We start from the raw sequence: 42,245 nt of genomic DNA on the forward strand, positions 1-42,245 counted from the left end.
CGGCGGAGGGCTCCATTCCGGGGGGCGGGGCCGTGGGCGTCACGGGGCGGGGATGGCAGGCGGAAAGCGACAGCAGGAGCAGCAGGGCGGCGTGGCGCATGGGCAAGGGGAAACTCTACCTTGCACGGGGAAACGCGCGACGCGTAGATTGCCGCGCGCTCATGGCCCGGGAAAAGGACAACATCGCTCTGTCCGACGAGCACAACACCCGCGGCATCGAGCTGGCGGACCGGGGCTGGCTGGACGAGGCCATCAAGGAGTTCAGGAAGGCCATCGACCTGGACCCCACGTCGGCGCACGCGCACGACAACCTGGCCACGGTCTACGCGGAGAAGAAGCAGTTCCGCGAGGCGCTGGCGGAGTACCTCACCGCGCTGAAGCTGGAGCCGGAGAGCGCCACCGCGCACTACAACCTGGCCTGCTTCCTCTCCACCCACGCCAGCGAGATGGCGGTGGAGGAGTACAAGGAAGCCATCGAGCTGGATCCGGAGTACCCGGACGCCCACCTCAACCTGGGCCTCACCTACGCGGACCAGGGGCGGGTGGAGGAGGCGATGCGCGAGCTGCACTCCGCCATCGAGCTGGATCCGCAGGACGCCTTCCCCCGGCATGAGCTGGCGGCGCTGATGATGGACGAGGGCGACTACCGCTCGTCCATCACCCAGCTGAAGGAAGTGGTGCGGCTGGAGCCGGACAACTTCGAGGCGCAGCTGGACCTGGGCATCTGCTACGCGCAGAAGGGCTTCTACGCGGAAGCGGAGCGCGCCTACGAGCGCGCCCGGGCGCTCAACCCGGACGACCTGCTGCTCAACTACAACCTGGCGGCGCTGTACGCGCTGTGGGGCCGTCCGAAGGACGCCGTCCAGGACCTGCAGAAGGCGCTGGCGGCGGACCGGCAGAAGGTCCTGGGGTGGCTGTCCGCGGACCCCATGTTCGACGTGCTCAAGGGCGATCCGGACTTCGAAGCCCTCTTCTGAGGGAATCACACAATGGAATGGGTTTTCCTGGGGCTGGCGCTGCTGCTGGTCGTCGCGAACGGCTTCTTCGTGGCGACGGAGTTCGCCATCGTGAAGATCCGCGCCACGCGCCTGCAGTCCCTGGTGGACGAGGGCACGCCGGGCGCGGGCATGGCCCTGAAGATGGTGGGCGAGCTGGACGCGTACCTGTCCGCCACCCAGTTCGGCATCACGCTCGCGTCGCTGGGCCTGGGCTGGCTGGGTGAGCCCGCGTTCGAACACCTGCTGCACCCGGTGATGGAGAAGGTGCTGCCGGAGGCGATGGCGGCGAAGTACGGCTCCACGGCGGCGGGCATCATCGGCTTCAGCATCATCACGTTCCTGCACATCGTGATGGGGGAGCTGGCGCCCAAGAGCGTCGCCATCCAGCGCGCGGAGCAGACGACGCTCGCGGTGGCGCTGCCCATGCGCGCGTTCTACGTCCTCTTCTACCCGGCCATCCGGCTGCTCAACTGGCTGGCGGGGCTGGTGCTCAAGGCCTTCGGCCTGCACTCCGCCAGCGAGTCGCACGAGGCCACCAACGAGGAGGAGCTGCGCGTCATCCTGCACAGCTCCGCGCAGGCGGGCGCCATCACCACGGCGCGCGCGGAGCTCCTGGAGCGCGCGCTGGAGATGGCGCAGAAGACGGCGCGGCAGGTGATGGTGCCGCGCAACCAGATGCGCTACCTGGACGTGGAGGAGCCGGTGGACAGGAACGTCATCGACGCGCGGGCGTCCGGGCACACGTGGCTGCCGGTGTGCCGGGGCAACCTCGACGAGGTCGAGGGCGTGGTCAACGTGAAGGACCTGTTCTTCCTCTTGTCGCGCGGCGAATTGCGCAGCCTGTCCCAGGTGCAGCGGCCGGTGCTCTTCATCCCGGAGAACGCGACGCTGGAGCAGCTCCTGGCGGAGTTCCGCCGCCGCCGCCGGCAGATCGCCCTGGTGGTGGACGAGCACGGTGGCACGTCGGGGCTTGTCACCATCGCGGACGTGGTGGCGGAGGTGGTGGGCGACGTGGCGGAGCTGGGCCGGCGCGTGGAGGAGGTCCGTGCGCTCCCGGGCGGCCGCTTCGAGTTGCCCGGCACCGCGCAGCTGGACGACCTGGAGGCCCAGCTGGACGTGAACTTCGACCTGAGCGACGACGAGAAGGGCGAGGTCACCACCATCGCCGGCTACCTGATGACGAAGCTGGGCCGGGTGCCGGAGACGGGCGACAGCCTCAAGCTCGACATGTGGCGTATCCTCGTGGAGGAGGTGGACGGCCCCCGCGTGGTGCGCGTGACGGTGGAGCCGCAGTCGCGCCCCACCGCGGTGCCCAAGGACGGAGGCCGCTCCACGGAGCCGCCCGCGTCGTCCGGCGAGACGGGGTGAAGGCCTAGCCCTTGGTGGGCTTCACGGCCTTCTTCTTCGCCCCGCCCTGGATGGAGGCCGGCTTCACCTTGGCGTTGCGCCGCTCCACCTTGAGCAGCTCCAGGTGGGTTTCGCCGTCCGTGGTCAGCTTCAGGATGCCCACGTCCGGCGCGAACCACATGAAGCTCTCCATGGAGCGGCCCTCCGAGCCGGGGCGGCTGGCGCGGGCCGTGGTGATGTTCTTGATCTTCAGCGCCTTGAAGGTGCCCGCCGCCACGGTGACCTCCTCCTCGCCCACCACCGTGGCCTCCTTGTCGAAGGTCGTGGCGATGATGGGGCGCAGGCCGCCCTTCCTCGCCGGGGGCTGGAGCTTCACCGACAGGCTGTTCTTCCAGCTGCCGCCCGGCACCATCACGGACGGCGCCGGCACGGCCGCGCCCTCCGCGTTCACCACCTGCACGTCCATGCCGGACGCGGACAGGAGCGTGCCCTCCAGGCCGCCCAGGCCCGTGCGCACGCCCTGGGCGTCGCAGGTGAGGTCCGTCTGGCCGCTGCGGCCCTTGAGGCTCACCGCCAGCGTGGCCTTCACCGTCCCGTCCGGGGCCGGGGCGACGTCCTTCGTCGCCAGCACCAGCTCCGAGGAGCGGCCCGCCCGGTACGTCAGCGTCAGGCCGTCCTCCATGGGGAACCAGGGGTTCGGACAGGGGGCCGGCGCCACCGCCGCCACCATGTCAGACCGGGGTGCTACCTGAGACGTCGGGGACGCGCCCACGAGGAGCGACAGAGCAAGCAAGGGCTGAAACGTAGGACGCCTCCAGAAAGATCAAGTGGAAGGTAGGGTGGGTCGGCTGCTTTGCAAGGGTGGTGCGAGCCCACCGACGAACCGGCCTGTAGCACTGGACATAGGGTCATGCGTGGCATGGTCACGCTTGATCCCCGGTGGGGTGCGTTGGTACTCCTGCCGAACGCTGCGGAGCCGATTTTCCGGCCTCGCGCGCGTTTTCACCCCGTCACACCGACGGCCTTGGGGAGAACCGCTGGCATGCGAATCAAGCGCCTGGACATCACCGGCTTCAAGTCGTTCATGGAGCGGAGCGTCTTCTCCTTCGACGAGGGCGTCACGGGCGTCGTCGGCCCCAACGGGTGTGGCAAATCCAACGTCGTGGACGCCATCCGCTGGGTGATGGGCGAGCAGAGCGCGAAGAACCTGCGCGGCCGCGGCATGGAAGACGTCATCTTCAACGGCTCGGAGAACAAGCCGCCCCTGTCCATGGCGGAGGTGTCGCTCACCTTCCTCGTGGACGACACGGACACGCTGGCGCCGCAGTACCAGGGCTTCAGTGAGATTACGGTGACGCGCCGGTTGTTCCGCAACGGCGACTCCGAGTACCTCATCAACAAGACCGTCTGCCGCCTGCTGGACATCACCGAGCTGTTCCTCGGCACGGGCGTGGGCACCAAGGCCTACTCCATCATCGAGCAGGGCCGCGTGGGCCTCATCGTCTCCAGCAAGCCGGAGGACCGCCGGCACCTCTTGGAAGAGGCCGCGGGCGTCACCAAGTACAAGGCCCGCCGCAAGGCCGCCGAGCGCAAGATGGAGGCCACCGAGGCCAACCTCCTGCGCGTCAACGACATCACGGGCGAGCTGGAGAAGCGGCTCGACACGCTGTCGCGCCAGGCGAAGAAGGCGGAGAAGTACCGCAAGCTCAAGGCGCGCATGCGGGAGATTGACCTGCACTCCACCAGCCACCGCGCGCTGGAGCTGATGGCGGAGAAGCGCGTGCTCCAGTCGCGCCTGGAGAACCTGGGCGGCGAGGAGCGCGAGGGCCTGGACCGGGTGAAGGAGCTGGAGGAGGTCATCACCCGGCGCCGCGCGGAGCTGGACGCGGAAGGAGCGGCCCTCCAGCAGTACGCCGGCGAGGTGCACGCGCTGGAGAGCGCCCTGCAGCGCGAGGCGCAGGAGCTGGCGTACGGCCGCCGCGACTTCGAGGAGACCGGCACGCGCGTGGCGTCCGCGCAGGCGGAGCTGGACGCGCTGCTCGCGCGGCAGGCGGAGGTGGTGCAGACCATGACGGCCCGCGAGGCGGAGCTGTCGGGCATCGCCGGGTCGTACAAGGAAGACGAAGTGGCCATGCAGGTGGCCCTGGAGGAGCAGCGCCGCGTCTCCGTGCTCCAGACCGAAATCTCCCTGCGCCTGGAGCAGGAGCGGGCGGGGTTGGTCGCCGTGGCCACGCGCTTGGCCAACCACGAGAGCAACCTGGTCAACCTCGCGCGCCAGCGCACGGACCTGGAGGCCCGCCGCGCGAAGCTGGCCGGGGAGCTGGAGGCCCTGCGCGCGCAGGAGCAGGAGCTGGACTCCGTCCGCACCCAGGCGGCGAAGCACGTGGAGGACACGCGCCACCTGGCCTCTGAACTCGCCGAGCGCCGGGGCCAGGAGGAGGAGGCGCTCACCCGCACGCGCGAGGCCTTCACGGAGAACGAGGTCCAGGTCATCGCGCTGCGCGAGGAGCTGAGCGACAAGCGCAGCCGCCTGTCGTCCCTGGAGGACATCCAGAAGAACTACGACGGCTTCGACCGGGGCGTGCGCGCCGTCATGGTGCGCGCGGCGGAGGCCGCCCGCGAGCAGGGCATCTTCGGCCTGGTGGCGGACGTGCTCACGGTGAACTCGCCGCGCTTCGAGCGCGCGGTGGAGGCCGCCCTGGGCGAGCGGCTCCAGCACGTCATCGTGGACAGCCGCGAGAAGGGCGTGGAGCTGGTGGAGTACTTGAAGGGCCACGCCGAAGGGCGCGGCACCTTCCTGCCGGTGCCTTCCGGCGAGCAGGCCCGGGCCTTCGTGGAGCCGGACCTCACGCGCCCGGGCGTCCTGGCGCACGCGCTGAAGGAAGTGTCCTGCGAGCCCGCGCTGGAGCCGGTGCTCAAGCTGCTCTTGGGTGACGTGGTCATCGTCCAGGACCTGCCGGCCGCGCGCGAGTACGCGGAGAGCACCCCCGCGCCGTGCACGCTCGTCACGCTGGAGGGCGAGGTCTTCCGCACCGACGGCTCCATCACCGGCGGCGAGCGCGAGGGCGCGGCGGTGGGCGCGCTCCAGAAGAAGCGCGAAATCGCGGAGCTGGCGGCCGAAGTGGCCCGGGTGGAGGAGCGCTACAACGAAATCCTGACCCGCCACTACACGCTCCAGAAGCAGATGGGGCAGGCGGAGGCCGTCCTCAAGGGCCTGGGCAAGGAGCAGCACGCGGAGGAGGTCAACCTGGCCAGCCAGGAGAAGGACCTCCACAAGGCGAGCGAGGACCTGGCCCGGGTGCGCGAGCGGCTGCGCTCGCTGGAGGGCGAGGAGGGGCAGCTGTCGCGGAGCCACACCGCGCTCGCCAACGAGGAGGAGTCCAGCCGCGGCGAGGTGGCCCACGGCCAGGCGGACCGCGAGGCGCGCGAGGAGCGCGTGCGCCAGTACGCCGGGGAGCTGGAGGGGCTGCGCCAGCGCGCGGACAGCGCGTCCTCGGACCTGATGGGCCTGCGCGTGAAGGTGGCCGCCGGCAGCGAGCGCGGCGAGTCCGCGCGCAAGGAGCTGGAGAGCCTGGTGGCGCAGCGCCGGGACATGGAGGCGCGCGTCAGCCGCCTGCAGGCCACGGTGACGGAGGGCCGCGCCAAGGTGGAGGTGCTGCAGGGCCGGCTCGCGGAGCTGGAGTCCACCAAGGACCAGCGCGCGGAGGAGCACCGCGTGGCCGCGGAGGCCCTGGAGGCCCGCCGCACCGCGCACACCACGGCCACCACGGAGGTGCGCGAGCAGGACACCGCCTTCCGCGAGCTGCGCGGCCGGCTGGACGAGCTCATGCAGGGCCTGTCCCAAATCACGCTGCGCGAGAAGGAGATTGGCCTGGAGCTGGAGCACCTGGCCGCCGGCATCCGCGAGCGCTACCAGCTGGAGCTGGCCACGGAGCTGCACAACTACCACCTGCTGGCGCCGCTCTCGCCGGAGGTGGAGAGCGAGCTCAAGGACCTGCGCGCGCAGGTGGAGAAGATGGGGGAGATCAACCTCACCGCCATCGACGAGCACGCGGAGCTGTCCAAGCGCTTCGAATTCCTCTCCACCCAGCGCCAGGACCTCCAGGCGTCCATCAGCCAGCTGAAGGAAGCCATCGTCCGCATCGACGCGACCAGCCGCGAGCGCTTCAAGCAGACCTTCGACGTGGTGAACGACAAGTTCCAGGCCATCTTCCCGCGCCTGTTCGGCGGTGGCCGCGCCAGCCTCATCCTGACGCAGGAGGGGCCCAACGGAGAGCCGGGCGTGGAAATCGTGGCCCAGCCCCCGGGCAAGAAGCTCCAGAGCGTCAACCTGCTCTCCGGCGGCGAGAAGGCCCTCACCGCCGTGGCGCTCATCTTCGGCATCTTCCTCATCAAGCCCACCCCCTTCTGCCTCCTGGACGAGGTCGACGCCCCGCTGGATGAGGGCAACGTGGGCCGCTACAACGACATGGTGAAGGAGATGAGCGGCCAGTCGCAGTTCATCCTCATCACCCACAACAAGCGCACCATGGAGATCGCCGACACGCTCTACGGCGTCACCATGGAGGAGCCCGGCATCTCCAAGCTCGTCAGCGTGAAGATGCGCGAGGCCTCCGCGCACAACGACGACAAGGTGCCCGCCGCGTCGTAAGGCGCGAAGCCCCCAAGGACGACGGGCGCCCCGGGATGTCCTCCGGAGCGCCCGTTGTCATTTCAGGTGCCGCGTGCCGCGAAGGACTACTTCTTCTTCGACGGGGCGTAGCTCTTCTTCGGGCAGGCGCCCTGGTCCGCGGCCAGACGCTGCTGGGCGGCGGAGAGGTCCTTCTGGGTGTTGGCCAGGGCCTCCTGGCTGGCGGCCTCCACCGGGGCCCAGTCTTCCTTCTGGGCCTTGAGCTCCTGCACCAGCTTCAGCGTCGTCTGGTCCACCGTCTCCTGCGCCTTGAGCGCGTCCACCCACTTGGTGGCGGAGTCCACCAGCGACTGGCACTTGGAGGACAGCTCGTCGAAGAGCTTGTAGTCCTTCGTCTTGGTGTACTTCTGCACGACGGCGTCATACGTGTCCGCCGCGTTGGTGCGCGCGCCGAAGGCGATGGCGGACGCGGCGGCCGTCTGGGTGCGCGCCAGCTCCAGCTGGAAGAAGCGCAGCTCCGGCGGCATGTCCGCGGAGGCCTCCACCGGGGCCTGCGAGTTGAAGAACACGAAGCGGAAGGGGAACTTCAGCTCGCCCGTCGTCGTCGCGGGCATCTTCGCCACCTTCGCCTGGAGGCAGGACGCGAGCTGGTCACCCTCGGTGCTGCCGGAGGGCTTGAAGACGACCTCCGTCGGGTTCGGCTGGCCCTTCACGATGTGGATGTCGGAGGTCAGCACCGGCGGCGTGGACGCGTTGTAGGCGGCGAAGCAGTCACACCAGCTCTTCTCCGCCAGGCGCACCGCGCCGGAGAAGTCCGAGCCCTCGTTGATGCCCATGGTGACGGAGGGGTTGTTGGCGGTGGCGTGGTCGTACTCGTACGTGGCCTCCACCGGCTTGGCGTCCGCCGCCAGCGCCGTGGGCTTCACGTGCGTGTCCAGCACCTGCTGGATGCAGGCGGTGCCCGCCGGGGTGAGGTTGTCCCCGGAGATGGCGTGCGCGGTGCCCTGGGCGTTGACGGTCGTCTTCACCGTCACCTTGGTGCTGGCCGCCGGGCCGCGGTGGGCCGGGTCCACCAGGCACTCCAGCACGTCCGGACGGACGCTCAGGAGCGCGCCCACGAGGACGCCCTCGTTGGCGGGCGAGGGCAGGGCCTGCTCACGCGGGAAGCAGGTCGCCAGGTCGAACGGGGGCTGGTTGGTGATGCGCAGCCGCTCTTCCTTGGTCATCTGCTTCTGCCCCTCGGCGGGGGCTTCGGTCTTCTGCTGTCCGGCACAGGCGGCGGTGAGGATGACGGAGGCGACGGCGAGACGTCTCAGCATGGTGAGGCTTTCTCCCGGTTGGGGTGGTTGGGACTGCGCTCGGGCGCTCACTTCTCCAGGCCCTCGGCGTTCTTGAGGTCCTTGAGGCGGAGCCCGTTCTTCTTCAACAGGCGGTAGAGGCTCTGCATGGACAGGCCGGTGCGCTGCTCCGCGGCCTTCATGTCGAAGGCCACCTCGCGCATGATTTCGGCGAAGTACAGCCGCTCGAAGTCCGCGAGCACCCGGTCCTTTGCTTCGTGGTACGGCATGCCGGTGACGATGGCCGTCACGTTGGTGGCCGGCTCCGTGCCCTCGGCCCGCTTGGGCGCGTGCGCCAGGAAGTCCAGCCAGCTGGTGTTGCCCGTCTCCTGCATCAGCGCGCCGCGCTCCAGCACGTTGCGCAGCTCGCGCACGTTGCCCGGCCAGTCGTAGCCCTCGAAGAGGGCCAGCGTCTGCGGCGTCAATTCCAGCGCGGCCTTCATGCCGCGCGACAGGGCCTGCGACAGCGTGGGGATGTCGTCGCGGCGGGTGCGCAGGGGCGGCAGCCGCACGCGCGCCACCGCGAGCCGGAAGTAGAGGTCCGCGCGGAAGCGGCCCTGGCGCACGTCCTCCTCCAGGTTGCGGTGCGTGGAGGCGATGACGCGCACGTCCACCGCCACCGGCTGCCGTCCAGCGACGGCACCTCGCGCGTCTCCAGCACGCGCAGCAGCTTGCCCTGCACGGACAGGGGCAGCTCGCCCACCTCGTCCAGGAAGAGGGTGCCGCCGCGCGCCGCCTCGAAGATGCCGCGCGCGGCCTTGTCCTCGTTCTCCCCGGCGCGCAAGCCCCCGAACAGCTCGCGCTCCGCCTTCTCCTCGGAGATGAGGTTGCAGTCCACGACCTTGAAGGCGCCGTGGCGGCGCAGCGAGTGCTGGTGCACCGCGCGCGCGGCCAGCTCCTTGCCCGTGCCCGTCTCACCCTCGACGAGCAGGTTCATGTCCTCGCGCGCGATGCGGCGCAGCTCCGTGAAGACCCAGCGCATCTTCTCCGAGCTGCCCACGAGCTGCCCGAAGGACTCCGTGCCGGCGACCTCCACCTCCGTCGCGCGGGCGGCCACCTTCACCGCCAGCTTCGTCTTGCCCAGCTCCACCTTGTCGCCGCTGCTGACGAAGGCCTGGAGGATGCGCCGGCCGTCCAGGAAGGTGCCGTTGCGGCTGCCGGTGTCGCGCAGCAGCAGCCCCTGCGGCAGCCGCTCCACCTCCAGGTGACGGCGGCTCACCGTCGGGTCGCTCAAGACCAGGTCCCCTGCGGCGTCGGAACCCACGCGCACCAGCGCGTCCCGCGTGGTGACCTTCTTGCCCTTGTCCGGACCGCCCACCACCTCCACCGTCCACTCGTGAAGGGGGACGCGGGTAGCCTGGGCTTCGCGCTCCGCCTGGACGGTTTCGGTGACATCCGGTCTGTCAATCATGGTCACGGACCCCTGGTCGCTACGGGGCGCGGGGGGCAAAAAGACCCCGCCTCGCCCTGAATCCCGCCTCTTTAGGGGGGACGGCACGCAAGGGGCAAGCGGAACAAGTGGACTCGGAAACGTCCGTTGAAGGTGAAGACAGAAGGGGCCCGTCCGCTCCCCTACCGGGGACGTCGGGCCTGCCTCCCGTGCGCCTTCACGCGTCAGTACTTCGAGGGGGCGTCGCTCGCGGGGAAGGACTCCTTGGACTGCTCGTCCACCGCGTCGTCGCCCGCGCCGCCGCCGGAGCGCACGGTCGCGTTGGTGGGGCCCTGCACCTCGCGCGTCGGCACCTCCGCGTTGGCGTTCGCCTTGCGCCGGGTGCCCCTGGACTCCGGCGCGGCCGCGCGGCCCGTGCCGGCCTGCGCGTTCACCATGCGCGCGCCCAGGAGGTTCTTGGCGCGCTCGGCCAGGTTGCGCTGCTCGTCCTGCCAGTCGCGGAAGAGCTGCGCCAGCTCCTGGTCCCCCGCGGCCTCCGCGTCGCGCAGGTACTGCTCGCTCACCGACGCGCCCTTGAGCAGGTGGTAGAGCGTGCTGATGAGGTCGTGGTGCTCATCCCGGGTCCCCGTCGTTGCCTGTCCGCCCGCCATGGTGTTCCTCCCGTGAAAAGGGGTGAATGCCTTGACGGTGAAGCTAGGCACGGTGGGCACGGGTGGCGTCCGGACCCGGGGCCCGGCCGCCTGGCTGCTTACGCGTGGAGCATCGGGTCCAGCTTGCCCTCGCGGTCGAGCGCGGCCATGTCGGAATAGCCGCCCACGTGCGTGTCGCCGATGAAGATCTGCGGCACGGTGCGCTGGCCACCGCTCATCTCCACCAGCTTCGCGCGGGCGTCGTCGTCCCCGGTGACGTCCACCTCTTCATAGGCCACACCCTTGCGCTTGAGCAGGTCCTTCGCGCGCACGCAAAAGCCACAGTAGGTCGTCGTGTAGATCTTCACGGGCTTCATGGATTTCCTCCTGGCTCTCTTGATGCCAAACCTAAGGGTCCGTTGCACGCGTGACCACGGGCCTTGTCGCGTGCCTGGCCCCTTGAAACACAACGGCCCCCGGCAGCCCATGTGGGTGCCGGAGGCCGTCAAGTCCCGTCCCTGATGCGTCAACGACGCGGGGAAGGGTGGGGCGACTACATGCCCATGCCGCCCATACCGCCCATGCCACCCATGCCGCCCATGCCACCGCCGGCGGCGCCCTTGTCGTCGTCCGCCTTCGGGCGCTCGGCGACCATGGCCTCCGTGGTGAGCATCAGCGAGGCGACCGACGCGGCGTTCTGCAGCGCGGTGCGGCTCACCTTGGCCGGGTCGATGACGCCCGCGGCCAGCAGGTCCTCGTAGACGCCCGTGGCGGCGTTGAAGCCGAAGGAGCCCGTGCCCTCCTTCACCTTGTTCACCACCACGCTGCCCTCCAGGCCGCCGTTGCCGACGATCTGACGCAGCGGCTCCTCGACGGAGCGACGGATGATGTCCACGCCGGACTTCTCACCGTCGGCGACCTTCAGGGTGTCCAGGGCCTTGAGGCAGCGGATGTACGCCACGCCACCGCCGGGCACCACGCCCTCTTCCACGGCCGCGCGGGTCGCGTTGAGCGCGTCCTCCACGCGGGCCTTCTTCTCCTTCATCTCCGTCTCGGTCGCGGCGCCCACGTTGATGACGGCCACGCCGCCCACGAGCTTCGCGAGGCGCTCCTGGAGCTTCTCACGGTCGTAGTCGCTGGAGGTCTCCTCCACCTGGGCGCGGATCTGCTTCACGCGCGCCTCGATCTCCGTCTGCGCACCGGAGCCGTCGACGATGGTGGTGTTGTCCTTGTCGATGGTGATGCGCTTGGCGCGGCCCAGGTCCTGGAGCGTCAGCGTGTCCAGCTTGATGCCCAGGTCCTCGGCGATCATCCGGCCGCCGGTGAGGGTCGCGATGTCCTCCAGCATGGCCTTGCGGCGGTCGCCGAAGCCCGGCGCCTTCACCGCCGCCACGTTCAGCACGCCGCGGATCTTGTTCACCACCAGGGTGGCCAGGGCCTCGCCCTCGACCTCCTCGGCGATGATCAGCAGGGGCTTCCCGGCGCGCGCCACCTGCTCCAGGATGGGGAGCAGGTCCTTCATCGACGAGATCTTCTTCTCGTGGATGAGGATGAGGGGTCGTTCAGCACGACCTCCATGCGCTCCGGATCCGTCACGAAGTACGGGGACAGGTAGCCGCGGTCGAACTGCATGCCCTCGACGACGTCCAGGGTGGTGTCCAGGCCCTTGGCCTCTTCCACCGTGATGACGCCCTCCTTGCCGACCTTCTCCATCGCGTCCGCGATGATCTGGCCGATGGTGGTGTCGCCGTTCGCGGAGATGGTGCCAACCTGGGCGATCTCCTTGTTGCCCTTGGTCGGCTTCGCCAGCGTCTTCAGCTCGGCGATGATGGCCGTGACGGCCTTGTCGATGCCGCGCTTGATGTCCATCGGGTTGTGGCCCGCGGCGACCAGCTTCGCGCCCTCGCGGAAGATGGCCTGCGCCAGCACGGTGGCCGTGGTGGTGCCGTCACCGGCGACGTCGGAGGTCTTGGAGGCGACCTCCTTGACCATCTGGGCGCCCATGTTCTCGAACTTGTTCTCCAGCTCGATTTCCTTCGCCACCGTCACGCCGTCCTTCGTGATGGTGGGGGAGCCGAAGCTCTTCTCGATGACGACGTTGCGGCCCTTGGGCCCCAGGGTCACCTTGACCGCGTCGGCCAGGATGTTCACGCCGCGCAGGATGGCGTCACGCGCGCGCACTTCGAAAATGATGTCCTTCGCCATGGTCTGAATCCTCTAGAGGTTGGGAGTGGAAAGACGAACGGCGGGCTTCACTTCTCGATGATGCCCAGCACGTCCTCTTCGCGGAGGATCAGGTGATCCTCGCCGTCCAGCTTGATCTCCGTGCCCGCGTACTTGCTGAAGAGGATGGTGTCGCCGGCCTTGATGTCCATGGCGCGCACCTTGCCGTCCTCCAGCACCTTGCCGTTGCCGACGGCGATGACCTTGCCCTCGAGCGGCTTCTCCTTCGCCGTGTCGGGGATGAAGAGGCCACCCTTGGTCTTGTTCTCCTCGGCGACGCGCTTGATGATGAGCCGATCCTGCAGGGGACGAATCTTCATGGCTTGCTCCTGTGAATCGCGGCTGCCGGAGGCGGACGGAAGGTCCGGACCGGGACGCCGCAGGGGTTGTTGAAAAAGAGCCTGTGGGCCCTGGCTTTGGCACTCGCACCTGCTGAGTGCTAACGCCCAGGCGCGGCGGATAATAACCAGGGACTTCACCTCGTCAAGCGACGTCGGGACATCTGTCCGGATGCCTCTAAATACCCGTCCTGATTGGGCTTTTCTCGAAAACATTCCCGCCGGGCGCGCCTGCCCGCAAGGCCGTCCCGGGTGTCGTGCCGTTGGCACTCGGCGCCCCTGAGTGCCAGCGTAAGTACCTGATAAGACTTGGGCCGCCTTTGCCTGCCCGGGGCCGCGTGGCTACGCTTGTACGGAGCGTGTCCTGGTGGGTCCGGGCGCCGGCCCGGTGGCCTTCCAGGCTTCATCCGGGAGGTGTGCTCGATGAGCGGACTGGTGACGTCCTCTTCCTCGCTGAAGGAGTTCTTCCGGGAACTCCTCTTGGAGGTCGCGGCCCGGCAGCGGGTGGCGCTGGGCGAGTCCACCGAGTTCTATCTGGTGAACCTGCTGGCGGAGTTCGCGGCCACGGACAAGCTGTTCAGCCGTGACGCGGAGGGCCGGCGGGACCACGAACCCCTGGCGGAGCTGTACCACCGCGCGCTGCAGCAGGAGCGCGAGGAGCGCATCCGCACGCTGCGGCGGCTGGGCGACGTGTCGCTCTACAAGGTCGGCTTCTTCTCCGGCGCGCTGCAGCAGGGGATGGTGGGGCCCGACTACTACATCCAGATGGGCGGCGCGGCCTACGGACAGGTGGCGGAGCTGGTGCCTCCGGGCGGCTTCACCGGCGTGTACCGCGAGCTGTGCGACAAGTTCCGCTCGCTCGTGGAGGTGCTGGAGGAGATCAGCGCGCGGGGGCTGATGAGCGCGGGGCCGGAGGGCGCGCTGCGCGTCTACGAGTCCTGGTCGCGCACGGGCAGCGACCGGCTGGAGCGCGTGCTGGTGGATGCGGGTTGGGTCCCGCGCAAGGGGTCGCTTGCCAACTGACGCCGCGGACTTCCCGCTCGTGGGGAGGCTCCAGGCCCACCTGGAGGCCATCTACGGCTTCCGGTGCGAGGCCCGCGCGGAGGCCTTCGTGGTGGTGGACGCGGAGGTCGCCGCGCTGCTGGGCGGCACCGGGCGCGCGCCGGAGGAGCTCCTGGTGCTGGAGGCCCGGGGCGACCTGGAGGTTGCGCTCTACCTGGACCCTTCCTTGCGCGAGCGCATGGGGCGCTACGCGGGCAGCCCCCTCGCCTCCGTGCTGGAGGGCGACCTGGACGGCTACTGCCAGGTGACCGAAGGCGTCAGCCACTTCCTCTACGTCGCGCACACGGCGCACCACGAGCGCACGGTGTCGCTCCTGGAGCTGGAGGCCCAGGCGGAGGTGGACAAGTTCGTGGTCTGCCTGCTGCACCGCTGGGGAGAGGGCGTGGCCGGGTGGGCGCGGGAGCTGCTGACGCGCCTCTTCGACCGGGTCGCGTACCAGCCGCTCTTGTCCGGGGAGGAGCGCTGGCGCTACGAGGAGGCGAACCGGCTGTCCCGGCGCTTCTGCACACGGCTCATGCCGCACGTCCTGGACCGGCGGTTGGACCGGCTCCTCGGCGACCTGCGTTATGCGTACCGGCTGGGCGCGGAGGCCAAGCTGCGCCACTTCGCGCACGGCGGTTGAGGGTCCCGGCCGCCCGCTGCTTCGGGTAGGGTGGGGGCCATGCCGCGCGAGGCGTCCTCAGGAGGCATCGTCATCCGCTTCCAGGACGGTGCCTGGGAGGTCGCGGTCATCCGTCCGCACGGGCGCCAGCTGTGGGCGCTGCCCAAGGGGCACGTGGACCCGGGCGAGTCGCCGGAGCAGACCGCGCGGCGCGAGGTGCGGGAGGAGACGGGGCTCTCCTCGGTGGCGCTGCTCGCGCCCCTGGGGGAGATCCGCTACGTCTACCAGTTCCGGGGGCAGCGCATCTTCAAGCGCGTCCACTTCTTCCTCTTCCGCTACGAGGCGGGGGAGCTGGGGCCGCTGCCGGGGCCGCGCGTGGAGGTGGACGAGGTGCGCTGGATGCCGCTCGAGGGGCTGATTCCGGCGCTGGGCTACAAGGGTGAGAAGGCCGTCGCCGGCCGGGCGCTGCGGTGGATGCGCGCCCAGGGCCTGGCGTCCGGGGCTCCTCCCCCCGTGGAGGGGAAGGAGCCGGGGTAGGGCGTCAAGGCTACTTCTTGGCTTCCTCGCCCACGTACTTGCCGGACAGCGCCTCGCGCACGTCGCGGTCGAACTTCACGCGCTGGGTGGCGACCTCGCGCAGGGCGAGCACGGGCGGCTTGTTCTTCGACGTCTCGATGATGGGCCGGGCGCCGGCCATCAGCTGGCGCGCGCGCTTGGCGCCCAGGAGCACCAGCGCGAACCGGTTGTCCACGTAGGGAAGGCAGTCTTCAACGGTAACGCGGGCCATGGAACATCCTTCTTGGCTCTGGGGAGCCGGTGGAAGCCTCTCAACCTAAAGAGCACCTCCGGATCAGTCAAGGAAGGATGGCGGGCCGGAAGCCCCACCGGGCGCCCAGCCGGGCACCGCCTCCCCGCACTCCCTCCAGCCCTGGAGACTGACGGCCAGCGGACGCACTCGCACTCCGGGTGTTGGCTGCCATACGCTCCATTCCCAGCCTCCGGAGTTCAAGGGCCCGGGGCCACAACGGATCCGGAAGCGCGCGTTGTCTTTGCGAGTAGGGACTGGGACTCCAGGGTGGGTCCCGATTGCCCCGCCCCGGGGCTCTCCAGGGCGCGGGCTCGCAGGAGGAGGTTCCGCAATGAGGGCAGGAGCGTCCCGCGGCGTTGGCCGTGCCCAGCGGGTGGCGGGGGGGAAGGTGGCGGCGTGGGAGAGGGGGGCCGTGGTGAGTGGGCCGGTGCTCGTCACGGGGCCCACGGGCAACGTGGGGCGGGCGGTGGTGCGCGCGCTGCTGGCGGAAGGGGTGGCGGTGCGCGCGGCGGTGAGGTCGCCGGAGCACACGGTGTCGCTGCTCAAGGAGATGGACGGGGACGTGATGCCGGTGCCGCTGGACTTCCGGCGGCCGGAGACGTTCCTCCCCGCGCTGGAGGGCGTGCGGGGCGTGTTCCTGATGCGGCCTCCGGCCATCGCCAGCATGCAGGACACGCTCAACGCCTTCGTGGATGCGGCCGCCACGCAGGGCGTGAAGCAGGTGGTGTTCCTCTCCGTGGACGGCGCGGACAAGCGCTCGTGGATTCCCCACCACGCGGTGGAGGAGCACCTGAAGCGCTCGTCGCTGGGGTGGACGCTGCTGCGGCCGACCTTCTTCGCGCAGAACCTGGGGGACGCCTACCGGGAGGACCTCCGCCAGGACCACCGCCTCTTCGTCCCCGCGGCCCACGGCCGGGTGGCCTTCGTGGATGTGCGCGACGTGGGGGACCTGGTGGCGCGGGCGCTGCTGGACATGTCCCTGCTCAACCGCGCCTTCACCCTCACCGGGCCTGAGGCGGTGACGTTCGAACAGGTGGCGGCGATCCTGTCGGAGGTGCTGGGCCGCCCCATCCGCTATGAGCCCGCGTCGGTGGCCGGCTACGTGCGCCACCTGCACGGCCGGCGGATGCCCTGGGGCCAGGTGGCCGTCCAGACGCTGCTCCACGTGGGGCTGCGCTTTGGCCAGGCGGAGCAGGTGGACCCCACGCTCACCAACCTGCTGGGCCGCCCCACGCGCACGGTGCGCCAGTACATCGAGGACCACGCGCCGCTCTGGCGCTGACGGCCTTCAGGCGTACCAGAGCGCCCAGAGGATGAGCACGTACTGAAGGATGGTTTTGACGTCCATGGGCGGTGGGGCTCCTCGCGGCGGCATGGAAGCCCGCGCGAGGCGCCCCGTCCACGCCTACTTCGCGGCGAATGCCTCACCGACGATGGCGCGCGCCTCCTGGACGATGGTGTCCAGGTGCGCCTGGTCGCGGAAGCTCTCCGCGTAGATTTTGTACACGTCCTCCGTGCCGGACGGCCGCGCGGCGAACCAGCCGTTCTCCGTCGTCACCTTGAGGCCGCCGAGGTCCGCGTTGTTGCCCGGGGCGCGCGTGAGGCGCTGGAGGATGGGCTCGCCCGCGAGCGACGTGGCCTTCACCGCCTCCGGGGACAGCTTCTTCAGCGCGGCCTTCTGCGCGGACGTGGCCGGCTGGTCGATGCGCGTGTACAGCGGCGCGCCGAACTTCCTGGCCAGGTCCTGGTAGTGCTCGCCCGGGTCCTTGCCCGTGCGCGCGAGGATTTCCGCCGCGAGCAGGTCCAGGATGATGCCGTCCTTGTCGGTGGTCCACACGGTGCCGTCCTTGCGCAGGAAGGACGCGCCCGCGCTCTCCTCGCCGCCGAAGCCCAGCGAGCCGTCCAGCAACCCGTCCACGAACCACTTGAAGCCCACCGGCACCTCCACCACGCGCCGGCCCAGGTCCTTGCCCACGCGGTCGATGAGGCTGCTGCTCACCAGCGTCTTGCCCACCGCCGCGTCCGCCTTCCAGCCCGGGCGGTTGCGGAAGAGGTAGCTGATGCAGACGGCCAGGTAGTGGTTCGGGTTCATCAGCCCCTGGCTGCGGGTGACGATGCCGTGGCGGTCGGAGTCCGTGTCGTTGCCGAACGCGAGCGCGTACTGGTCCTTGAGCTTCACCAGGTTCGCCATCGCGTACGGCGACGAGCAGTCCATGCGGATCTTCCCGTCGTGGTCCGCGGGCATGAAGCCGAAGGTGGGGTCCACGGTGGGGTTCACCACCGTGAGGTCCAGGCCGTACCGCTGGGCAATCGGCGCCCAGTACGCCAGGTTGGAGCCGCCCAGCGGATCCGCGCCCAGCTTCAGCTTCGCGCCCCGGATGACCTCCAGGTCCACCACGTTCGCCAGGTCCGCGACGTACGGGGTGATGAAGTCGTACGCCTTCACCGTGGCGCTCGCGCGCGCCCGCTCGTAGGGGACGCGCTGGACGGCCTGGTTGCCCGAGGCCATCAGCGCGTTGGCGCGCTTCTCCACGATGGACGTGACGTTCGTGTCGGCGGGGCCGCCGTTGGGCGGGTTGTACTTGATGCCGCCGTCCTCCGGCGGGTTGTGGGACGGGGTGATGACGATGCCGTCCGCGAGCCCGCTCGTGCGGCCCCGGTTGTACGTGAGGATGGCGTGGGAGATGACCGGCGTGGGCGTGGCGCCGTCCGTGTAGCGGACCTCCACGCCGTGGGCGGCCAGCACCTCCAGCGTGGTGCGCTGGGCGGGCTCGGAGAGGGCGTGCGTGTCCATGCCCAGGAACAGCGGGCCGTCATAGCCCTGCTGCTTGCGGTACTCGCACAGGGCCTGGGCCACCGCGAGGATGTGAGCCTCGTTGAAGCCGCGGCGCGCGGCGCTCCCCCGGTGGCCGGAGGTGCCGAAGGCCACGCGCTGCTCGGCCACGGACGCGTCGGGCGTGTCGTCGTAGTACTGCGCGCGCAGCTTCTCGGGGTTGATCAGCAGGTCGCGCGAAAGGGGCTTGCCAGCGTTGGGGTGTGCCATGACGGGGCCACCCTAGCCGCGCGCGCTTTCCAAAGGGGAGCCGAAGTCGCGTCCCCTGTCCGGCGCCGCACCCGCCCTGGCGCGCTTCCGTCCAGTAGCGGGCGGGAGCGCGGGGAGTCAGGACGGGGACGCGTGTCCGGAAGCCGTCAGCGCGCCACGGCGACGGAGGCCGCGGTGGAGGAGGCGGGAGGCAGGGCCTCCGGCGCGGGGGGCTCGTCCTCCTGCGGCTGGGCGGCCTGCTCCGGCAGGAACATCAGCAGCACCAACGCGGGGATGGCCGCCGCGGCGGTGAAGGCGAAGAACGTGGGCCAGCCCATCCACGTGGCCAGGTAGCCGGACACGGAGCCGATGAGTCGGTTGGCGATGGTGCCCAGCGCGGACAGGAGCGCGTACTGCGTGGCGCTGAAGCTCTTGTGGCACAGCGACATCACGAAGGCCGCGAACGCGGTGACGCCCAGGCCCGTGCAGACGTTGTCCACGGCGATGGCGCCCGCGAGCATCAGGTCGTTCTTGCCCACCAGCGACAGGGCCATGAAGGCCAGGTTGGTGAGGCCCTGCGCGGCGCCGAAGATGAACAGCGCGCGGCGCATGCTGAGCTTCACCATCAGCACGCCGCCCAGCAGGCCACCGCCGATGGTGGCCACCATGCCCAGCGTCTTGCTGAGCGCGCCAATCTCCGTGTTGGAGAAGCCCAACTCGATGTAGAAGGGCGTCACCATGCTGGCGGCGATGGCGTCCCCCAGCTTGTAGAGCACCAGGAACGCGAGCACCCCCAGCGCGTACCTGCGGCGGAAGTAGTCCACGAAGGGCCGCACGACGGCATCCGCCAGGTTGCGCGGAGGCCGCACGCTCTGGGGCTCCGGGGCCAGCAGCGTCGCCACCACGCCCACCCCCATGAGCAGGCCCATCACGTAGTACGTCCGGGACCAGCCCAGGTGATCCGACAGGATGAACGAGAGCCCGCCCGCGACGAGCATCCCCATCCGGTAGCCGGTGACGTACATCGAGTTGCCCAGCCCGCGCTCCTCCATCGGGAGGATGTCCGTGCGCCACGCGTCCGCGACGATGTCCTGGCTGGCGGACAGGAACGTCACCACCACCGCCATGCACGCCATGGCCATGGCGTCGTCCTTCGGGTTCACCAGCCCCATGGCGGAGATGGCGCCCATGAGCAGCACCTGCGTGAGCAGCATCCAGCCGCGCCGGCGGCCCAGGAAGGGCAGGGTGTAGCGGTCCATCAGCGGCGCCCACAGCACCTTGAAGGTGTAGGGCAGCGCCACGAGGCTGAAGACGCCAATCGTCTTGAGGTTCACCCCCTCGTTCTTCATCCACGCGGACAGCGTGACGCCGGTCAGCCACAGGGGGAGGCCGGACGCGAAGCCGACGGCCATCAGGAGCCAGATGCGCCGGCTCTTCAAGACGGTGAGAAGCGAGGAGTTGGGCATGGGGGCGCGGGGAAACAGCCGCCAGCATAGAGAATCCACCCCGCACGTCACCTCCCGAAGGCCAGGGAATGTCCGCCCGGCTGCTGTCCGGCCCTGAGCCCGGGCGGCCTCTTCGGGGCTACGGGTTCAGCGCGGACACGTCCGGGCAGCTGCTCCGGTCGCCCTCGGTGGGGTTGAGGAAGTCCCAGTTGCGCTGCATGAAGGTGATGCGCGTCCGGACGTCCCAGCACTCCGTGTACTGCGCGCCCATCGCGTCCCCCTCCAGGATGTTGAGCACCAGCACGCCCCGGCCGTCCGGCGTCCAGCGCGCCAGGATGTCCAGCGTCTCCAGGAGCCCGCCGGGAATCAGGTCCACCCCCGGCAGCCGGAACGCCATCTCCCCCAGCCCCTCCGGCGTCTGACGCGACGCATAGCGCGTGAGGGGCACCGCGGCCCCCGCGCCGGTGAAGAGCAGCTCCACGCGCGTGGGCAGGGCCTTCGTCTGGTAGCCGATGTCCAGCCGGTCCAAGGCCGTCGCGTCTCCCGTCTCGAAGCCGTGGGCGCGGGCCTCCTCGAGGTCCAGCGCGAGCGTGCCCTCACCCTTGCGGATGCCGCCGTCCGCCTTGAAGGTGCCGGGCAGGTAGGTCCACCACGCGCTCTCGCCGCCGCCGCTGGGGCGGTACTGGAGGAGGTACGCGAAGGAGGCGCCCTGGCGCTCCATCACGAAGCGCAGCTCGTGGCCCGGGTGGTCCTTGGCGGGGAAGGGGCCCCAGATGCGCCGGTCGGTTTCGCGCGTGGTGGGTGGGGCGTCGCGGAACAGCTCCAGCAGGGAGAGCAGGCCGTCCACGCTGGTGTTGAACCGCGTGCCCGCCGTGTAGGCCTGGAGCGCGAGCTCCGACGTGCCGCCCAGCACCTGCGACGCGCTCAGCCGCTGGGCGCGCGTGCCCAGGCCCTGGCCGGAGCGGGCGGTGTCCGGCAGCTTCGCGGCCAGGTCCTCGCGCTGGGGCAGGGCGTTGTGGAACTCCAGGTCGTCGTTGGAGAAGTCGCCGCCGCACGCGACCGCGAGGAGGCAGGGGAGGGCCAGGGCCAGCTTTCGCGTCACGGGGTCCCTCATGGCTCGTACGTGAGGAGCGCGGCCAGCTCCCAGAACCCCAGGGAGCGCTGCGCGTCGACGGTGTATTGGAGGTACTGCAGGCGGCTGCGCGCGGTGAGGTTCAGCCGGCGCGTGAGCTGGAGGCGCGCGCCGGTCGCCAGGCCCGGCGACACCATGGCGAAGCGCTGATCCGGGAACGCCCCGTCGTCGAACTTGCGGCCCATGACGAGGTACGCGACGCGCACGCCCACGAACGGGGAGAAGCGGCCCACGGGCCACTCCGCGGTGAGGCTGGTGCCCACGTTCACCACGGAGTAGCGGTACGCCGGCCCCTCCAGCGTGGGCAGCGCGAGCACGCCGTTCGTGCCGCCCACCGCCGCGTCGAAGCCCCAGACCCAGTCGCGGCGGAAGTAGTCGTGCAGCTCCGCCTCCGCGCCGAACAGGGGCACGGAGAGGAAGAGGGACTCGCGCGTCGGTGCGTCGAAGAAGGACTGGAAGCCGCCGGTGAGGCCGAAGGTCCACCAGGCGCCCTTGTCCAGCAGGGCGCCCTTCACCGGGTCGTCGGAGAAGGGCGCGTCCTTGAAGCGCGGCTCCTGCAGGATGGTGGTCCGGCCGCGCGCGACCTCCACCTCGCCGATGCGCAGCCGGTCGCTGAGGCGGCGCTTCACGCGGTAGGTGCCGGGGGCCAGGGCCACGCGGCGCTCGGTGTCCGCGGCCTTGTCCAGCTCCGCGACCACGCTGCCGCCCGGATCCACGAAGTAGTAGGCGCCCGCGGGGGCGTTGCCGGGGACGACCAGGCCTTCGGCGCTCGCGCGCAGGTCGGTGAGGACCAGGTCGCCGTTGCCCGCCAGGTCGTAGCTGAACGTCGGGTGCTGGGGGCCCGCGCTGCTGTCGGCCGTGTCCGCGACGGTGCGGGCGTAGGCGTGCGAATACGCCTCGAAGAGCGTCACGCGTCCGTCGCCGCTGCGGTCCGCGTCGCCCAGCAGGCCGCTGGCCAGGTGGTGGGAGAAGTAGCTGCCGCCCAGCGCGTCCGACTCCTGCGAGTCCTCGTCCGCGGCGCTGGAGGTGAGGATGACGACGCCCCGGGCATCGCGTGCCGCGCCGGACTCCACGTCGAAGGCCGGGGCCCTGCGGGCGCCCTTGGTGCGGGTGAGCGCGCCGGAGCGGCAGGAGTCGAGGATGGCGATGCGGATGTCCACCGGCGCGTCGGCCAGCCGGCGCTTGAGCGCGTCGAAGGCGAGCCGTGAGGCGCCCAGCCGCAGCGCTCCGTCCTTCGCGTGGCCGGAGTAGTAGACGAACAGCGCGGTGCGCTCCCCGCGAGCCTGGGCCGCGCGGGCCCGCTGCTCCAGGTCCGACAGCGCGACGAGGAAGTCCTTCGCGTCGTCATCCAGCAGGAGCTTCGCGTCGGCCGGCGCCACGCCGCCCAGCCGCGTGAGCAGGTCGTGCATCTTGCGCGCATCGTCGCGCGCGTAGCTCAGGGGCCGCGTGTCCGCGCCGCCCGTGTCGTTGCCCGCGATGAGCGCGAAGCGGTGCAGCGTGTCCGCGTGCGCGGCGGTGGAGGCCAGCGCCAGGGCGGGAACGGAGGCCCGCAGCGCGGCGAACCAGGGGCGCAAGCGCCCTGACGTGCGGAGGCCCGCGCGGGCAGGCGCTACCCATGCGGACACGACAGCCCACGAGACGCGGATGATGCGCGTGAGCGCGTCCCGTGCCCGGTCCACCACGGGCGCAAGCCTCGCTCGCGCCTGTTTCACGAGGCCGTCACTCATGGCTTCTGGAGGACCCACTGCGTCTGCGCCCCCGCCACGTCCAGCGGCGCCATGCGCGTGACGTCGCGGCCCGCGGCGTCGAAGGCCTTCCGGGCCGCGTCGCTCAGCGCGTCCATCGACACGGGCGCATCCGTCAGCACCAGCACCACGCGCTCCGCGCCAACGCCGGTGAACTCCACGCTCTCCGGCAGCCAGTGCTGTCCCGCGCCCGGCTCCACCGCGAGGCTGTCCCCGGACTCCGGATACAGCGGCGTCACTTCGCCTTGCGCATCCACCGACAGCGCCGCCACGTAGCGGTACGCGTCCGCCGTGTAGCCCAGCCGCACGCGCTCGCCGGGCTGGAGCGCTTCCGGCGCCTCCGTGCTCGCCACCCGCTGCGGCTCCACGCCCCCACCGATTCGCAGCTCCGCGTCCGCGCCGCCCTTGAGGCGATTGCCCGCCACGGGAGGCCGCACCGGATCCGCCGTCCCCTGGGGCTCCAGCAGCGGACGCGCCAGCACGAGCATCAGCACGGACGCCGCCACCGCCATCAACGGCCGGACCCACTGCGCGCGTGTCGCCGGCTGCGCGGACTCCTTCGCCTGCCTCGCGCGGGCCCGCTCCACGCCGGCCTCGAAGCGTTCGAAGGGCACCTCCGCCTCGAAGGCGGCCTGCGCGTCCACGAAGGACCGGAGCGTCGCGCGACAGGCCTCGCACGCCTCCGCATGCGCCCGGGCGCGGGTGGCTTCCGGGGCGGGCAGCTCGCCGGCGTGCAGGCGGCGCAAGGTCCAGCTCGATTCATGCGCGCTCATCGGACGCTCAGCTCCTCTCCACCCAGCTCCGCGAACTGCTCCAGCCGCTTCCTCACCGTGGGCACCGAACGCCCCAGCACCGCGGCCACCTCTTCCAGGGTCATCCCGTCCACGTGGTAGTGGATGGCCGCCGCCTGCGTCTCCGCGTCCACCCGGGCCAGCAGCTTGCGCACCAGGTCGCGCGTCTCCATCGCCTCCGCCCCGCCGTGGCCCTCCGAGCGGGCCGCCTCGTCCCTGGCGAACCACTTGCGCCACGCCGCCCCTTCCGAGCGCAGCTGGTTGAGGCAGTGGTGCGTGGCGATCTTCATCAGCCACGTGAGCGGTGACGCCTCCGCCCGGAACGAGTCCCCGTGCACGAGCACGCGGGCGAAGACGTCGTGCATCGCGTCCTCCGCCCGGCTCTCGTCCTTCAGCAGGTAGCGGCAGCGCTCACGCACGCTGCCGCCGTACTTCACGTACAGCTCGCGCAGGACGGCCCGCCGGTCCTCGTTGGGACGGGGAGGCACCACCTTCAGGGCCAGCGGGGTCGGTCCGGTCACGCGCGGCTGTAGCCTACCGCGACCCGGCTCACAGCGACGAGTACACCGCGGCCGTGAACCCGCCGCAGGCCGCCTCCGCCTCGCCGTAGCCCACGCGCGGGTCCAGGCTGACGCGGAAGTAGGTGCTGAGGAAGTTCGTGTCCCAGCACTCGTTCAGCGTGGCCTCGCCCAGCAGGTCGCCCCCCGTCACCTTGATGTCCGAGCGGCCCGCCCCCGTCGCCGTCCAGCGGCTCTTGATGGACAGCCGCTCCAGCTTCGCGCGCAGCGGGTCGCCGTTGTCGATGTCCTGGTTCGTCGCGAACTCGAACTCGCCGCCCGCCGTCGCGGACGCCTTGTAGTGGTAGTTCCCGTCCACGCGCTTGCTGGCGTCGTTGTCGTCACGCACCTGGTGGAAGTCCGCGTCCACCGTGGCCTCCGCGGTGGCGCTCGGGCGCGCGTAGCGGATCTCCACCGTGCCCACGTGGTCGTCCGCGTCCGGCAGCGTGTGCGCCGCGTCCCAGTCGATGAACAGCTCGCCGGAGCCATAGCCCTTCACGCGCTCGCCGTCCGCGTCCACCGCCACCTGCTGCGCGCCGGACAGCACCGCCCGGAAGGCGCTGTCCTCCTCCGTCTTCGCCTTGCCCTCCAGCACCCAGGAGAACGACGCCTCCCCCGACTTCGTCACCGTCAGCCGCCACGACGTGGGGCTCAGCGCCTCCGTGCTCGGACCCCACACCGCCTTGTTCTCCTCCAGCGTCGTCGGCGGATACTTGGCGATCTGCTCGATGAGGTTGAGCACCCACAGCGTGCCGCCGTTCACCGCCACCGTGGCGTTCACCGTCGCCTGGTAGTACTCCGCCTTCTGCCCCTGGCCGTACTGCGCGGTGGGGCCGGCCGCCGTCAGGCCCTGGCCGTCCTGCTTCGGCGCCTTCACCTGCGTCATCTCCTTGGAGGGCAGGCCGTCACGGAACGTGTCCGCGTCGTTGCCCTGGACGTCGTTGCAACCGGCGAACAGCAGGGAGGCACACAGCAGGCTCTTGCGCAGCATGGTCGGGTGTCCTTTCAGGGCCCGTCGTGCGGGCCGTGCGGCAGGGAATTCGCCCCTATGGACACCGGCCAGGCGAAAAACAGAAAAAGGGCCCGCTCGGGTGGGAAAACTTCAACGAAACCGGCCCCTTGGCGGCTGGCTGGCTGCTCCCCGGGCGCTCACGCCCGCTTGCCCGACGGTTGAAATGGGCCATCCCTACCTTTCGCCCATGGAAAAACGACACCCGAACCATCCCGGGGAGATGGGTACGGACGCCACGCTGGCCGAGCGGGAGCGTGAGCCGGACGAGATCAACGCCCGCGCCAGAGCCGTCGGTCTGCTTCATGAGGCCGGGGTGCCGTTCGTGGTGGGCGGGGCGTATGCCTACGCCACCTATACCGGCATCTACCGCGACACCAAGGACCTGGACCTGTTCCCGCGCAAGCAGGACGCCATCCGCGCCCTGGACGTGCTGGAGAAGGATGGCTGGCGCACGGAGCGCCCGGACGAGGTCTGGCTCTACAAGGCCTACAAGGGCGACTACTTCGTCGACTTCATCTTCTCCTCCGGCAACGGCGTGGCGACGGTGGACGACGAGTGGTTCACCCACGCCAGGAAGTCCACCATCTTCGGCTACGAGTGCCTCATCGCGCCGGCCGAGGAGATGATCTGGTCCAAGGCCTTCGTCACCGAGCGCGAGCGCTATGACGGCGCGGACATCAACCACCTCATCCTCAAGGCCGGCCGGCAGATGGACTGGGACCGCATCCTCCGGCGCTTCGACCGCTACTGGGAGGTGCTGCTCAGCCACCTGATGATGTTCCGCTTCGCGTACCCCAGCGAGCGCGACACCGTGCCCAACTACGTGATGACGGAGCTGATGAGCCGCACGCTCCAGACGGTGCGCGACGGCAGCTGGGACGAGAAGCTGTGCCGGGGCAACCTGGTGTCCAAGGTGAACTACCACGTGGACATCCACCACTGGGGCTTTGGGGACGGCAGGGCGTGGGACGAACAGGACAGACCCGAGGAGGGCACCCGTGGCGCGAGATCCGAGCTCGAAGATTCGGCTGGCAGCGGTCGGTGACCTGCACTGCCGGGATGATCAGCACGGGCGGTTCCGCCAGCTCATCAAGCAGGTCAACGCCTCGGCGGACCTGCTGCTCTTGTGCGGTGACCTGACGGACCGCGGGATGGCGGAAGAGGGCAAGGTGCTGGCCGAGGAGCTCTCGGCCTTGCGCGTCCCGTGCGCCGCGGTGCTGGGCAACCACGACTACGAGCACGGGCAGGTGAAGGACATCTGCACGGAGCTCTCCAAGGTCGGCGTGCACATCCTGGACGGGGACCACTTCATCTTCGAGAAGACGCTCGGCGTCGCGGGGGTGAAGGGCTTCGGAGGCGGCTTCGGCAACGCCACGTTGCAGGCGTTCGGCGAGGGCCAGACGAAGTCCTTCGTGCAGGAGGCCGTCACGGAGTCGCTCAAGCTGGAGGCGGCGCTCAGCCACCTGGACACGCCCAAGAAGGTCGTGATCATGCACTACGCCCCCATCCCGGAGACGCTGGAGGGGGAGAACATCGAGATCCGCCCCTTCCTGGGGACGAGCCGCCTGTCGATGCCCATTGATCACTACGGCGCGGCCTACGTCTTCCACGGCCACGCGCACCACGGCGCGCGCGAGGGCAAGACGAAGAGCGGCATCCCGGTGTTCAACGTCGCGATGCCGCTGCTCACCAAGTTCACGCCGGAGCAGCGCTTCGCCCTGCTGGAGGTGTAGCGCGCCTCAGGGCGCGGGGGCCCGCCGTCCAGCGCTTCGGGCGGCGCCTCCCTCAGGTCCGAGGCGCGCGTGGGCAGGTCCGCCACCGCGCCCATGGACACCTCCATCAGGTCCGGCCCGGAGCCCCGCGCGTAGAGCCGGTCCTCCGTGTCCGGCACGGCGTCGCCCAGCCACAGCCGCGCCAGCTCGCGCCCGTCCGCGTCGCGAAGCACGACGCCCCGGGACACGTCGGTGATGCCGTAGCGCTCCCAGCGCTTGACCTTCGCCTCGCCGAACGCGGCGGCCTTCAGCGCTTCCAGCCGGCCCAGGAGCTTCACCACGCGGAAGCGCAGGGCGGGCCCGCCTTCGGGGCCTGCCACCTGCCACGCCTCGCTGTTCCCCTCGCCGCGCGTCACCACCACGGGGGCGGCCTTGCCTCCGGGACGGAACTCCAGGCGCCGCACGGCGTCGCGAGGGAAGGACAGCACGCGCCGGTCCTTCAGCTCCTGCACGCCCACGTCCAGCGTCGTCAACGCCCGTGCATCCACCTGGGCCAGCGTGGCGCGGGCGCCCTGTTCACGAAGCGCATGGACGACGGGCGCGCCATCGCGCGTCACCTGGGCCAGCCGGACGCGGATGGGCTCACCGGAGGCAGGGACGAAGCGCGCGTCCACGACGGGCGCGTCCAGGCCCAGGGCCTTCCGGGTCGCGGCGGTGTCCTGGGGGAAGGACAGGGCCTGTTGTCCCGCCAGCTCCTGGAGCAGGTCCGACAGCCGGCCGGCGTTCGCGCGGGTCTGCTCCGGCTTCTCCATCCGCCACGCCTTGCCGTCCGCCTCGCGCGTCAGCACGTAGGCGTGGTCCTTCGCCGTGACCTCGATGGACTGGAGCGTCGCGAGGTCCAGTGGCCCCAGGAACTCCTTGGCGCGCAGCTCGAACGGGCCCTTGTCCAGCGAGTACCGCACGGCCCCGTCGGCCGCGTACACGGTCGCGTCGCCTTCGCGGCGCACGTAGACGGAGCCGTCGAAGGGGTTCTCATCGCCACCGGCCAGCGTCACGGTGCGCTGGCGGGACGGATCCTCCGCGCCCTCGCCGTTCGCGTCCGGCAGGTACGCCCGCGCCGTCACGGTGAACGCCGGGGACGTGAGGCCGTACTTCTTCAGGTCCGCGTCCGACGGCGCGGCGTTCACGGTGGCCTTGAACTTCGCCGAGGCGAGCTGCTGCACCAGGGCCTCCACCGCGTACGGATCCGCCTTCGCCTCCACGGGCGACACGAGCCGCCAGCCCTCCGGCGTCCGCTCCAGCTCCGTGGTGGCACCGCGAGCCTTCACCGTCAGGTGCGTGAAGACAGGCGCCGCCTCGGGAGCCGCCCCACGTCGGGGCTCCGCGGGCTCCGTCGCGAAGATCTTCGGTGGCGGCGTGGGCTTGTCCGCGTCGCGCGAACACCCGGCCGCCAACAACCCCAGCAGCACGACCGTGGAAGTCCTCACCGGTTCCTCCGCGACAGCCAGACCGCGAGTCCCACGCCCAGCAAGGACAAGGGGAAGAGGTCGGTGGACACGAAGCGCAGGGTCCGCAGCTGGTCCTCGCTCAGCTCCAGGGTGGACGTCTCACGGTCGGGGGGACGCAGGGTGACTTTCTCCACCTGATGGGACGCCCAGCCCAGGGCGTTCATCACCAGGTTGCGGTTGGCCTCGTAGCGCCAGTTCGGATCCAGCAGCAGCTCCGACTCGCCCACCGCCACCAGCCGCGCCTCGTCGAAGCGCTTGTGCTCCGCCGCGCGCGTGTCCCGGGACGCGGCGGCCACGAGCGTGAGCTGCCCCATCTTCTCGCCGCTGGACGGCGTGGTGTCCTCCAGGGGGCGCGACTCCACCCACGCATGGGGCGAACTCAGCAGCACGGGCTCCACCGTCACTCCAGGCAAGAGGAAGCCCTCGCGGATGAGCGTGAGGCTGCGCGCCGTGGGCAGCTGCACGTTGAACCCGCGCTCCTGCAACGGCCGCGTGATGGCGTGCGCGCCGTAGAAGTTCGACACGAGGACGAACGGGTTGCCCGAATTGAACCGCGGGTCCGCCGCCACGCCCTCGTCCACCTGCACGCCGTAGTCCGCGAGGAGCAGTCCCAGCCCGTCCTCCGTGTTCGCGTCGGTGAAGTACAGCAGCCGTCCGCCCTCGCCCAGATAGGTGCGCAGGGCCGCCACCTCCGGCGCCGTGTAGTCCTGCTTCGCTCCGGCGATGATCACCAGCCCCGCGTCGCGAGGCACCTCCTCGCGGCCCAAGAGGTTGAGCGGCTCGGGGCGGTAGCCCTCGCGCCGCAGCTGGCGGCGGAGCTCCGACAGGCCGTCCCCACCGGGGGGCGGCTCCAGGGGCCACTCGCCGTGCCCTTCGACGAAGTACACCTTCTGCGCGCCCGTCGCGCCCAGCTGGAGCAGGGCGTTCGTCAGCTCCTGCTCGGCGGGGAGGGGCAGGGTGGTGTGGGGCGCGGCGTCGCCCTCGCCGCGCGAGATGACGACCAGCGTCTGCCCCTCCTTGAGCTGGTACTGCGCGGCCAGGGACGGCTCGCGGCGCGGATCCACGAAGGCGTAGTCGAACGCCTCCGGCGCCGCCTCGTGGTAGCGCCGGAGCAGCTCCTCCAGCTCGCCATAGGACGGGTGCGTGGGCGGGACGAGCGCCAGCGCGTGGGCCTTCTCCTTCAGCCCCGCGAGCGTCTCCACCGTCTGCGGCGCGAGCGAGAAGATGCGCTCCCGCGTCAGGTCCCACCGCTGGTTCCGCCGGAACGCGAGGACGTTGAGCGCCACCAGCACGCCCAGCACCGCCAGCGTGGTGAGCACGGAGGACGCGAGGAACCGTCCCGTGCGGCGCGTCCCCGGGCGTGCCAGCTCCCGCCGGTGCGTGACGACGTAGGCCGCGAGCATCGCCGCGCCCAGCACCGCCTTGCCCCCCGCGAGCGCCACGCTGCCGGAGGTGAGCAACAGCGTGAAGGGGCTGGACAGGAGCAGCAGCAGGCCGAAGGCCCCCAGCACCCGGGTGACGTGGGTCGTTCTCATGGTCACGCGTAGCGCTGCGCTTCCACCGCGCGGTGGGTTAGCAGCAGCGAGAACAGGATGACGGACGCGAAGAACACCAGCGCCTGCGCCTCCAGCACGCCCTGGATCATCCCCTGCAACTGGGTGTCGAAGGACAGGTAGGAGAGGAACGAGCGCAGCGGCTCCGCGGTGGACTGGGCCACGCCGCGCAGGAGCATCCACGGCAGCAGCACGGTGAAGGTGAGGAACGCCGCCAGCATCTGGCTCTCCGTCAGCGCGGAGATGAACAGCCCCACCGCCATGCAGGTCGCGCCCCAGAGGAGCACCGCGCCGTAGCCCAGGAGCACCGTGGGCCACTCCAGCGCGGAGCCGGACGGGCCCGAGCCCACCACCGACAGGAGCACCGGGAACACCAGCGTCAGCCCCAGCGTGACGAAGATGAGCCCCAGGCCGCCCAGGTACTTGCCCACCACGATGTCCACCGGCCGCACCGGCGTCGTGAGCAGCAGCGCGAACGTCTTCTGGCGCTTCTCCTCCGCGAACAGCCGCATGGACAGGAAGGGCGAGACGCAGAGCGTGAGGACGAGCACCACGCCCCACAGCTGCACCACCACGCCGTCGGTGAGGTTGCGGTAGACGATGGAGTCCGGGGGCAGGCGGCTCCAGCCGTGCTCTCGCGCCAGGGACTGCACCTGCTGGAACTGCTCCAGCAGGCTGACGAAGAAGAACGACGAGAGCGCCGCCATCGCGGTGATGACGGCGTAGGCCCACGGGGTGGTGAAGGCGACGGCCAGCTCCTTGCGAGCGATGGCCAGGGCGGTGCGCATGCGCTGGGGTTCCTGTTCAGGCGGCGGTCAGCTTGATGAAGACTTCTTCCAGCGACGCGTGCTCGGCCTGGCCATGGGACGTCGCCAGCCGGTCGATGGCGTCATGGGCCACCACGCGGCCCTGGTGGAGGATGAGGACCTTCTCGCACGTCACCGTGACCTCCGGGAGGATGTGCGTGGACAAGAGCACCGTGTGCCGGCCCGCCAGGCTCCGGATCAACGCGCGCAGGTCCGCGCGCTGCACCGGATCCAACCCCTCCGTGGGCTCGTCCAGGATGAGCACCGGCGGCGAACCGAGCAGCGCCTGCGCGATGCCCACGCGCTGCTGGTAGCCCTTGGACAGGTTCTGGAGCAAGCGGCCCATCACGTCGTCGACGCCCGTGAGCCCCGCCACCCGCGCCACCTCCGCCTTCACCGCGCGGCCGGGCACCTGCTTGAGCGCTGCGACGAACGCCAGGTAGCCGTGCACCGTCAGCTCCGGGTACAGCGGCGGCGTCTCCGGCAGGTAGCCGATGCGCCGTTTGACCTCCATCGGGTGCGTGGACACGTCGAAGCCCGCCACCCTCACGCTGCCCTCGGACGGCGGGAGGAAGCCGGTGAGCACCTTCATCGTCGTGGACTTGCCGGCACCATTCGGGCCCAGGAAGCCCAAGAGCTCCCCCTCACCCACGGTGAAGGACAGGTCCTCGATGGCCACGCGATCGCGATAGCGCCGGGTGAGGTTGCGCACCTCGATGATGGGCTTCTCGGTGATTGGCATGCGCGGGGGTGAACTCTACACTGCCCCGGAAGCGAGGCGTGGATGCCAATCGTGGTGCAGAAGTACGGCGGCTCATCGGTCGCTGACGCGGAGAAGCTCGGCAAGGTCGCGCTCCGCGTGAAGCAGAAGCGGGACGCGGGCTATCAGGTCGTCGTCGTCGTCAGCGCCATGGGCGACACCACGGACGACCTGCTGTCGCTGGCCAAGAGCGTGTCCCAAGATCCGCCCCGGCGTGAGCTGGACATGCTCCTCACCTGCGGCGAGCGCATCTCCATGGCGCTGTTGTCCATGGCGCTCCAGGAGCAGGGCGTGCCGGCCATCAGCTTCACCGGCAGCCAGAGCGGCATCATCACCAACGACGCGCACGCCCAGGCGCGCATCGTGGAGGTGCGCCCCTACCGCATCCAGGACGAGCTGGCGCACGGCAAGGTCGTCATCGTCGCGGGCTACCAGGGGGTCTCCTACAAGAAGGAGGTCACGACGCTGGGGCGCGGCGGCTCGGACACCACCGCGGTCGCGCTGGCGGCGGCGCTGGACGCGGAGGCGTGTGAAATCTACTCCGACGTGGACGGCGTCTTCAGCGCGGATCCGCGCGTGGTGCCGGACGCGCGCAAGCTGGAGACCCTGAGCTACGACGAGATGCAGGAGCTGGCCAGCGCCGGCGCCAGGGTGCTCAACGCCCAGGCGGTGGAGTGGGCCAAGGCGCGCGGCATCACCATCCTCGCGCGCACCGCGCACGGCCAGGGCACCGGCACCAGTGTGCAGGAGCTCGCCGTGCCCACCGACAGCCGCGTCAAGGGCGTGACGGCGGACACGGAGATGGCCGTGCTCGTCGCCCAGGCCAGCGTGCCCTCCAGGAGCTGCTGGAGTTCCTGGACGCGCGCGCCGTGCGCGGCCGCACGCTCGCCCATGACGGGCTGCCGGGCGCGCCGGGGCGCACCTACCTCGCGGTGCCGCTGGCGGACCTCCACGGCCCGGAGGCGCTCCAGCGCGAGCTGGCCACGCGCTTCGGGGCGGGCGTGGAGTGGAGGGACGGCTGGGGCACCGTCACCTGCGTGGGCGTGGGCCTCAACGCGGACTGGGTGCCGTTGCGCAAGGCGCTGTCCGCGGCCGAAGCCCTGTCCGCCCGGGTGCATGCCGTGAGCACCTCGCCTTTGCAGGTGACCCTCCTGGTGGACAAGGCCCACCTCAAGACCCTCACGGCCCGGCTGCACCGCGAACTGCTCGGTAGCTGACACGGCCTTCGCGTGCCCGACCTTCGTTGATCCGAGGACTTGCGGGCTGCCCCTGGGGACAAAATGCCATCTTTTGTCGAACTTCCGTTCCCAAGGAGGGCCGGGCCCTTCCCTCCGTGAAGTCGATGCCTACCCTCCGCCCTTGAATACCTTGGAGGGCGGGCATGGGACACGGGCGTCGCTGGATGGGGCTGGGGGTGGTGCTGGCGCTCCTGGTGACGGGGGCGACCGGATGCAAGGACTCCGGCCCGGCACCCGGCACGCCGCCCCCTGGCGACCGCCATGATGATCCGCCCCTGAACAACGACGACGCGGGCGTCATCGGCCCGGACGACGGCATCGTCGTTCCCGAATACGACGCGGGCACCCCGGAGGAGGAGCCGGACGCGGGCACGCTGCCCGACGGCGGCAGCGCGCTTCCCGAGCGCGACCCGGACGCCGTCCACAAGGAGAACCAGAGGAAGGGCACCACGGGCTGGCGCATCGACAGGAACGCCAACAGCCGGGAGATTGAAGGCTACGCCCTCAAGGCCACCCTGAAGCAGGGCGAGTCGCTGCGCGTGGCGGTGTCCCTGTCCGAAGCCCGCAAGTTCAGCTGGTACGTCTACCGCCTGGGCTACTACGGCGGCGCCGGTGCCCGCGAGGTCGCGCGCGGCGGTCCGGTGCAGGGCACGCGGCAGGCGGACTGCCCCGCGGATCCAACGACGGGCCTCATCGCCTGTTCCTGGTCGCCCACGCTGGAGATCCCCATCGGCGAGGACTGGGTGCGCGGCGTGTACGTGGTGAAGCTCGTGCGCGACGACCGGCCCTCGCGCTACGTGCCCTTCTTCGTGCGTGACGAGAACCCGCGCTCGGAGGTCGCGGTGCTCATCCCCACCTCCACCTGGGCGGCCTACAACACCTGGGGCGGCACCAGCCTCTACGATGATCAGAAGGGCGTGATGAAGTCGCACGGCGTCTCGCGCGCCTTCCAGTCCTCCTACGACCGGCCCTACTACCGGGGCCAGGGCTCCGGGCACCTGATGACGGACGACCTGAGCCTGGTGACGTGGCTGGAGTCCCAGGACCTGGACGTGGGCTACTTCACCGACGAGGACATGGACGAAAGCTACGACTTCCTTCGCGGCGCGAAGGTGTTCGTGATGTCCGGCCACGACGAGTACTGGTCCTCGAAGCAGCGCGACTTCGCGGACCGCGCGCTGTCGGAAGGGCGGTCCATCCTCAACCTGGGCTCGAACAACGCCTACTGGCAGGTGCGCCTGGAGCCCGCCGCCGACGGCCGTCCGCGCCGCGTGGTCACCTGCTACAAGGGCTCGCCCGAGGATCCGTACAAGGATCAGCGCAAGACGGCGAAGTTCCGCGACCTGCCCGCGCCCCGCCCGGAGAACGCGCTGCTGGGCGTGCAGTTCGCCGCCCGCTGGCACCAGTGGCCCTTCCCGACGGTCATCACCAACCCGGACCACTGGGCCTTCAGCGGCACGGGCCTCAAGGCCGGTGACACGCTGTGGATGGCCAACGGCTACGAAGTGGATCAGCTGGTGTCCAACGGCCGCCAGCCGGCCGGCGTGGACGTGCTCGCGGAGTCCCCCTTGCTGTCGCTCCAGGGGGGCTTCGGCTTCGCGCACATGGTGGTGCGCAAGCAGGGCGACGCGTACGTCTTCTCCTCGGGCGGCATCGACTTCGTGCAGAAGCTGGCCGGGGCAGGGGGCGGCGTGGCGGATCCGCGCGCGGGCCGCATCGTGGCCAACGTGCTCTACAAGGCGCTGGGCCGGAAGCTGCCGGGCGACCTGGTGAAGTTCCAGCCCCCGGCCGCTTCCGCGCCGATGGGACCGTTCGCACAGTCCGTGACGACGGTGGCGGGAGAGCCCGGCAAGCGCTGCCACTCGGACACCAAGGTGGCGGCGGACGAGCTGGGCGCGCCGCTCGCGGTCGCCGTGCTGCCGGACGGCGGCTGGGCGGTGGCGGATTCGCTGAGCAACAGCGTGAAGCGCGTGTCGCCGGACGGGAAGATCCGCACGGTGCTCTCCAACCTCGCGGGCCCCATGGGCATCGCCGCGGACGCGCTGGGCAACCTCTACGTGTCCGACACGGAGAACGCGCTCATCCGCCGCATCACCCCGGAGGGCAGGTCGGAGGTGTTCGCGGGCACCTCGTGGGGCTACCAGGACGGCCCCGCGCTGGCGGCGGCCTTCAACCAGCCCGCGGGCCTGTCCTTCACGCCGGACGGCACCGCGCTGCTCGTGGCGGACCTGAACAACAGCGTCATCCGCCGCATTGACATGGTGGCGCCCGGCAACCCGGTGACGACGCTCCAGGGCGACTGGCTCTACCGGCCCTCCGCGGTGGTGCAGGCCGCGGACGGCACCACCTACGTCGTGGAGAGCGGCATGGCGCGCGTGGTGCGCGTGCGCGACGGCGTCACCACCGTGATGGCGGGCTCCACGCCCGGCTACCGCGACGGCGACCCGAAGGAGGGCCAGCTGCTGCCGTACCTGGGCCTGGCGCTGCTGCCGGACGGCTCGCTCGCCATCTCCGACCCGGGCAACTACCGCGTGCGCCGGCTCGTCTTCAACGCGTCGGGCGAGCCGGAGAAGCTGACCACGCTCGCGGGCAGCGGCCGCTACGGCGCGGATGACGGCGCGGGCCGGGACGCCCAACTGGTGCTGCCCGCCGGGCTCGCGGTGGGGCCGGACGGCACGCTCTACGTCGCGGACGCCGGCAACTCGCTGGTGCGCGCCATCAAGCGCTGATCAACGGCCCGGGTTGCGCATGCCCCCCAGGGGCGGCGGCGCGTCCATCTCCTGCCGCGTGCGCCGCCGGTCCGGGGTGTCGCGCGGCAGCTCCACGAAGGTGCACATCTCGCAGAGGCGGCTGTAGATGCGCTCACCCACGCGCTCGCGCAGCAGCTCCGCGTCCTTCATGGCGGAGCGGGCGTCGTCCGTGGCGCGGTAGCCTGAAGGCGCGCTGCTCCGGGCGCCCTTGCGCTCCGGCTCCAGCGAGTAGTTCGTGGCGAAGAGCGTCGTGCGCCCCGCGTTGTAGCGCCGGGCGATCAGCTCATCGAGCGTCTCCATCTCGAAGGGACTGCCGCGCCCCTTGCCCAGCTCGTCGATGGCGAGGACCTCCACCTCCGACAGCGGCCCGATGATCTCCCCGCCGCTCTTGCCGTCCTGGAAGCCGCGCCGGATGGTCGCGTAGAGGAGGGAGATTTCGACGTAGCGGGACTTCACGCCCATCTCCAGCACCAGGTGCCCGAGCGTCGCCGCGAGCAGGTGCGTCTTGCCCGTGCCCACCGGCCCGCTCAGCACGAAGCCCTTGTTGGTGGCGCCCTTCACGTACTGGTGGGCGAAGTGCATCGCCACGCCGCGGCCCCGGTCCTGCGCCTCGTTGAAGGGCCGGTAGTTGTCGAACGACGCGTGCGCCATGACGCCCGGCATCTGCACGTCGTTGTAGAGCGCCACCCGCGTGCGCCGCAGCGTGCACACGCACGGCTCCAGGACGTCATAGGTCCGGGCGCCCATCTTCGCGCTGAAGGTGCCTTCCTTCTGCACCAGGATGTGCCCGCGTCCACCGCACACCGGGCAGTCCACCGAGCACGTACACACCCGCGCCGACGCAAGCTCTCCGCGCCGCTCGATGAGGTACGTCCGCCCGCCGCACAGCCCACACGCCTCGCCGTTCGCCTTGGCAGCCATCGTGCCCAGCCAATAACACCGTCCCCCGCGCCCGTCAGCCCACTGGTCAGCCGTTCAGGCGTGCGGGCGGAACCCCACCGCTCAGGTCTCCTTCATGTCCAGCCGCCGTCTGACGGCCGCCTGGAGCCGGAAGCGCCGGGCCACGCGCCGCGCGCGGGCCGTCATCAGCTGCTGTTCACCGGTGCGCGCATCGCGCCACACCGTGCGTCGCTCCGTGAAGGGCAGGGCGCGCAGCAGCGCCAGCAGCGCCCACGCCTCCTGTTGATCCATCGCCGCGGGCTCGCGCGGCACGCACGCGAGCACCGTGTCCAGCAGCCGGTGCACCCGGGGCGCCAGCGCGGCCTCACGCTCCGTCAGGGCCCGCAGCGCCGCGCACAGCCGCGCGTGCCGCACCTCTTCCCAGGAGCGCGCGGGGCGCTTCTTGGAGCGGGACGCGCCTCCTCACCCTGGCCCGCGGACAGGTCGCGGTACTTGCGGATCTCCGTCTCCACCTGGCGCCGGCACGCGCGCAGCGAGCGCAGCACCGGCTCTCCGGGCCGCGCGTCCCACAGCGCCTTCTCCGCCGAGCGCGAGATGCCGCGGGCCACGACCTCGAAGGGCACGCCCTCCCGCGCCCAGGCGGTGACGAGCTCGGTGTCCAGCGCGGACAACATCAGGCCCGCGCCACGCACCGCGAGGAAGTAGTCCTGCACCAGCTCTTCGAAGCTGGCGCTCTCCGGCAGAAGACTCATGATCCGACAGCCACTCCAGGCAGTGCGACCAGGCGAACAGCCGCAAGCCTCCCATACCCGTTGGAGCCGCCGGTGCAACCTTCCTGTCGCTGTCTGGAACGGGCCTCTCGGCACAACGAAATTGAAGTTTTCCCGCCTGCTATCCAACGGACCGGACGTCCGTCCGTCCAAGTTGACCCGCCTTGCGGAAACCGCGCATAGTACCGGTCCCCTCATGGAAATTCCCGAAGATTCCCGGACACTTGCCAAGCAAGCAGGCATCCGTGGACGCCGGTTCCCCGCTCCTAGGAAGACCATGCGCCGCTCGCTACTCGTTTGCCTCGTTCTCCTGACTTCCATGGCTTCGGCCCAGGAGAAGAAAGCACTGCGCGACGCTGACCTGGGCAAGAAGTCCACGACCACCGTGGACAAGTCCCTCGCTGGCGACATCACGCGCCCGAAGGAAGCCCAGCAAGCCGCTCCCGCGCTCCAATATGATCAGTTCCGCCTGGGCGTGGAGGTGCAGGTCGCCTCCAAGCGCCGCGAACAGATCGAATCGCTGAAGAAGATCATCTCGCTGTCTCCTGATCAGAAGGAGGCCCCCAGCCTGCTGTTCCGCCTGGGCGAGCTCTACTGGGAGGAGTCGAAGTTCTTCTTCTTCGAAGCCAACCGGAAGGACGACGAGCTCATCGTCGCCATGAACCGCAACGACGCCGCGGGCCAGCAGAGGGCCAAGGCGGAGAAGGCGGAGTTGATGGCGAAGGTGAAGGAGAACGGCAAGTACGCCGTCGAGCAGTACACGAAGATCGTCCAGGAGTACCCGAAGTTCGAGCGCACGGACGAAGTGCTCTTCTTCCTCGGCCAGTACCTGATGGAGGACGGCCAGGACAAGAAGGCGCTCGTCGCGTTCAAGCGCCTGGTGGAGAAGTACCCGCAGTCCAAGTACATCCCGGACGCGTACTTCGCCTTCGGCGAGTACTACTTCAACAACTCCAAGGGCAAGCGCCCGGAGCTGGAGAAGGCGCTCGCGGCCTACAAGAAGGCCGCCGAGTACCCGGAGAACCAGGTCTACGCCTTCGCCCTCTACAAGCAGGGCTGGTGCTACTTCAACATGGGCGAGTACGCGTCCGCGAAGGACAAGTACAAGACCGTGGTCCTCTACGGGGAGCTGGCCGGCGCCGGCGCCGTGGAGAAGGACGGCAAGGCCAAGGCGAAGGGCTCGCTGGTGCGTGAAGCGCGCGCCGACTACGTGCGCGCGTTCGCCCGCGAGGGTGACGTCACGCAGGCCCGCGCGGACTTCGGCAAGGTCGCCACCAATCCGGAAGACCGCTTCGCGATGATGAAGCAGCTCGCGAACCTGTACTACGGCGACGGCAAGGACCGCGAAGCGGCCATCACCTACAACTCGCTGATCAAGGAGAAGCCGCTGTCGCCGGAGGCTCCTGGCTTCCAGGGCAAGATCGTCGACTGCATCCTGCGCATGGGCAACAAGGAGCGCACCGTGGCCCAGGTGCGCCGGCTCGTGAAGATCATGAAGGACGTCGAGTCCTCCGGCGTCATCAAGGACGACAAGGACAAGAAGGCGCTCGCGGAGGCGAAGGAGCTGTCCGAGCGCACGCTCTCCAACCTCGCCGTCACCTGGCACAACGAGGGCAAGAAGACGCGCAACGAGGAGACGTTCCGCTTCGCGGACGCCGTGTACAGCGACTACCTCACGCTCTTCCCGGAGAACCCCAAGGCGTACGACCTGCGCTTCTTCTGGGCGGAGCTCCTCAACGACAACCTCCAGAACTTCGACAAGGCCGCCGCCAACTACACGCTCGTCGTCCTCCAGGACGCCAAGGTGCTGGAGGCCAAGGACGACAAGGGCAAGCCCAAGCCGGGCAAGCCGGGCAAGTGGCTGACCAACGCCTCCTACAACGCCGTGCTCGCCTACGACGAGGTCGTGAAGGCGGCGGAGGCGCGCGGCGAGGCGAAGAGCGAGTCCGCGGGCACGGACATCCAGAAGAAGATCGCCATCCCCACGCTGAAGAAGTCGCTGCTCGACGCGTGCGAGCGCTACCTCAAGTACGTCCCCAAGGGCGACAAGCGCGTGGAGATCGCCTTCAAGGCGGCGAACATCTACTACCGCCACAACCACTTCGACGAAGCGGTGCTGCGCTTCAGCGAGATCGCGCTCGGCTACCCCGAGTACAAGTTCGAGGACGGTACGCGCGCCGCGGAGATCGCCGCCAACCTCATCCTCGACTCGTACAACCTGCTGGGCGACTTCGCGAAGGTCAACGAGTGGGCCCGCCGCTTCTACGCCAACGACAAGCTGGCCACCGGCAAGTTCCGCGACGACCTGGCGAAGCTGATTGAGCAGTCGTCGTTCAAGCTGGTCAGCCAGCTGGAGGAGAAGAAGGAGTTCTCCAAGGCGGCCGAGGCGTACCTGAACTTCGTCCACGACTTCCCGCAGACGGAGATCGCGGACCTGGCGCTCTACAACGCGTCCGTCGACTATTACAAGGCGAAGAGCCTGGACAAGGCCATCCAGGTCCGCAAGCGCCTGTTCGCGGAGTACCCCCGGTCCAAGTACGTGCCGGACTCCATCTACGCGAACGCGGAGGCGCTGGAGGCCATCGGTGACTTCGAGGAGGCGGCGGGCACCTACGAGCTCTACGTGAAGGGCTACGAGCGCAACCTGAACGAGAAGGGCGGCGCCCCGGCGGCGAGGGCCAGGGCGAAGAGCCGGGCCCGCGGCAGGGCGAAGCAGGCCTCCAGCGACGCCTCGAAGCCCGCGGTGGTGCAGAAGTGGGACGAGTCCAAGGCGCAGATCGCCCTGTTCAACGCGGCCACCTACCGCGAGGGCCTGGGCCAGCTGAAGGCCGCGCTCAAGAACCGCGAGCACTACATCGAGCTGTGGCCCAAGTCGAAGGACGCCGAGGCCGCCTTCCTGTCCGTCGTGGACCTGTACGTGAAGCAGGGCGCGTACATGAAGGCCATCAAGCTGCTGGAGGAGTACGAGCGCGACAACATGCGCTCCCAGAGCAAGTTCCTCATGGCCGAGGGCCGCATCGTCGACATCTACACGAAGATGAAGAAGACGCGCGACGTGTCGCGCATGAACAAGCGCATCTACGAGTACTTCGACCAGCTGCCCCGCCGACAGCAGACCGCGCTGGAGAAGCCCGCGCTCGCCGCCGCCGCGCAGGCGAACCTGCTGGCCATCGAGCCGGACTGGTTCGAGTTCAAGCGCCTGAAGCTGTACTGGGGCGTGCCGCCGTCGCCCGAGCGCTTCAAGGGCTCGCTGGCCGACAAGGGCCGCGCGCTGGAGGTGGTGCAGAAGAAGTACGTGCAGACCGTGGCCCTGGGCGCCCCGGAGCCGGCCATCTGCGCGCTGCAGCGCATTGGCCTCGCGTATGACCACATGGCGGAGCTCGTCGTGAACGCGCCCATGCCGCGCGGCCTGGATGAAGAGTCGCAGCAGGCGCTGCGCGACGAGTTCAGCAACCAGGCGCAGCCGCTCAAGGACAAGGCCACGGAGGCCTTCGCCAGCGCGGTGGCCAAGAGCCGCGAGCTGGGGGTGTTCAACGACTGCGCCGCGGCGAGCCTGAAGCTCCTCCGCACCACCTACGCCCCGGACCGCTACCCGGAGGTGCTGGAGGAGAAGCTCGCGCTGAAGAACAAGGAGCTGGTGCTGGGTGGCGACCTGCTGGCCGCCGTGCAGGACATCCCGCCCCCGGTCACCAAGGTGGAGCCGGAGAAGCAGGCCAAGAGCGAGGCGCTCAACGAGGACCTGTCCGCGCTGACGAACGCGCTTCGCCAGCAGACCGAGTCCGAGGTCGCCAGGCCCGCCGCCGCGTCCAAGGACGGCGCCCCCAAGAAGACCGTTGATGATCAGGAGCCGGAGGACTTCCTCTAATGAATCGCATGCACCCGTTCCGCCCCCTCCTGCTGGCCACGCTGGCGCTGACCGCTGTCGGCTGCTCCACCACGCAGACCAACACCTCGTCGCCCGTCGCCAAGCCCGTCGCCGCCCCCACGGGGCCGGTGGCCATCTCCAACCGCGCCATGCTGCTGTTCGATGACGCGGTGAAGTCCTTCGACGCGCAGAAGAAGGCCAAGGCCTTCGACTACCCGTCGCTGGACCGCAAGTTCAGGGCCGCCCTGGAGGCGGACCAGAACCTGGCGGAGGCCGAGTACAACCTGGGCGTCATCGCCGAGCGCATGGGCAAGCCCGACGAGGCGAAGGCCCGCTACGCGGCGGCCCTCACCAAGAAGCCGTCCCTGCGGCAGGCGTCCGACAACCTGGCCATCATGAAGCAGAACAGTGGCGACGTGGCCGGCGCGGTGGCGCTCTACCAGGACGTGCTCACGCGCTACCCGGATGACGCGGGCTCGCGCGCGCGCCTCGCGGAGATCTACCGGCAGAACAACGACCACGACAAGGCGATGGAGCTGTCTCGCGCCGCGCTCATGCGCGACCCGATGAACACCAACGCCCTCAAGGTGATGATCCGCAGCTACCTGGACCGCAAGCAGCTGGCCATGGCGAAGCTCGTCGCGCTGCGCGCGGTGAAGCTGGACAGCACGGATCCGGAGCTGCACCACTCCGTGGGTCTCATCCTCCTCAAGGAGGGCGACCGGGAAGGGGCGCGCCTGCAGTTCAAGAGCGCCCTGGAGGCGAAGGCGGACTACGTGCCGGCGCACGTGGAGCTGGCCCAGCTGGCGCTCGACGCGGAGGACTTCCCCGGCGCGGAGGAGCACCTGCGCCGCATCCTGCAGTCCGACGGCAAGAACGCCGCCGCGCACGTGGACCTGGGCATCGCGCTCAAGGGCCAGGGCCAGTACGACAAGGCCATGCAGGAGTACGACGAGGCGGAGAAGCTCAACCCCGACCTGGGCGCCACGTACCTCAACCGCGCCATCATCCTGCACAAGGTGAAGGACGCCCCCGAGCGCGCGGTGGAGCTCTACAAGAAGTACGTCGCCCTGGCGGGCGGCGAGGTCGCACTCAACGCGGAGTCTCCCGTCTTCGGCCTCATGCGCGAGGCGGAGAGCATCGTGCAGGCCAAGCGCGAGGCGAAGGCCGCGGAGGACCAGGCCAGGCAGATGGAGGCCCTCCAGGCCCAGCAGCAGGCCGCGATGAAGGCGGAGGAGGCCAGGCAGAAGGGCACCCCGCCTCCGGGCGCCGCGACGCCCGCGTCGGGCACCGGCACCGCCCCGCAGGCACGCCGG

The 42,245-nt window shown here is 70.0% G+C and carries 32 protein-coding genes and 4 pseudogenes; 13 read left to right on the plus strand and 23 right to left on the minus strand.

The window, feature by feature from the left end:
• Positions 1-161 precede the first annotated feature (161 nt).
• Both ACLEQD_RS02720 and ACLEQD_RS02725 read left to right on the plus strand, forming a co-directional pair.
• Entirely contained in the window at positions 162-977 is an 816-nt protein-coding gene (locus tag ACLEQD_RS02720; RefSeq protein WP_410381538.1) for a tetratricopeptide repeat protein, read from the plus strand.
• A 12-nt stretch (positions 978-989) separates the two neighbouring features.
• On the plus strand, positions 990-2,366 hold the full coding sequence (locus ACLEQD_RS02725) for a hemolysin family protein (protein ID WP_410381540.1): 1,377 nt from the start codon (positions 990-992) through the stop codon (positions 2,364-2,366).
• Between the two features lie 4 nt (positions 2,367-2,370).
• On the opposite strand, the gene ACLEQD_RS02730 is transcribed toward ACLEQD_RS02725, so the two are convergent.
• Complete coding sequence (locus ACLEQD_RS02730; RefSeq protein ID WP_410381542.1) at positions 2,371-3,075, minus strand: hypothetical protein; 705 nt, start codon at positions 3,073-3,075, stop codon at positions 2,371-2,373.
• 312 nt (positions 3,076-3,387) lie between these two features.
• Between ACLEQD_RS02730 and smc the strand changes: the two genes are divergently transcribed.
• Positions 3,388-6,996: a chromosome segregation protein SMC gene (smc, locus tag ACLEQD_RS02735; RefSeq protein ID WP_410381544.1), complete on the plus strand. Its 3,609-nt coding sequence runs from the start codon at positions 3,388-3,390 to the stop codon at positions 6,994-6,996.
• An 86-nt stretch (positions 6,997-7,082) separates the two neighbouring features.
• Here the strand turns inward: smc and ACLEQD_RS02740 are convergent, their stop codons facing one another.
• From ACLEQD_RS02740 to groES, 7 genes and pseudogenes are all read right to left on the minus strand, one after another.
• A complete protein-coding gene (locus ACLEQD_RS02740; protein ID WP_410381546.1) occupies positions 7,083-8,294 on the minus strand; it encodes a hypothetical protein in 1,212 nt (403 codons plus the stop codon).
• Positions 8,295-8,341: 47 nt separating this feature from the next.
• Positions 8,342-8,878 carry a hypothetical protein gene (locus ACLEQD_RS02745; protein ID WP_410381588.1) on the minus strand — a complete coding sequence of 179 codons (537 nt, stop codon included), beginning with the start codon at positions 8,876-8,878 and terminating at the stop codon, positions 8,342-8,344.
• A gap of 3 nt (positions 8,879-8,881) precedes the next feature.
• A pseudogene (locus ACLEQD_RS02750) lies at positions 8,882-9,723 on the minus strand (sigma 54-interacting transcriptional regulator); the annotation flags it as partial.
• A 203-nt stretch (positions 9,724-9,926) separates the two neighbouring features.
• Positions 9,927-10,352 carry a hypothetical protein gene (locus ACLEQD_RS02755; RefSeq protein ID WP_410381548.1) on the minus strand — a complete coding sequence of 142 codons (426 nt, stop codon included), beginning with the start codon at positions 10,350-10,352 and terminating at the stop codon, positions 9,927-9,929.
• Between the two features lie 98 nt (positions 10,353-10,450).
• Positions 10,451-10,708 (minus strand): glutaredoxin 3, encoded by a 258-nt coding sequence (grxC, locus tag ACLEQD_RS02760; RefSeq protein WP_120621901.1) that lies wholly within the window; start codon positions 10,706-10,708, stop codon positions 10,451-10,453.
• A 176-nt stretch (positions 10,709-10,884) separates the two neighbouring features.
• Positions 10,885-12,536, minus strand: a pseudogene (gene groL / locus ACLEQD_RS02765) (chaperonin GroEL).
• A 47-nt stretch (positions 12,537-12,583) separates the two neighbouring features.
• On the minus strand, positions 12,584-12,874 hold the full coding sequence (groES, locus tag ACLEQD_RS02770; RefSeq protein WP_014395362.1) for a co-chaperone GroES: 291 nt from the start codon (positions 12,872-12,874) through the stop codon (positions 12,584-12,586).
• A gap of 441 nt (positions 12,875-13,315) precedes the next feature.
• On the opposite strand from groES, the gene ACLEQD_RS02775 reads away from it, so the two are divergent.
• The 3 genes from ACLEQD_RS02775 to ACLEQD_RS02785 are packed head-to-tail and all read left to right on the plus strand — an operon-like array spanning position 13,316 to position 15,092.
• Positions 13,316-13,915 carry a hypothetical protein gene (locus ACLEQD_RS02775; protein ID WP_120527950.1) on the plus strand — a complete coding sequence of 200 codons (600 nt, stop codon included), beginning with the start codon at positions 13,316-13,318 and terminating at the stop codon, positions 13,913-13,915.
• A complete protein-coding gene (locus tag ACLEQD_RS02780) occupies positions 13,875-14,576 on the plus strand; it encodes a hypothetical protein (protein WP_410381551.1) in 702 nt (233 codons plus the stop codon). The genes ACLEQD_RS02775 and ACLEQD_RS02780 overlap by 41 nt, the downstream gene beginning before the upstream one ends.
• A 39-nt stretch (positions 14,577-14,615) precedes the next feature.
• Positions 14,616-15,092, plus strand: coding sequence for an NUDIX hydrolase (locus tag ACLEQD_RS02785; protein WP_171418928.1), 477 nt, complete (start codon positions 14,616-14,618; stop codon positions 15,090-15,092).
• A 10-nt stretch (positions 15,093-15,102) separates the two neighbouring features.
• Here ACLEQD_RS02785 and rpoZ read toward each other — a convergent pair whose 3' ends face one another.
• On the minus strand, positions 15,103-15,342 hold the full coding sequence (gene rpoZ, locus ACLEQD_RS02790) for a DNA-directed RNA polymerase subunit omega (protein ID WP_014395366.1): 240 nt from the start codon (positions 15,340-15,342) through the stop codon (positions 15,103-15,105).
• 433 nt (positions 15,343-15,775) lie between these two features.
• Between rpoZ and ACLEQD_RS02795 the strand changes: the two genes are divergently transcribed.
• Complete coding sequence (locus ACLEQD_RS02795; RefSeq protein ID WP_410381553.1) at positions 15,776-16,645, plus strand: SDR family oxidoreductase; 870 nt, start codon at positions 15,776-15,778, stop codon at positions 16,643-16,645.
• A 123-nt stretch (positions 16,646-16,768) separates the two neighbouring features.
• On the opposite strand, the gene pgm is transcribed toward ACLEQD_RS02795, so the two are convergent.
• The 7 genes from pgm to ACLEQD_RS02830 form a co-directional block, all read right to left on the minus strand.
• Positions 16,769-18,406 carry a phosphoglucomutase (alpha-D-glucose-1,6-bisphosphate-dependent) gene (gene pgm / locus ACLEQD_RS02800; RefSeq protein ID WP_410381555.1) on the minus strand — a complete coding sequence of 546 codons (1,638 nt, stop codon included), beginning with the start codon at positions 18,404-18,406 and terminating at the stop codon, positions 16,769-16,771.
• Between the two features lie 146 nt (positions 18,407-18,552).
• Entirely contained in the window at positions 18,553-19,851 is a 1,299-nt protein-coding gene (locus ACLEQD_RS02805; RefSeq protein ID WP_410381557.1) for an AmpG family muropeptide MFS transporter, read from the minus strand.
• A 118-nt stretch (positions 19,852-19,969) separates the two neighbouring features.
• The gene (locus tag ACLEQD_RS02810; protein WP_410381559.1) at positions 19,970-20,932 is read right to left on the minus strand and encodes a hypothetical protein; all 963 of its coding nucleotides are present in this window, start codon (positions 20,930-20,932) and stop codon (positions 19,970-19,972) included.
• Between the two features lie 8 nt (positions 20,933-20,940).
• Positions 20,941-22,689, minus strand: coding sequence for a caspase domain-containing protein (locus ACLEQD_RS02815; RefSeq protein WP_410381561.1), 1,749 nt, complete (start codon positions 22,687-22,689; stop codon positions 20,941-20,943).
• Positions 22,686-23,480, minus strand: a complete 795-nt coding sequence (locus tag ACLEQD_RS02820) for an ACP synthase (RefSeq protein WP_410381563.1) — start codon at positions 23,478-23,480, stop codon at positions 22,686-22,688. Before ACLEQD_RS02820 ends, ACLEQD_RS02815 begins: the two co-directional genes overlap by 4 nt.
• Positions 23,477-24,019, minus strand: a complete 543-nt coding sequence (locus ACLEQD_RS02825; protein ID WP_410381565.1) for an RNA polymerase sigma factor — start codon at positions 24,017-24,019, stop codon at positions 23,477-23,479. The genes ACLEQD_RS02820 and ACLEQD_RS02825 overlap by 4 nt, the downstream gene beginning before the upstream one ends.
• Before the next feature lie 28 nt (positions 24,020-24,047).
• Positions 24,048-25,046: a hypothetical protein gene (locus ACLEQD_RS02830; protein ID WP_410381567.1), complete on the minus strand. Its 999-nt coding sequence runs from the start codon at positions 25,044-25,046 to the stop codon at positions 24,048-24,050.
• Positions 25,047-25,287: 241 nt separating this feature from the next.
• Between ACLEQD_RS02830 and ACLEQD_RS02835 the strand changes: the two genes are divergently transcribed.
• The gene (locus ACLEQD_RS02835) at positions 25,288-26,112 is read left to right on the plus strand and encodes a nucleotidyltransferase (RefSeq protein WP_410381569.1); all 825 of its coding nucleotides are present in this window, start codon (positions 25,288-25,290) and stop codon (positions 26,110-26,112) included.
• A complete protein-coding gene (locus tag ACLEQD_RS02840; RefSeq protein ID WP_171414058.1) occupies positions 26,096-26,800 on the plus strand; it encodes a metallophosphoesterase in 705 nt (234 codons plus the stop codon). Before ACLEQD_RS02835 ends, ACLEQD_RS02840 begins: the two co-directional genes overlap by 17 nt.
• Positions 26,801-26,856: 56 nt before the next feature.
• Here ACLEQD_RS02840 and ACLEQD_RS02845 read toward each other — a convergent pair.
• The 4 genes and pseudogenes from ACLEQD_RS02845 to ACLEQD_RS02860 form a co-directional block, all read right to left on the minus strand.
• A pseudogene (locus ACLEQD_RS02845) lies at positions 26,857-28,266 on the minus strand (DUF4340 domain-containing protein); the annotation flags it as partial.
• Positions 28,263-29,822: a GldG family protein gene (locus tag ACLEQD_RS02850; protein WP_410381571.1), complete on the minus strand. Its 1,560-nt coding sequence runs from the start codon at positions 29,820-29,822 to the stop codon at positions 28,263-28,265. The gene ACLEQD_RS02850 and the pseudogene ACLEQD_RS02845, both read right to left, overlap by 4 nt.
• Positions 29,823-29,824: 2 nt before the next feature.
• The gene (locus ACLEQD_RS02855) at positions 29,825-30,628 is read right to left on the minus strand and encodes an ABC transporter permease (RefSeq protein WP_410381573.1); all 804 of its coding nucleotides are present in this window, start codon (positions 30,626-30,628) and stop codon (positions 29,825-29,827) included.
• A 16-nt stretch (positions 30,629-30,644) separates the two neighbouring features.
• Positions 30,645-31,388 (minus strand): ABC transporter ATP-binding protein, encoded by a 744-nt coding sequence (locus ACLEQD_RS02860; RefSeq protein ID WP_410381575.1) that lies wholly within the window; start codon positions 31,386-31,388, stop codon positions 30,645-30,647.
• 42 nt (positions 31,389-31,430) lie between these two features.
• Here ACLEQD_RS02860 and ACLEQD_RS02865 point away from each other — a divergent pair.
• Both ACLEQD_RS02865 and ACLEQD_RS02870 read left to right on the plus strand, forming a co-directional pair.
• Positions 31,431-32,623, plus strand: a pseudogene (locus ACLEQD_RS02865) (aspartate kinase).
• 164 nt (positions 32,624-32,787) lie between these two features.
• Positions 32,788-35,373, plus strand: coding sequence for a N,N-dimethylformamidase beta subunit family domain-containing protein (locus ACLEQD_RS02870; RefSeq protein ID WP_410381577.1), 2,586 nt, complete (start codon positions 32,788-32,790; stop codon positions 35,371-35,373).
• Here the strand turns inward: ACLEQD_RS02870 and ACLEQD_RS02875 are convergent, their stop codons facing one another.
• The 3 genes from ACLEQD_RS02875 to ACLEQD_RS02885 all read right to left on the minus strand — a co-directional run bounded on the left by ACLEQD_RS02875 (position 35,374) and on the right by ACLEQD_RS02885 (position 37,046).
• Entirely contained in the window at positions 35,374-36,315 is a 942-nt protein-coding gene (locus ACLEQD_RS02875; protein WP_410381579.1) for an ATP-binding protein, read from the minus strand. It abuts the gene before it with no gap.
• A gap of 81 nt (positions 36,316-36,396) precedes the next feature.
• Entirely contained in the window at positions 36,397-36,708 is a 312-nt protein-coding gene (locus ACLEQD_RS02880) for a hypothetical protein (protein ID WP_410381580.1), read from the minus strand.
• The gene (locus tag ACLEQD_RS02885; RefSeq protein ID WP_410381582.1) at positions 36,669-37,046 is read right to left on the minus strand and encodes a hypothetical protein; all 378 of its coding nucleotides are present in this window, start codon (positions 37,044-37,046) and stop codon (positions 36,669-36,671) included. The genes ACLEQD_RS02880 and ACLEQD_RS02885 overlap by 40 nt, the downstream gene beginning before the upstream one ends.
• 295 nt (positions 37,047-37,341) lie before the next feature.
• Between ACLEQD_RS02885 and ACLEQD_RS02890 the strand changes: the two genes are divergently transcribed.
• Together ACLEQD_RS02890 and gltE are read left to right on the plus strand one after the other, a co-directional pair.
• Complete coding sequence (locus ACLEQD_RS02890) at positions 37,342-40,929, plus strand: tetratricopeptide repeat protein (protein WP_410381584.1); 3,588 nt, start codon at positions 37,342-37,344, stop codon at positions 40,927-40,929.
• On the plus strand, positions 40,929-42,245 hold a 1,317-nt coding region (gene gltE, locus ACLEQD_RS02895; RefSeq protein ID WP_410381586.1), incomplete at its 3' end, for an adventurous gliding motility TPR repeat lipoprotein GltE. The genes ACLEQD_RS02890 and gltE, both read left to right, overlap by 1 nt.

Origin of the sequence: Corallococcus sp. 4LFB (assembly GCF_046520365.1) — a bacterium.
Classification (GTDB): Bacteria; Myxococcota; Myxococcia; order Myxococcales; family Myxococcaceae; genus Corallococcus; species Corallococcus caeni.

Bases quoted from the DNA above. Each gene is read 5' to 3' on its own strand.
- ACLEQD_RS02850 (WP_410381571.1), bottom strand. From the start codon at position 29,822: ATGAGAACGACCCACGTCACCCGGGTGCTGGGGGCCTTCGGCCTGCTG.
- ACLEQD_RS02870 (WP_410381577.1), top strand. From the start codon at position 32,788: ATGGGACACGGGCGTCGCTGGATGGGGCTGGGGGTGGTGCTGGCGCTC.
- groES (WP_014395362.1), bottom strand. From the start codon at position 12,874: ATGAAGATTCGTCCCCTGCAGGATCGGCTCATCATCAAGCGCGTCGCC.
- ACLEQD_RS02830 (WP_410381567.1), bottom strand. From the start codon at position 25,046: ATGCTGCGCAAGAGCCTGCTGTGTGCCTCCCTGCTGTTCGCCGGTTGC.
- ACLEQD_RS02875 (WP_410381579.1), bottom strand. From the start codon at position 36,315: ATGGCTGCCAAGGCGAACGGCGAGGCGTGTGGGCTGTGCGGCGGGCGG.
- ACLEQD_RS02885 (WP_410381582.1), bottom strand. From the start codon at position 37,046: ATGAGTCTTCTGCCGGAGAGCGCCAGCTTCGAAGAGCTGGTGCAGGAC.
- ACLEQD_RS02720 (WP_410381538.1), top strand. From the start codon at position 162: ATGGCCCGGGAAAAGGACAACATCGCTCTGTCCGACGAGCACAACACC.
- smc (WP_410381544.1), top strand. From the start codon at position 3,388: ATGCGAATCAAGCGCCTGGACATCACCGGCTTCAAGTCGTTCATGGAG.
- ACLEQD_RS02890 (WP_410381584.1), top strand. From the start codon at position 37,342: ATGCGCCGCTCGCTACTCGTTTGCCTCGTTCTCCTGACTTCCATGGCT.
- ACLEQD_RS02855 (WP_410381573.1), bottom strand. From the start codon at position 30,628: ATGCGCACCGCCCTGGCCATCGCTCGCAAGGAGCTGGCCGTCGCCTTC.
- ACLEQD_RS02725 (WP_410381540.1), top strand. From the start codon at position 990: ATGGAATGGGTTTTCCTGGGGCTGGCGCTGCTGCTGGTCGTCGCGAAC.
- ACLEQD_RS02835 (WP_410381569.1), top strand. From the start codon at position 25,288: ATGGGTACGGACGCCACGCTGGCCGAGCGGGAGCGTGAGCCGGACGAG.
- ACLEQD_RS02815 (WP_410381561.1), bottom strand. From the start codon at position 22,689: ATGAGTGACGGCCTCGTGAAACAGGCGCGAGCGAGGCTTGCGCCCGTG.
- ACLEQD_RS02780 (WP_410381551.1), top strand. From the start codon at position 13,875: ATGCGGGTTGGGTCCCGCGCAAGGGGTCGCTTGCCAACTGACGCCGCG.
- rpoZ (WP_014395366.1), bottom strand. From the start codon at position 15,342: ATGGCCCGCGTTACCGTTGAAGACTGCCTTCCCTACGTGGACAACCGG.
- ACLEQD_RS02775 (WP_120527950.1), top strand. From the start codon at position 13,316: ATGAGCGGACTGGTGACGTCCTCTTCCTCGCTGAAGGAGTTCTTCCGG.
- ACLEQD_RS02785 (WP_171418928.1), top strand. From the start codon at position 14,616: ATGCCGCGCGAGGCGTCCTCAGGAGGCATCGTCATCCGCTTCCAGGAC.
- ACLEQD_RS02755 (WP_410381548.1), bottom strand. From the start codon at position 10,352: ATGGCGGGCGGACAGGCAACGACGGGGACCCGGGATGAGCACCACGAC.
- ACLEQD_RS02860 (WP_410381575.1), bottom strand. From the start codon at position 31,388: ATGCCAATCACCGAGAAGCCCATCATCGAGGTGCGCAACCTCACCCGG.
- ACLEQD_RS02740 (WP_410381546.1), bottom strand. From the start codon at position 8,294: ATGCTGAGACGTCTCGCCGTCGCCTCCGTCATCCTCACCGCCGCCTGT.
- pgm (WP_410381555.1), bottom strand. From the start codon at position 18,406: ATGGCACACCCCAACGCTGGCAAGCCCCTTTCGCGCGACCTGCTGATC.
- ACLEQD_RS02805 (WP_410381557.1), bottom strand. From the start codon at position 19,851: ATGCCCAACTCCTCGCTTCTCACCGTCTTGAAGAGCCGGCGCATCTGG.
- ACLEQD_RS02730 (WP_410381542.1), bottom strand. From the start codon at position 3,075: ATGGTGGCGGCGGTGGCGCCGGCCCCCTGTCCGAACCCCTGGTTCCCC.
- grxC (WP_120621901.1), bottom strand. From the start codon at position 10,708: ATGAAGCCCGTGAAGATCTACACGACGACCTACTGTGGCTTTTGCGTG.
- ACLEQD_RS02820 (WP_410381563.1), bottom strand. From the start codon at position 23,480: ATGAGCGCGCATGAATCGAGCTGGACCTTGCGCCGCCTGCACGCCGGC.